Genomic DNA, 57,671 nt, shown 5'->3' on the forward strand with positions numbered 1-57,671 from the left:
CCTACACGCTCGACACCAATGACATGCGCTTCGCAGCGATGCAAGGCTTCAACTCGGGCACGCAATTTTTCGACTACCTGAAGGACGCTTTCGACGTCCTGTACGCGGAAGGCGATCCGAATGGCCTGGATCGGCCTAAAATGCTGTCCATCGGCCTGCATTGCCGCCTCGCCGGCCGTCCGGCGCGCGCCGCTTCGCTGGCCCGCTTCCTCGACTATGTGTTGCAGCACGACGCCGTCTGGGTCACGCGCCGCATCGACATCGCGCGCCACTGGCAGGCCACCCATCCCTACCGTGGCTGATATATGAATGTTCTGATAAGCGATATCTGATTAATGCCATAGTAGGAGCGGGCTCCGATCGGGTACTCTTCATGCTGGACCAATCCGAGACAAGCATGGCTGAACCGATTCGTTTTTATTTCCGCAACGCCGTCCACGAAGTGACCGACGTGGCACCCACGCAAACCATCCTGCAGCACCTGCGGGAGGACCTGCGCTGCACCGGTACGAAGGAAGGCTGCGCCGAAGGCGATTGCGGCGCCTGCACGGTGGTGGTCGGTTCGCTCGAGAACGGCGAACTCGAACTGAAAGCGGTCAATTCCTGCATCCAGTTCACGCCCACGCTCGACGGCAAGGCGCTGTTCACCGTCGAAGACCTGCAGTTGCCGGACGGGCGCCTGCATCCGGTCCAGCAGGCCCTGGTCGAATGCCACGGCTCGCAGTGCGGCTTCTGCACGCCGGGCTTTGCGATGTCGCTGTGGGGCATGTACCTGAAGGCGGAAGGGCAGGCACCGAGCCGTTGCCAGATCGACGATGCGCTGTCGGGCAACCTGTGCCGCTGTACCGGCTACCGGCCGATCATCGAGGCGGCAGGCCGGATGGTCGAACTGCCGCGCGCGCAATTCGACCGTGGGCTTGTGGCCGGGCAGCTGCGCGCCCTGCAGCGCGACGCCGGCGCGACGTATGTCTTTGAGGGCCGCAGCTTTTACTCGCCGCGCACGCTGGACGAACTGGTGGCGCTGCGCGCCGCCCATCCGCAGGCATTGCTCCTTGCCGGCTCGACCGATGTCGGCCTGTGGGTCACCAAGCAGATGCGCGAGCTGAACGACATCATCTACCTCGGCCATGTGAGCGAACTGAAATCCGTGCGCGAGCTTGATGCCATGCTGGAAATCGGCGCCGGCGTCACGCTGCAGGATGCCTACGCGGCACTCGGCCGCCACTATCCGGACGAACTGAAGGAACTCTGGCAGCGCTTCGCCTCGCTGCCGATCCGCAATGCCGGCACCCTGGGGGGCAATGTCGCCAACGGCTCGCCCATCGGCGACTCGATGCCCTGGCTGATCGCCACTGGTGCGCGCCTGGTGCTGCGCGGGCCTGGCGGCGAGCGCGCGCTGGCGCTGGAAGATTTTACCTCGGCTACCAGCAGAAGGACCTGCGGGCGGATGAATTCGTGGCTGGCCTGCGCGTGCCGCTGCCGCGTGCGAATGTCCGGTTCCGCACCTACAAGCTGGCGAAACGCTTCGACCAGGACATCTCGGCCGTGTGCGCGGCCTTTGCACTTGCCTTCGACGGCGATATCGTCAAGGACGCACGCATCGCCTACGGCGGCATGGCGGCCACGCCCAAGCGCGCCGCCGCTGCCGAAGCCGTGGTGCGTGGACGTGCCTGGGACGAAGCCGCAATGGAGGAAGCCATGGCCGCGCTGGCGCAGGATTATGCGCCGCTGTCGGACATGCGTGCGTCCAGCAATTACCGCATGAAGACGGCCCAGAACCTGCTCAAGCGCTTCTGGTTTGAAACCCGTCTCGACAATCCGCTGCCGCCGGGCGCAGTCAACGCATTCGCAGTTTCGGCAACCGCCGCGTAAGGAGATCACCATGAACGACGCAGGCGCACCAGCATTGAAAGCGGCGGCGTGGAGCGCGGTCGGCCGCTCGCGGCCGCACGAATCCGCGGTCTTGCACGTCCTCGGCCAGGCCACCTACACCGACGACATTCTCGAGACCGCGGGCACGCTGCACGCGGCGCTCGGCCTGTCCAGCAAGGCCCACGCCAACATCCTCGCGATCAACCTCGACAAGGTGCGGGCCGCGCGCGGCGTGGTCGCCGTGTTGACGGTGAAGGACATCCCGGGCACCAACGATTGCGGCCCGATCATTCATGACGACCCGATCCTGGCCGATGGCAAGGTCGAATACGTCGGCCAGCCGGTCTTCATCGTTGTCGCCGACACCCACGACAACGCCCGCCGCGCGGCGCGCCTGGCGCAGATCGACTTTGAGGAGCTGCCGGCCATCCTCACGCCCCAGGAAGCCCACGCCGCCAAATCCTATGTGGTGCCGCCGATGCGCCTGGCGCGCGGCGACGCCGAAGCCGCCTTCGCACAAGCCCCGCGTAAAGTGAGCGGCAAGCTCTTCGTCGGCGGCCAGGAGCAGTTCTACCTGGAAGGGCAGATCGCCTACGCGATTCCCGGCGAAGACAAGGGCATGCTGGTGCAGTGCTCGACCCAGCACCCGAGCGAGATGCAGCACGTGGTCGCGCACGCGCTCGGCCTGCATTCGCACCATGTCGTGGTCGAATGCCGGCGCATGGGTGGCGGCTTCGGCGGCAAGGAATCGCAGTCGGCCCTGTGGGCGGCGGCCGCCGCGATCTCGGCGCATAAACTCAAGCGCCCCGTCAAACTGCGTGCCGACCGCGACGACGACATGCTCGTCACCGGCAAGCGCCACTGCTTCTATTACGAATACGAAGTCGGCTACGACGACAGCGGCCGCATCCTGGCGGCGAAGGTGGACATGGTCTCGCGCGCCGGCTATTCGGCCGACTTGTCGGGCCCGGTCGCCACGCGCGCCGTCTGCCACTACGACAACGCTTATTATCTGTCGGACGTCGAGATCCGCGCCGCCTGCGGCAAGACCAATACCCAGTCGAACACGGCCTTCCGCGGCTTCGGCGGCCCGCAGGGCGCGATCGCAATGGAATACGTGATCGACGACATCGCGCGCGACCTGCAGGTCGACGCCCTCGACATCCGCAAGCGCAACTTCTACGGCAAAACCGATCGCAACATCACGCCTTACGGCCAGGCCGTGGTCGATAATGTCATCCACGAACTGGTGGCCGAGCTCGAGACGTCCAGCGAATACCGCGCGCGCCGCGAGGCGATCAATGCCTACAACGCCGCCAGCCCGGTGCTGAAAAAAGGCCTGGCATTGACGCCCGTGAAATTCGGCATCGCCTTCAACGTCACCCACCTGAACCAGGCGGGCGCGCTGGTGCACGTGTATGTCGACGGTTCCATCATGGTCAACCATGGCGGCACCGAGATGGGACAGGGCATCAATACGAAGGTGATGCAGGTCGTCGCCCACGAACTGGGCGTGGACATGGACCATGTCCGCGCCACCGCCACGAATACCAGCAAGGTCGCGAATACCTCGGCCACCGCCGCCTCGACCGGTGCCGATTTGAACGGCAAGGCGGCGCAGGACGCGGCGCGCCAGATCAAGGAGCGCCTCGCCGCTTTTGCCGCCACCACCTATGGCGGCGAGCCGGGCGAGGTGCGCTTCGCAGCCGACACGGTGTTCGTCAACGGCATGGAAGTGCCGTTCCCCCAACTGGTGCAAAAGGCCTACCTGGCGCGCGTGCAGCTGTGGTCGGACGGCTTCTATGCCACGCCGAACCTGTCCTGGGACGCCAAGACCATGAACGGCCGGCCGTTCTCCTACTTCGCCTACGGCGCGGCCGTGGCCGAAGTGGTGGTCGACACCCTGACCGGCGAATGGAAGCTGCTACGCGCCGATGCGCTCTACGATGCGGGCAACTCGCTCAACCCGGCCATCGACATCGGCCAGGTCGAAGGCGCCTTCATCCAGGGAATGGGCTGGCTTACCACCGAGGAACTCTGGTGGAACCCGGGCGGTAAACTCATGACGCATGCACCGTCGACGTATAAAATCCCGGGCGTGTCGGACTGCCCGCAGGACTTCCGCGTGCGCCTGTTCGAGAACCGCAACGTCGAGGACAGCATCCACCGCTCGAAAGCCGTGGGCGAGCCGCCGCTGCTGCTGCCGTTCTCGGTGTTCTTCGCCATCCGCGATGCGGTGTCGAGCGTGGGCGGGCACAGAATCAGCCCACCCCTGAACGCGCCGGCGACGAGCGAGGAAATCCTGGACGCCATCGCTGCCGTCGAAGCCGCCGTTTCCGACCGCGCGTGATGGACGACTGGCTCACTGCCGCGCTGAACGCGCCGGCCGTGCTGGTCACGGTCGCCATCGCCGAAGGCTCCGTGCCGCGCGAGCCGGGGCGAAGATGCTCGTTACCCGTGACGGTTTCGCGGGGACGATCGGCGGCGGGCACCTGGAGCTGCGTGCGATCGAAATCGCGCGCGGGATGCTGGCCGAGGGTGCAGCCGCGCCGACGCTGGAGCGCTTCGCGTTGGGACCGAGCCTGGGACAGTGTTGTGGCGGGGTGGCGCATCTGGTGTTCGAGGTCGTTGACCGCGAGCAGATGGTGTTGCTCAATATGCGCCGCAACGAGGATACCTGGCGCGTAGGGTTGGCGGCTTCGCCGCCGACGCGTCCAACCGGTGCCCGCCTTGTTGCGCCATTGCGCGAGGCCGGACTGGTGCCAACGCCATCCGGGCACCATGTCGCGAATGCACTGGCGTCTGTTGAACGCGTAGGCGGCCGAGCCGCCAACCCTGCGGGAGCGTCACAGGCCGCGGCATCCCCGACGTGGGCCCTGTTCGACGCAAACGGCAAACACATCGCCGGCGCCGCCGTCCCCGCCTTCGACCGCACCCGCGGCACGCATGTGTTCGACGACGAAACCGGCCACCGCTGGCTGGCCGACCTCGTATCGGCCCCGCGCGCCCACCTGATGCTCTTCGGCGCCGGCCACGTCGGTGCCGCGCTGGTGCGCGCTGGCCGACTTGCCCTGCCGCGTCACCTGGGTCGACGAGCGCGAGGAGCTGTTCCCGGCCGTTGTGCCGCCCAACGTCACCGTCGAGGCCACCGATACGCCCGAGGCGCTGGTGGAAGCCGCACCAGGCGGCACCAGCTTCCTCGTCATGACCCATAGCCACGCACTTGACCTGCGCCTTACAATCGCGATACTGTCGCGCCCCGGCACGATCGCAGACTCGACCCGTGCCGACTGGTTCGGCCTGATCGGCTCGAACACGAAACGCCGCCAGTTCGAACACCGCCTGCGCGAACGCGGCGTCGACGACAGGCGCATCGATGCCATGGTCTGCCCCATCGGCCTGCCCGGCATTACCGGCAAGGCCCCGGCCGTGATCGCCGCTTCATGCGCGGCGCAGCTGCTCACCGTCTGGGAGGCCAACGAGGCCACCAGCCACTCCCAAGTTTCTTCGGAATCCACCTGATGTCCACCGCATTCACTACCGTGCAAGCCTACCGAGCGAGCTTGCTGCATTTTCGCGCCGACCCCGCCTTTGCCGAGGATGCGTATTCCTGGCACGAGGATGGCCTGCTCGTCATCGAAGACGGCCGTGTCAAGGCGGCCGGCGATTACGCGGCGCTGGCGGCCACGCTGCCGGCTGATGTGACGCCGCTCGACTACCGCGGCCAGATCATCACGCCCGGCTTCATCGACACCCACCTGCATTATCCGCAGACGGACATGATCGCCTCGCCAGCCCCGGGCCTGTTGCCCTGGCTCGAGACCTACACTTTCCCGACCGAGCGCCAGTTCGGCGACCCGGCGCATGCGCGCCAGACGGCCGAGTTCTTCCTCGACGAACTCACCCGCTGCGGCACCACCACGGCGGTGGTCTACTGCACCGTGCACCGCGAGTCGGTCGACGCCTTTTTCGAGGCGAGCGAAGCGCGCAACCTGCGCATGGTGGCCGGCAAGGTGCTGATGGACCGCAACTGCCCGGACTTCCTGCGTGACCCGGAAGGGGGCATCGGCGAGAGCGAAGACCTGATCCGCAAGTGGCACAAGCACGCGCGCTCGCTGTACGCGATCACGCCGCGCTTCGCGCCGACGTCCAGCGATGCCCAGCTGGGCGCGATTGCGGAACTGGTCAAGGCGTATCCGGACACCTTCATCCAGACCCACGTCTCGGAAAACAAGGACGAGTGCAGCTGGGTGCGCGAGCTGTATCCGCATTCGCGCAGCTACCTGGGCGTCTACGACGACTATGGCCTGATGCGCCCGCGCGCGTTGTTCGGCCACTGCATCTGGCTCGACGACGAGGATTTCGCGCGCATGGCAGCGACGGGGTCAAGCGCCTCGGTGTGCCCGACCTCGAATTTGTTCCTCGGCAGCGGCCTGTTCGATTTCGAGAAGGCCGACGGCGCGGGTGTGCAGGTCACGCTCGGCACCGACGTCGGTGCCGGCACCTCGTTCTCGATGCTGCAGACGATGAACGAAGCCTACAAGGTCGCGCGCCTGAAGGGCAGCTACCTGCCGGCCCTGCGCATGTTCTATCTCGCCACGCTGGGCGCGGCGCGCGCGATGGACCTGGAAGGGACGATCGGCAGCTTTACCGTGGGTGCCGAAGCCGACTTCATCGTGCTCGACCCGAAAGCGACGCCGCTGCTGGCGCGCCGCAGCAGCCATTGCAATACGCTGGAAGAGCAACTGTTCGCGCTGGCGCTGCTGGGCGACGACCGGGCGATCCGCGCGACCTATGCGGCGGGTGCGAAGGTGCACGAGCGGGGTGTCGACGGTCGTGGGGCTGTTGCCTGATCCGTTATCGGTCCCTTTGATCCGCGTGGGCACGGAGTGCCTCGGCGGCCCCGCCCACCCTACGGATTGCGCCGCAGGTTCGGCCTGCGGCCTCTGTGACCCTTTTCGACTTGCGGCGCCTCCCGTAGGGTGGGCACCCCGTGCCCACGCGGATAGTGCGCACCACTAGAGCCACAGGCAACAGCCCCACATGCGCCAGCCTCCCCGCATTGCCAACATTGAACGAAGCCGTTAAAGTTGCGCGGCCAATTCAACCCAACACGAGAGTCCCTCATGCAGATCAAACCCGGCACCAGCCTGCTGATCGCCCTGGCGATGTCCGCCGCCCCCGCGCTGGCCAAGGAACCGTCCACCGCCACGCGCCAGGCCAACGAAGCGGCCACCGCCCGCCACTACGCCTCGCTCATCGCCGGCAGCGAACCGAAGCTGTCCGAGCTGACCCTGTTCTTCACGCAGATGCCCAAGGGCGGCGACCTGCACCACCATTACTCGGGTTCGATCTACGTCGAGCAGTACCTCGACTTCCTGGATAAACAGGGCCTGTGCGTGAACAAGGGGACCTACCGCATCGAAACCGACAAGGCGGCCATCGCGCTTGAACGTGCCAAGCCGGCCAGGGAGCGCAACTGCCTGTCGAGCGCCGAGGTCTATGCGGACGACCACACCTGGCGCGAACTGGCCCAGCGCTGGTCGACCAAGGACTTCGCCAACCATGGCGCCCTGAACCCGCCGCCGGACCGCGCCTTCTTCCAGACCTTCGGCTACTTCGGCCCGGTGTCGAATGCGAACTTCAAGGAAGGGCTGCAGGAGCTGAAGAAGCGCGCGATCGCGGAGAACGTCAGCTACATCGAGACCATGTTCAAGATGTCGCCGACAGTCAGCAATCCGGAGTTCGATACGCGCGCCTGGCAGTTGGCGAACGACGACGCCGCGCTCGATGCGGAGCTGCGCCGCGCCCATGAGGCGCTCGAGCGCGACCCGGTCTTCGCGAAGAACATCGCCGACTTCGTTGCGAAGATCAACGAAGCCGCCGAAGGCATCGACGACGAGCGCTTCACCATGCGCTACCAGACCTATGTGCTGCGCCTCCTGGGCCCGTCGCAGGTGTTCTCGTCGATGGTGTCGGCCTTCAAGTCCGCGTCCAGCGGCGGCAAGGTGGTGGGCGTGAACATCGTCGGGCAGGAGAGCACGATGGTGTCGATGCGCGACTACGCGCTGCACATGAAGATGTTCCGTTTCCTGAAGTCCGTGTATCCGGACGTGAAGGTGGCCATGCACGCCGGCGAGCTGGCGCTGGGCGATGTGCCGCCGGAGGGCCTGAAATTCCATATCGACCAGGCGCTCGTGGTGGCGAAGGCGGACCGCATCGGCCACGGCATCGACCTGGCGCACGAGGCCAATGCGGTGGGAATCATGCGCAAGATGCGCCAGGACGATGTGCCGGTCGAGATCAACCTGACTTCGAACGCTTTCATCAGCGGCATCGAAGGCGCGAATCACCCGATCACGCTCTACCGCAAGTACGGCGTGCCTTACGTGATTTCAACGGACGACGCCGGCGTGACGCGCCACACGCTGTCGCAGGAATACGTGCTCTTTGCCAGCCGCTACAAGCCCGACTACGCGGAACTGAAGAAGGCTTCCTACAACAGCGTGCGCTACGCCTTCCTGCCGGCGCCCGAGAAGGCCCGCCTGACGCGCCAGCTCGATGCGCGCTTTGCCAGCTTCGAAGCGGAAATTGCCGGCCTGGCAAAGAACGCGGTGCGCATGGAGGCGCCAAAGACGACGCAAAACCGTCACAAATAAGCGACACCGGGGACATAAAACAACAGACGGGATCCGCCTCCGCGAGGAGGATTCCCGCTATTCCTTAACGGCAGCGCAACGCTGCCGTTTTTGCAAGTGCACCCGGCCTTGCACGATAAACAGGCAGACAAATGTTGGTTCGATGCTAACGTTTGTGGTCAAGTCGCCACAAAACCCCCCTCATGCAGGGGGGATTGCCGAAAAAAATTCTCAAAATATTTCAGCAAAGAATGCACACCTTATAATCGCGCCTTGTTGAATTGCTCGGGGAAACCCCAGCGCGGCGGGTCGAAAGCACGTTTTTTGGGTGATTAAGAGCCTGGACCTATAAATGGCCAAGCAAAAACGTATTTGTCTCGGTCGGGACACTCATGCATATTTGTTGTTGTTAGTAAATATGCTTGAAGTTTTTTCAAGGGCGCGTTGTAACCGGATCGAAATATTTCCTGTTTACAATTGCCCGGTCCCACCGAAGGCCAGCTGTACGCCGCGTGTTCGCAGTGACTGGGCGAACCAGCAACCAGGGTTGCAGTACTTGTAAAGAGGGGAACCCTTCGGGGCGACCAATAACTATTCAGTCTATTTTGGGGTTTTAACAATGATCACTCAAAAACAGATCCGGCTGACCAAGCTGGCGCTGGCTTTGTCGATTGCACTGTCGGCGTCGCCGGCTTTCGCACAGAACACCACCTCCGCCATCGGCGGTCGCGTTGCAGGCGCGGACGGCAAGCCGGTAGCAGGTGCACAGGTTACCATTCGCCACGCCGAGTCGGGTTCTGTCAGCACGGTCACGACCGACGCTGAAGGCCGTTACGTTGCCCGCGGCCTGCGTGTCGGCGGTCCGTACACGATCACGATGACCAAGGACGGTGTTGCTGAGACGTATAACAACGTCTTCACCAACCTGGCCGAAACCGCCAGCGTCGACGGTACCCTGGGCAATGTCCAGGTGGTGAAAGTCACCGGCCAGACCGTCTCGAACAAATTCAACAGCTCCAACATGGGTTCGGGCACCAGCATCGGCCGCGCCGAACTGGTGGCGCAGGCGTCGATCGCCCGCAGCCTGTCGGACTACGCACGTAACGACCCGCGCCTGTCGCAGACCGACAAGGAACGCGGCGAGATCTCGGCCGGCGGCCAGAACTCGCGCTTCAACTCGATCACCGTCGACGGCGTGTCGATCAGCGACACCTTCGGCCTGGAAGCGAACGGCCTGCCGACCAACAAGCAGCCGATCTCGATCGATGCGATCCAGTCGGTGCAGGTCAACATCTCGAACTACGACGTGACCCAGAAGGGTTACACCGGCGCGAACATCAACGCCGTCACCAAGTCGGGCACCAACGACTGGCACGGCAGCGTGTACCACGTGTACCGTGACGACCGCCTGGTCGGCGACCGCTTCAACGAGACCTCGGGCGAGTACTACCAGGCCCCTGCGTTCAAGGAAAAGACCAACGGCCTGACCCTGGGCGGCCCGCTGATCCAGGACAAGCTGTTCGTGTTCGTCAGCGCTGAAGATTCGACCAGCTCGAAGGCGTCGCCGACCTACGGCCCGCTGGGCAGCAACCTGACCAACATCGGCATCACCCCGACCCTCATCTCGGGCCTGCAGGACATCGCCAAGAACACCTACGGCATGGACGTCGGTTCGTCGGACATTCCCGGCGGCGCCGAGCTGACCGTGGAAGACCGCCTGCTGAAGGTCGACTGGAACATCAGCGACAACCACCGCGCCAACTTCCGCTGGCAGAAAACCAAGCAGAACGAGCCCCAGTTCCCAGGCAATTCGTCGAGCGGCATCGCGCTGACCTCCTACCTGTACGCCGAGAAGAAGACCACCGAGTCGAGCGTCGCGCAGGTGTTCAGCGACTGGACCCAGAGCTTCTCGACCGAAGTGAAACTCTCGCGCCGCGATTCGGGCAAGAGCCACGACACCAACTCGCGCCTGCCGTCGATGGCATTGCAAGTCGGTGGCGCACTGCCGGCCGGCACGCCTACGTCCGTCTCCGGTGCCAACCGCTTCCTGAACTTCGGTACCGAAGCGAGCCGCCAGTTCAACGAACTCGACACCACCACCTGGGACGCCTATGCCGGCGCGACCTGGCTGCATGGCGACCACGAAGTCAAGGGCGGTGCCGACTACACGAAGAACGAGATCTTCAACGCCTTCCTGCAGAACGTGAACGGTACCTATACCTTCCGCTGCAACAACACCGCCGGCCTGACCTCCGCACAGGTCGATGCCTGCGTGCTGGAAGCCTTCCGTCAGGGCCGTCCGAGCTCGTACCAGGCGCAGCTGCCTGCTACCGGCTACACGCTGGAACAGGGCGCCGCGAACTGGACCCTGGCCAACACCGGTCTGTTCCTGCAGGACACCTGGAGCGTCAACCCGCAACTGAAGCTGACCTACGGCGTGCGCTACGACAGGGCGTCGACCAACGACCGTCCGCTGCGTAATGACGTCGTGGCGGCCGCACGCGTGGTCGGTTCTGTCAACGCGACCACCGGCCTCATCACCCGCGACAGCGGCGGTTTCGGCGTCGACAACACCGCCACCATCGACGGCGACGACCTGATCCAGCCGCGCGTTGGCTTCAACTACCGTTTCGACACCAAGCGTGCTACCCAGCTGCGCGGCGGCTTCGGCCTGTTCGGCGGCGCAGCCCTGAACGTCTGGCTGGGCAACCCGTTCGCCAACGCCGGCATCGCCACCCGCGTCGTCGGTTGCGGCACCGGTAACTTCGCCGCCTGCCCAGGCACCGGCGACCCGATCTTCAGCGCCAATCCGGACACCCAGCGTGCCCTGGCCGGCGTGACCCCGGCAGCCAACGTCGACGTCCTGCAGAACGGCATCAGCCAGCCGTCGGTGTGGAAGGCCAACCTGGCGTTCGAGCACGAGCTGCCATGGTACGGCATGGTCGTGAGCCTGGAATACATGCGCACGGACACCAACAAGGGCATCTACTTCCGCCAGCTGAACCTGGGTGATCCTACCCGCGTCGGCCCTGACGGTCGTCCGCTGTTCTGGACCGCGCCTGGCTACAACGCCGCCTGCGCTACCGGCACCACCAGCATCACCTTCAACACCAGTGGCGCCTGCAACGGCTACCGCGCACGCGCGCTGTCGAACGCATCGTTCAACAACGTGCTGGAAGTGGCGAAAACGAAGAAGGGCGGCGGCAACCTGGCCACCCTGCAGCTGACCAACAGCCGTTCGCGCGGCCTGCGCTGGAGCGCTGCCTACACCTACACCGATGCCACCGAGGTCAGCAACCTGAGCTCGTCGACTTCGGGCTCGAACTTCGGCGCCCGCGCCATCTTCGATCCGAACGAAGACGTCGCAGCGAACTCGGCTTACCTGGTGAAGGACCGTATCAACGCCTCGGTCAGCTGGGAGAAGGCATTCTTCGGCACCTACAAGACGATCGTCGGCGCGTTCTATGAAGGCCGTAGCGGCAAGCCGTACAGCTGGACCTTCAACAACGACATGAACGGTGACGGCGTCAACGGCAACGACCTGATGTACATCCCGTCGGCCTTCGGTTCGGGTGAAGTCGTCTTCCGTGGCGACACGACGACCAACCACGCCAACGAGCAGAAGTTCTGGGACATCGTGAACTCGAACCACGCGCTGCGTAACTCGGCCGGCAAGGTCGTCGATCGCAACAACACGTTCGCTCCATGGACCAACAGCATCGACATGCGTATCACTCAGGAAGTGCCTGGCCTGTTCAAGGGCCACAAGGGCGCGATTGCGATCGACTTCCAGAACGTCGGCAACATGCTGAACAAGAAGTGGGGCCGTATCAACGAGATCAGCTTCGCCAGCAATGGTGGTGCTTCGCGTAACTTCGTTGACTACGCTGGTATGCAAGACGGCAAGTACGTCTACCAGGTCCGTGACCGCGTCGAAGACTACACTGTGCGCCAGGTCAAAGGCGAATCGCAGTGGGCCCTCCAGGTCACCGCACGCTACGAGTTCTAAGCTCGCCAGCAGAGGTGCAAGCCTGAAAACGGCCGGTGGCGACACCGGCCGTTTTTTCGTTTACGTGAGAGGGCAATACGGGGCTTGTAAAGATAGTCTCGCGCTGGCCCACGTGCAATAATTCGGGTCGCCCACACGGGCACCGTCTTCATCAGCAAAGGAATTCCATGATCGCTTCCCCGCGCCTGCGCGCCCGTCTGTCTTTCCTCGCGCTCGCGCTGGCCGCCGCCGGCTGCGCCACGACGCCGCGCGGCCCGGTCACCCTCAACCTGGTCGCGATCAACGATTTCCACGGCAACCTCGAGCCGAGCAAGTACGAGTACACCAGCGCCGCCACCGGCACCACGCGCATCCTGCAGGCGGGCGGCATCGAAGCGCTCAGCGGCGCCTTGTCGGCCTGGCGCCGCGAGGACAAGGACCTGCTGTTCATCGGCGCCGGCGACCTGATCGGCGCAAGCCCGGCGCTGTCGTCGATGTGGGCGGACGAGCCCAGCATCGAAGCGATGAACCTGCTCGGTTTGCGCATGAGCTCGGTCGGCAACCATGAATTCGACGGCAGCGCCAAGGAACTGCTGCGCCAGCAGCACGGCGGCTGCGATTCGCCGCGTCCCAGCAAGGCCTGCAAGCTCGCACCAGACTTCCGTGGTGCGCGCTTCCCCTATCTGGCGGCGAACGTCTTCGACAGCGCCACGGGCAAGCCTTTCATGCCGGGCTACCGCATCGAGTCGGTCAAGGGCGTGAAGGTCGGCGTGGTCGGCGCGGTGCTGCAGGATACGGCGTCGGTCGCCATGAGCTCGGCCATCGCAGGATTGCGTTTCATCGACGAGGCCGAGGCGATCAACCGCGCGCTGCCGAAGATGCGCGCCGAGGGCGCCCAGGTCGTGGTCGTCCTGATCCACGAAGGCGGCCGCACCAAGGACGCACCCGACCAGCCGAATTGCCAGGGCCTGACCGGGCCGGTTGTCGACATCGTGAAAAAGCTCGACCCGGCCTACCGCCTGGTCATTACCGGCCACTCGCACCAGGGTTACCTGTGCAAGGTCGACGACCGTGTCGTGACCCAGGCCGATGCGGCCGGCCACCTGCTGTCGCGCATCGCGGTCAAATACGACCCCGCCAGCGACACCGTACAGGACATCGACGTGCGCAACGTCGTGATGGACCCGCTTCAGTTCCCGGCCGACCCGAAGGTTGCCGCCTACCTTGCGAGCGTCAGGGAACGCAGCCGCGTCGCACTGGCACGCCCCGTGGGCAAGCTGGGGGCGGCGCTGGTAACGCGCCAGGCCAGCGATTCCGGCGAATCGCCGCTGGGCGACCTGATCGCCGACGCCGCGCTGGCGGCCACGCGCAGCCTTGGCGCCCAGATCGGCTTCATGAACAATGGCGGCATCCGCAAGGACCTGGAAGCGTCCAGCGCCGACCTGACCGCCACCTTCGGCCAGGTCCAGGCCGTCCTGCCCTTCGGTAACACGCTGTTCGTGATGGACCTGACCGGTGCCCAGCTGCGCCGCCTGCTCGAGCAGCAATGGCAGCGCCCCAGCAATTCGAGCGTGAGCCTGCTACAGATTTCCCATACCCTGTCGTATACATGGGATGAGAAGCGCCCGCTGGGCAGCCGTCTGGTGCCGGGCAGCCTGAAGGTGAATGGCCAGCCTGTCGAGGATGGCAAGACCTACCGCGTGGTGGCCAACAACTTCCTCGCCGAAGGCGGCGACAACTACCCGGAATTTGCCAAGGGCACGAACCGTGTCGCAACGCAGATCGTCGACCTCGACGCGCTGAGCGACTATATTGCCAGGAACCCGGGTGCCGGCGCTGCCAATGCGGCGCTCGCCCCGACAAGACGCATCGACAAGGTGCGCCAGTAACACGTACCGCTGCGCCGTATTGCTGCTGTATCGCCCATTTCGGAGAACGTATGAAAAAACTCGCTTGTGTACTCGCCTTGACCGGCGCTTTCCTGTCGGCCGACGCCCTGGCCTGGGGCAACGACGGCCACCGCGCCGTCGGCGCCATCGCCGATAAACTGCTGAAAGGCAGCAACGCCGAGAAGCAGATCGCCGCGCTGCTGCTGCCGGGCGAATCGCTGGAAGCGATCGCCAACTGGCCCGACTGCGTGAAGGGCAGCTATTGCGGCCCGCAGTCGCCGGAGATGGTCGACTATGTCAACGCCAACCCGAAGCACGGCAGCTACCACTACACCGACGTGCCCTTCCAGCTCGAGCACTACCATGAAGGCGGCGTCGGCACCTTCGAGGAAGACATCGTCCAGACCCTGAAGCAGTGCATCGCCGTGCTGCAGGGGAAAACCGATCCGGCCCTGAACCCGCACAAGTTCACCAAGCGCCAGGCCCTGATCCTGCTGACCCACATGACGGGCGACATCCACCAGCCGCTGCACGTGGGCGCAGCCTTTGTCAGCAAGGACGCGAAGTTCGTGGTGCCGAAGTCGCATGCCGAAGTCGACGAAGTCGCGATCTTCGATTCGCGCGGCGGCAACAACCTGCTGCTGGACGACCAGAAGATCACCGAACTGTCCGCGAACCTGATCCCGCCGGGCGAGGCCAAGCCAGTGAAGGAAGGCGTGCCGAAGGCGCTGACCAAGCCCTTCCACTCGTACTGGGACAGCACCACGGTCGACTACGCGTTCCGCCGCATCCGCACCAGGACCCCGGCCCAGTTCGCCGAGGCGGCCATTGCCGGCAAGCCTGCCGTCAAGCCGAACACGGGCGAGCTCGCCACCTGGCCCTACCAGTGGGCCGACGACGCGCTGGCCGTCTCGAAGCTGGCCTTTACCGACGTGGTGCCGGGCAAGCTGGTGCCGCAGACCGGCCGCAAGGGCGAGACCTATTACACCTTCACGCTCGAAGTGCCGGCCAACTACCCGGTGCCGAGCTCGCAAATCGCCAAGGAACAGCTGATCAAGGGCGGCTACAAGCTGGCCGAGGTGCTGCAGGCGATCTACAAGTAAGACCAGCCTCGATGCGCCTGGTCCGAGGGGGCAGGGCGCTCCTCGCCCGATGGAGCCGCGGCCCCGTGCCGCCGGCTCCTTTTTTTCGCCCCGTGCCGGCAGGACGCTTCGGGGCGGCACCAATGGGGCGGCCGTATTGCAGCTAAAATAACGGTCCCGGCGCACCGCGCCCTCATCCGGATACCCCATGAATCGCCATCCCCTCCGCTGCGCGGGCCTTACCTGCCTGTTCGCGACTTCCGCCCATGCCGCCACGCTCGATGCCCCTGCCGCGGTGCCCGCCCAGCCGCTGTGGGAGCTGGGCCTGGCCGGCGGCGTAGTCAGCGCGCCCTCGTATCCGGGAGCGGATGACCGCGAGACGCGGGCGCTGGGATTGCCGCTGCTGATCTACCGCGGCAAGATCTTCCGCGCCGACCAGTCCGGCATCGGCGCACGCCTGTTCCGCACCGACGCGGCCGAACTCGACGTCGGCCTGGCGGCCTCGCTGCCGGTCCGGTCGGACGACGTCGAAGCGCGCGCCGGCATGCCGGACCTGGGCGCGCTGGCCGAGTTCGGCCCGCGCCTCAAACTGCGCCTTGCCCGTTTCGACGGCTACAGCGGCCTGCGCGCCGAACTGCCGCTGCGCGCAGTGATGGAAGTGCGCAGCGGTGTGCGCCACCAGGGCTATACCTTCGAGCCGCGCCTGGCTTACGACCGCCGCAGCATGGACGGCAAGTGGCTGTTCGAGACCAACCTGTCCGCGGTGGTCGGCGACGGCAAGATCAATCGCTATTTCTATGAAGTGCGGCCGGAATACGCGACGGCCACGCGGCCTGCCTACCAGGCGAAATCCGGCCTGGTGCTGGTGCGCGCCGGGCTGTTTGTCGCGCGCGCGATCAACCGCGACCTGCGCGCCTACGGCTTCGTGCGCGCCGAGAACTACGGCGCCGGTGCCAACGACAATAGTCCGCTGCATTTGCGCGACAATGGCGTGTCGGCGGGCTTCGGGCTGTCGTGGACGTTCAAGCGTTCGGCCGCCCTGGCCAGCGAATAAGAGCGCCTGACAAAGGTGAAGCCGCACACGCGATGCGTGTGCCCTCCATAGCTGCGTTGCAGCGTCTTGCCGTACAGATGTACTGTCTTCGCCGCTGCGTCGGGCGGCCGCATTCCTTGCCCTGAAGGTTTGTTGGGCGCTCCCAGTCGGGAACGTATTTCTTAATCTCAATCACTTGCGCCGCCGCAAGCTACCGTGGCGCGCGAGCGCAAAGAATGGGCATTTCGCACTCCACCGGAGGAGATGTCCATGTCGTTTCGCCACGCCTGCCCTGGCATTGCGGGTGCCCTGTTCCTGCTCACCGCGATGGCGGCCCCGGCCGATCCTTTTCGCGACCACGATGGCCAGCTGCCGCCGCCTTCCCAGTACAGCGGCCCGTCCTTTCGTCTCAGCCATGCCTATCCGTCCGGACTACCGGCGCCGCGCATGCCCTGGCGCACGGCGATCGGCAACGTCCCGATCAGCACAGGCAATGCCGCCGCCTACACCCAGGCGCTGAAAGACAGCATCGCGCGCGACATGGTGGCGCTGCTGGCCAATGACGGCGACTGGGACGCCGGCAGCCGCGGCTGGTACCACGATCCCTGGCTCGGCAGCCAGCGCGAGGCCATCCACGGCATGCTGGTCGGGCTCGAGCAGGTCGACAATGCGCTGTTTCCGAAGAGCGGCCTCGCCAAACCCTTCACCACCTACGTCGTGACCTATTACAACCGCATCGGTGCGCAGACGCTGGGACGCATCTGGCGCGACCCGCAGGCGCCGCAGCTGGGCGGCGGTGCGACCCAGTATGCGGACGGCTCGGTGACGGTGAAGCTGGCTTTCACCACGGCCGGCCCGCAAGCGTGGCCGGCGATGCGCGGCGCGCTGTCCTGGCCGATCATGATGGCGGCCAACGCCACCACCGGCCACTTCGGGCGGCCGACCCTGGCGCCAGCCTACCTGATGCAGGCCGATATCGTCGTCAAGGACAGCCAGTCGGCGCCGCAGACGGGCTGGGTGTTCACGACCCTGGTCTACGACCGCGACACCCGTCCGGGCAGCCGCGGGGTCTGGGACCAGATGGTGCCGCTGGGCGCGCAGTGGGGCAACGATCCGCAGGTCGACAGCGCGGCCAATGCCGGCGCGGCGCTCCTTGAAACCTGGGTCAACCCGCAGGCGCCCCTGTACGCGCTCGAGACGCTGGGCTGGGGCGGGCGCCTGTCGGGGCCGAACGATCACGGCGTCAACGACATCTCGGTGGCAGCCGAGGGCAAGCGGACCTTGACGCGCCGGGCCGGCAATTCCTCGTGCCTTAGTTGCCACGGCGCTTCGCAGTGGAATGCCGCCCATCCCGGCAAGGGCATGGCCTCGTTCATGATGCCGCTCGTCGGGCCGGGGAGGGGGCCGGCGCAGGGCCGGCGCGCCCTATCTCGATTCGCCTGCGCCCGGCTCGGCGGCCTGGCTGCGCTGGTACCAGAACCGGCCAGGCACCGAGCCGATGGACCCCGGCAGCATCCCGGGCGACTACGACCTGGCGCTGACCTTCCGCGTGCTGCCGGCCTGGCACGCGGCCAGGAGCGGCAAGGCGCATGCGCTGCAGAAGCTGGACGCGGGCGGGACGGCGGTGCGGCGGGAGTGATGTTGGAGATGGCGAAAAAAAGGCGGCCCGCAGGCCGCCTTCCTCTTTGCGCGAAGCGAATCAGCGCGATTTGACGAACGGCTTGCCCACCGCCTTCGGCGCCACCGACTTGGCCATCAGGCCCGCGAGCACGATCACGGTGACGACATACGGGATCATCTGGATCAGCGAACCGGGGATCGCGCCAATGACAGGAAACTCTTTGCCTTCGAGCTGGATCTGTACCGCCGTGAAGAAGCCGAACATCAGGCAGCCGAGCACCGTGTGCAGCGGGCGCCAGTTGCCGAACACCAGGGCGGTCAGGGCGAGGTAGCCGGCACCGGCAGACATGTCGCGCAGGAAGAAGCCGCTCTGGACGATGGACAGGTAGGCGCCCGAGAACGAGCACAGCACGCCGGCGATGAGCATCGCCAGGTAGCGCGTCCGCTCGACCGAGACGCCGGCGGCGTCGGCAGCATGCGGGTTTTCCCCACAGGCGCGCAGGCGCAGGCCGAAGCGGCTGTGGTACACCACCCAGTGCACCACTGGCACCAGCAGGAAGGCGAGATAGACGAGCGCCGAGTGGCCGCCCAGCACCTTGCCCCAGAACCAGCCGAGGAAAGGCACGTCGGCCAGGGCTTCGGTCCCGATGAATTCGATGCCGGACAGGCGCGCCGCGCCCAGGTCTGGCGTGCGGCCGCCCTGCTGGAAGATGTACTGGGCGACGACAAAGGTCAGGCCGCTCATGGCGATGTTGATGGCGATGCCGGCGACTAACTGGTTACCCTTCTGGGTGATCGACACGAAGGCCTGCACCATGGCGATGGCGACCGAGACAGCCACGCCGGCGGCAACGCCCAGCCATGGGTTCTGCGTCGTGTAGCCGACGGCGGCGGAGACGAAGGCGGAAGCCAGGATCTTGCCTTCCAGGCCGAGGTCGACGACGCCGCTGCGCTCGGCGAACAGGCCGGCCAGGGCGGCGAACATCAGCACCGGCGCACTGCGGATCATCGAGACGATCGCGCTGGGGAAATCGAAGTACTCCATGGCTTATCCTTTGCGTGTTGCGTTGATCAGTTTCAGGAGCGGCTTGGCGTAGAAGTTTTCCATCGCGCCGCAGAACAGGATGATCAGTCCCTGGATGAAGATGAAGGTCTCGACCGGAATGTTCGGCTTTTCCAGCGACAGGTCGAAACCGCCCTGGATCAGCGCGCCGAACAGCACCGACGAGAGGAAGATGCCGACCGGGTGCTGGCGGCCCATCAGGGCAATCGCAATGCCGACGAAACCGGCGCCGGCCGGGAAGTTCAAACTCAGGTAGTGGGTCGAACCCATGATCGAATTCACGGCCGCCAGGCCCGCCAGGGCGCCCGAGATCAGCATCGCGACGATGATCATGCGGCTGATGCGCACGCCGGCATAGTGGGCAGCATGCTGGTTCAGGCCGGTGGCGCGCAGCTGGTAGCCCCAGCTCGAGCGCGACACCATCACGCCATAGATGACGAGGGCGAGGATCGCGATGGGGAAGCCGATGTTCAGCGGCGAATCGCCGAAGACAGGGAACCAGGCGTTCAGGGTCGGCAGGGCGGCGGCATCGGTAAAGACGCGGCTGGCCGGGTTCTGTTCGCCTTCGGGCAGCAGCGCCTTGACGATGATGAAGTTCATCAGATTGGCGGCGATGAAGTTGAACATGATGGTCGTGACCACCACATGGCTGCCGCGCTTGGCCTGCAGGTAGCCTGGCAGGAAAGCCCACAGGGCGCCGAACACCGCGCTGCCGAGCATCGCCAGCGGGATCAGCAGCCAGGGCGAGAGCGTGGCGTCGAAAGCCAGCACGGCCAGGGTCAGGCCCAGGCCGCCGAAGTACATCTGGCCTTCGGCACCGATGTTGAACAGGCCCGCCTTCATGGCGATCGAGACGGCCAGGCCCGTGAAGATGAAGGTGCTGGCGTAGAACAGCGTGTAGCCCAGGCCTTCCGGGTTGACGACGGCCGAGTCGATCAGGATCTTCATCGATTCGACCGGGCTCTCGCCCAGCAGGTGGATGACGAGCGCGGCGACCAGCAGCGCCGACAGCAGGTTCAGGACCGGCAGGACGAAGCCTGTCGCCCAGCGTGGAAGTTCAGTTGTTTTCATGGTGTTAATGCTTGTGCATTCCGCCCATCAGCAGGCCGATGCGGGTGGTGTCGAATTCATCGATATTGAGTTCGCCGGTCACGCGGCCGCCCGACATGACCACGATACGGTCGGCCAGGGCGCGCACTTCTTCCAGCTCCACCGACACCAGGAGAATGGCCACGCCTTCGTCGCGCAGGCGCAGCAGCTGGGTATGGATCGATTCGATGGTGCCGATATCGACACCACGGGTTGGCTGGCCGACCAGCATCAGCTTCGGCGCCGCCGACACTTCGCGCGCGATCACGACCTTCTGTTGGTTGCCGCCCGAAAGCAGGCCGATGCGCAGGTCCGGATTGTTCGGACGCACATCGAAAGACTGCAGCAGGCCGGCACAGCGCTTGGCGATCTTGCCGAAGTCGAACAGGCCCCAGCGGTTCTTCACGCGGTCCTGGTAGCCGAAGACGGTGTTCTGCATGACCGAGAAATCCTTGATCACGCCGTCGCGCAGGCGGTCTTCCGGGACGTGGCCGATGCCGAGCTTGCGGAAGGTGGCGGGCAAACCGTCGGCATTCGTGCGGCGGCCGAAGGGCAGGGCACGGCCTTCGAGTTCGACCTGGCCGGAAGAGGGCAGGCGCATGCCGGCCAGGATTTCCATCAGTTCGCTCTGGCCGTTGCCGGACACGCCGGCAATGGCGACGATCTCGCCCTTGCGCACGGTGAGGTCGATGTCGGCCAGCAGCTGGACGCCGTTCGCGTCTTTCAGCTGCAGGTTTTTCACGTTCAGTACAGGTGCGCCCGGATTGAAGGGCTTGCGCGGCAGGTTGCCTTCGATCGGGCGGCCGACCATCATGTTGGCCAGCTGCTCTTTCGAGGTCTCGCGGGTGGTCACGGCGCCCGACACGCGGCCGGCGCGCAGCACCGTCACCTGGTCGGTGATGTCCATGATCTCCTGCAGCTTGTGGGTGATCAGGATGATGGTTTTGCCCTGCTCCTTGAACAGGCGCAGGATGTCGAACAGCGAGGCCGTTTCCTGGGCCGTCAGCACGGCGGTCGGCTCGTCCAGGATCAGGATGTTGGCGCTGCGGTAGATCTGCTTGAGGATCTCGACGCGCTGCTGGGCGCCGACCGACAAATCGTGGATGGTGGCCAGCGGGTCGACGTCGAGGCGGTAGCGGGTGCAGATCTCGCGCAGCGTGGCTTCGACTTCGGCGCGCTTGCTGGCGAGCTTGAAGCCGCCTTCGGCGCCCAGCATCACGTTGTCGAGCACGGTCATGTTCTCGACCAGCATGAAGTGCTGGTGCACCATGCCGATGCCGAGATTGATCGCTTCCTGGCTGCTGCGGATGGCGCGCGCCTGGCCGTCGATCAGGAGCTGGCCACTGTCGGCGTGATAGTAGCCGTACAGGATGCTCATCAGGGTGGATTTGCCGGCGCCGTTTTCACCGATGACGCCATGGATGGAACCCTTGGCGATCGAGAAGCTGACGTCAGCGTTCGCTTGCACCGGCCCGAAGGCCTTGCTTATGTTGCGAAATTCTACGGCTGGCTGCATAGCGATCAGTAGTGGAAAAGATAAATCGTCATTTCAAAAGCGCGCCGCGCCGGGAGTGCCGGCGCGGCGCGCTTTGATTACTAATGGAATCCCGAGTCGGCTCAGACCGGGCAGCTGCTCGCTGCGCGGTAGTCGATAACCTTGGTCTTGCCGTTGATGATGTCGGCCTTGACGGCATTGACGCGCTTCTCCATCTCCGGCGAGACGACCTTGCGGTTGTCCTTGTCCAGCACCCAGTCCACGCCGCCTTCCTTCAGGCCCTTGTAGGTGGTGCCGGCCTTCCAGGTGCCGTTCTTGACCTGCATGAACGAGTCGTAGATGGCGATGTCGACGCGCTTGACCATCGAGGTCAGCATCGAGCCCGGATGCAGGTAGTTCTGGTTCGAATCGACGCCGATGGCCAGCTTGCCTTTTTCCTTGGCCATCTGCAGCGCGCCCATGCCCGAACCGCCGGCCACGGCGAAGACGACGTCGGCGCCGCGGTCGAACTGCTGGCGTGCCAGTTCGCCACCCTTGGCCGGGTCGTTCCAGGCGGCGCTGGTGGTGCCGACCATGTTCGACATGATCTCGATCTTCGGCTGCTGCGCCTTGGCGCCCTGGCTATAGCCGCAGGCGAAGGCGCGGATCAGCGGGATGTCCATGCCGCCGACGAAACCGATCTTCTTCGATTTGGACGCCATGGCGGCGGCAACGCCGACCAGGTAGGAGCCTTCCTGTTCCTTGAACATGATCGAATTGACGTTCGCGCCAGGCGCGATCGAGTCGATCAGGACAAATTTCACCTTCGGGAATTCCTTGGCGACCTTGGCCACGGCCTGGGTCTGCGAGAAACCGATGGCCGCGATCATGTCGAGCTTCTTGCGCGCCAGGCCGCGCATCACCTGCTCGGCCTGGGTATCGCTGTTGGCCTGCACCTCGATGTACGGGATGTTCGTTTCTTTCTTGAAGCGCTCGGCGCCTTCGAAAGCGGACTGGTTGAACGATTTGTCGAACTTGCCGCCGGCATCATAGACGATGCCCAGCTTCGGCGCGCCGGCCGGCGCGGCAGCGGCCGCGGTACCAGCGACGCACAGTGCCGCGATCGTCATGCTGAGTTGCTTGAATTTCATGAATGAGCTCCTGGAATTTCGATATTGTACCCGGCGCAACGGCTGTGTTGGGCTGGACGGCCTAGAGGCAAGGCTCAGCCCGGGTGGGTGTCCCACCTGGATAGAACGTGGTGCCGTGCGGATTGTGGCAGTCCCGGCCATCTCATGCGGTTACGATTTGTATCCTTGCCCTCGCTCCAGCCCTGGGTGCGCGTGGATGTCGCGCCATCACCACAACATTGCGGGGAGTTCGGGGTAGCCATGCGCTGCGCCGGCGCCGGCGTGCCTTGTGCCGCGCGTTTTGCCGGTCGCTCTCACGCTGTCAAATATGCATCAGTCAGTAGATGCATGACAAATACGATTTTACTTGGCAATTTATTCGGAGGAAATATAAATGCCGACAACATTCGGCATTTTTTTTCGTTATGCCACAGATTGGACGAGCTGCGGTGCCGCGAGCGGCTGGCGGAAGCGGTCTGCGAGGAAGGCGGCGACGCGGCCCTGGGTCGCTTCCAGGTAGGGAATGTTCAGGTGGTCGGAACCGGGCACGATCTCGTCGGCGACCAGGTTGGCCAGCTTTTCGCACAGTTGGTCGGTATGCGAATGCGGCACGATGTCGTCGCTTTCGGCACGCAGCACATAGGTTGGTACCTTCAGCAGCGGGGCGTGCTTCACCGACTCGAAGCGGTGACGCAGCATGTATTCGATCGGCATGGCGCGGAACTTGCGCTTGGCAATCGCCAGGATCGAATCGTAGGGGGTGATCAGGACGACCGAATGCGCGGCGCGTTCCTTTGCCACCTGCACCGCGACGCCCGAGCCGAGGCTGCGGCCGACAACGGCGATGCGGCGCGAATCGACCTGGCCGACCGTGGACAGCCAGTCGAACAGGGTGCAGCCGTCCTCGACCAGAAGGGTTTCATCGGGAATGCCCTGGGAATTGCCGTAGCCGCGGTAGTTCATGGCCAGCACCGTCATGTTCGGGAACAGATTGCCGGCATCGCGCACGACCCAGGAGACTTCTTCCGAGCGGCCGCCGAAATACAGCACGGCCGGATGCGGGCCGGGCGTACGCGGCGTCATCAGCCAGCCGCACAGGCGGGTACCGTCTTTCGCGCGCAGGACGATCGGCCGGGTACGGTGGCCGCTGCTGCGCGGGCTGTTTACTTCGGGGATGATGGTCGGATTGAATACCAGCCGGCGCTGGTTGGCGGCGATCGCGGCCGTCAGCCCCAGCCACAACACGCTGGCAAAACCCGCCATCCCTGCCGCCATTTTTTTCGAGGTATCCATGACCACAGTCTACCTCGGCGGTAGAAAAACGTTCTGTGCGTTATGTCGCCATGCACTGCAGCATGAGTTTTGGTCAGCGTGGCAGTCGCTTTTTCGCTACAGCTGAGCTTGTTTTGGCATGGATGAGGCGGGCCGGGGCGGTTCGCGCCGGGCCTGCGACGCGACGGCGCCCGGGCGCAACCGGATCAGCGCATTACCGGGCCGTTCGCGGGGACATATTTTTCGGCCGCGAGCATGGCATGCTTCATGGCCGCGTCGCCGGGTGCCTTGATTTCCGGTACGTCCTGCACCGGGCTCACACCCTTGACCCGCATGCCCTGCTCGTAGACCAGGCGTCCGCCGAACCAGCCCGACACCAGTACACCCGCCGCGGCCAGCGCCGACATCGCCAGCGAGCCGCCGCGATGGTGGCGCGTGTCCTTGCGCATGACGACGTTGGCAGCGGTAAGCGCCAGCGCGCCGGTGTTCAGGATTGCGTGGACATTCGCCGTGCGTTTGACGTCGGTATCGCGCTCGATGGCCATGTAGTCCATGGCACCGGCGACGCCGGCCGCCAGCCCGCCGATCAGGCCGCCCGCCAGGCTGTAATACGAGGCGTTAGCGTAATCGTCGTTGTCGGTGGCGCGGTGCATGGCGTCGAGGATGAAGCCGAATGGAATCAGGGCGGCTGGCGCGACGATCAGCATCGGGTGCAGCGGATGGCCGGCGAGCGTTGACTTGGGCATGGCGGATCTCCTTCGTGGTCGTCTGGATGAAGAAGAGTCTGACACAAGCCTGTGAACCCATCCGCACGGTTAATCCGGGAAATAATTGGCCGGAGCTGCACCGGCAAATGGTCGCGGCCGCGCAGCCGTGCGGCCTGCCCGCATCGGGTAACATGAACCTTTCATCGTGCCGCCAACCATCAAGGAAATATCGTGCATTACCTGCTGACCTACGACCTCGCCCCCGACTATCTCGAACGCCGCGCTGAATTCCGCAACGAACACCTGCGCCTGGCGTGGGAAGCCCAGGAACGTGGCGAACTCGTGCTGGCCGGCGCGCTCGACGAGCCGGCGGACCGCGCACTGCTCGTTTTCAATTGCGACACCCCGGAGACTCCCCAGCTGTTCGCCGCCACGGATCCGTATGTGACCCATGGCCTGGTGCGCGCCTTCCACGTGCGGCCGTGGAATACGGTAGTTGGGGACATCGCCTTCAACCCGGTACGTCCGGGCTGACGAGCCCAGGGCCGCTGGGGCATCGCCAGGCAGCCCGTCACAGGCGGCATGCGCAAGGTCGTCAGCAGCCGGCGGCGGCCAGCGGCCGCAACCAGCCTGCCGCGGCGGACCTCAGCGGGGCACCAGTCTCAGCACCAGGTTCTGCGTCGTGGCCGCCAGCGCGCCACCCTCCATCACTGCCAGCCCGCGTGGCGAATTCAGGCCGCCCGGCAGCGGGCCGAGCACGTTGTTCTGGCTGCCCGCCACGCCGATGACGGTAGCGACCGTGCCCCCGGTGCCGATGCGGCGGATGGTGCCGTTGCCGGTATCGGCGACGAACAGGTTGCCGCCGCGGTCGATCGTGAGGCCGGCGGCGCGGCAGAAGCGTGCCGCCACGGCCTGCCCGTCGGCGCTGCCGCATTGTCCGGCCGCCCCGGCCAGCGTACGTACCTCGCCCGAGGGTGAAATTTCGCGGATCGTCGAATTGCCGGTGTCGGCCACGTACAGATAGCCGGCATCGTCGACCTCGATGTCCTGAGGTTCGCAAAAGCGTGCCGTGCCGCCCCGGCCGTCGTTGCTGCCGCAGGCACCGGCCGTCCCGGCAATGGTGGTCACATTGTTGGCACGGTCGATGCGCCGGATCGTGTGGTTCAGGGTATCGGCGACGTACAGGTTGCCCTGGCGGTCGAGCGTAATGCCTTGCGGCGAGCAGAAGCGTGCCGTGCGGGCAGGGCCGTCGCTGCTGCCGCACTGTCCCGCTGCACCGGCCAGGGTGGTGACGGCACCGGCCGGGCTGATTTGCCGGATGGTCGAGTTGCCGGTGTCGGTCAGGTACAGGTTGCCGTCGGCGTCGACTTCCAGCCGGGTCGGCGCATTGAAGCGCGCGCCAGTGCCGGCGCCGTCGCTGCTGCCGATGGCGCCCGCGCTGCCGGCATGGGTGACCGCGACGCCCTGCGGCGAGACCTTGCGGATCGTGCTGCCGTTTTCTCGGCGACGTACAGGTTGCCGTCGGGCGCGTGCACGATGCCTTCGGGGGCGTCGAAGCGGGCGTTCGACCCGGAGCCGTCGAGCGAACCGCCGCAGGTCGGACAGAGTCCGCCAGCGATCAGGAACACACCGCTGTCGCCCGGCGGGCGGCCGTGACGGGCCAGCCAGGATGGTCGGGTTCATCGTCGTCGTAGTCGCTGTAGCCGATACCGATGGCGACGCCGCCACCGCAGGCGGCCAGCGCCCCGCACAAGCCCAGCGGCCACAGCCAGCGCGGCAACCTCGATAACAATCGGCTGATGAAGCGGCGCAGGGCGTGCGCGAAAGGCGGCAAGCGCATGATGTCTCCTCCGGATGGCGGTCGGCGCCGCTGTTTGTCTGATCGAGGTTAATGGTCGCCAGGGGTGCGGGCATGAGCGCGATCAAGCGTGCGCAGGTACGAAATGCCCTGTCGGCCGGACGCCACGGGCAGCGACCTTTCATTCGTGCAAGCCCTGTTCGGTTACACTTGCCCGGCTATCAATTCCAAGCTGGAGAGTGCATGCACACTGCCGTCAACCTGTGGCCGCTGCTGGGCGTGGCCGTCATCGCCGCGGGCTTCCTGCTGCGTGCCAATCCCGTGCTGGTGGTGGTCGCCGCCTGCGGCGTCACTGGCGCCGCCGCGGCGCTGCCCGTCATGCATGTGCTCGAGTCGCTCGGCACGGCCTTCATCAAGACCCGCAACCTGCCGCTGGTGCTGCTGTTGCCCCTCGCGGCGGTCGGCCTGCTCGAGCGTTTCGGGCTGAAGGAGCACGCCAAGGCCAGCATCGCGCGCATCCGCTCGGCTACCACGGGGCGCCTGCTGATCGTCTACCTGTTCCTGCGCGAGATCTCGGCCGCCGCCGGTCTCACCAGCCTGGGCGGGCAGCCGTCGATGGTGCGGCCGCTGGTGGCGCCCCTGGCCGAAGGTGCGGCCGAAGCGCGCAACGGCAAGCTGTCCGACCGCCTGCGCTACCGCATCCGCGCGATGGCCGCGGCCACCGACAACGTCGGCCTGTTCTTCGGCGAAGACATTTTTGTTGCCTTCGGGGCGATCGTGCTGATGCAGACCATCCTGCGGGCCGAGGGCATCGAGGTCGACCCGATGCGCATGGCGCTTTGGGGCATCCCGACCGCCGTCTGCGCCTTCGTGATCCACAGCTGGAACCTGCGCCGCCTCGACGCCGCCATCCGCCGCGAAGGGGAGGGCAAGTGATCTTTTCGCTCGGATTGCTGTATGTACTGGTCGGCCTGCTGCTGGCCTTTGTCGCCGTGCTCACCGCGCTCGACCGCGCCCACCCTCGCCGCTTCACGAGCGCGCTGTTCTGGGGCCTGTACGCCGCCGTCTACCTGTTCGGCGACTTCATGGCACCCGCACTGGCCGGCGCCATCATGATCGCGATGGCGCTGCTGGCCGGCTGCGGGCTGGTCAGGGCCGGCGGCCACGGCACGCTCGACGAAGGGACACGCTCCGCCAGCGCCGCGCGCCTGGGCAACCGCCTGTTCCTGCCTGCGCTGGTGATCCCGATCGTGACCGTGCTCGGAGCGACGCTATTGAAGGATGTGCACATCGGCGAGCTGGCCCTGTTCGACAAGGCGCACCTGACCCTGGCCAGCCTCGGCCTGGGCGCGCTGCTGGCGGTGGCGGCGGCCTGCTGGCTGACCCGCGCCAGTCCCCTGCAGGGCGTGCGCGAAGCGCACCGGCTGGTCGACGCCATGAGCTGGGCGGTGACGCTGCCGCACATGCTGGCCGTGCTCGGGCTGCTGTTCTCGGAAGCCGGCGTCGGGCGCGCTGTCGCCCACGTCAGCACGGCCTGGTTCGACATCGATTCGCGCCTGGCCGCGGTCTGCCTGTATTGCATCGGCATGGCCCTGTTCACCATAATCATGGGAAATGGCTTTGCGGCGTTCCCGGTAATTGCCGGCGGTATCGGCGTGCCCTTGCTGGTTCGACAATATGGCGCCGATCCGGCCGTGATGGCTGCCATCGGCATGTTCAGTGCGTATTGCGGCACATTAATGACGCCGATGGCGGCGAACTTTAATATCGTGCCGGCGGCCCTGCTGGAGTTGCCCGACAAGAACGCGGTGATCAAGGCGCAGATTCCGACCGCGCTGCCCTTACTGGCGGCGAACATCGTCCTCCTGTATTTCCTGATGAACCTTTCCTGATGGATCAATAGCGATGAAAAAGACTGTGCTGCTGACCGGTTTCGAACCCTTCAACGGAGCGAGCATCAACCCGGCCTGGGAGGCGGTGCGTGCGCTCAAGGGCTGGCGTGGCGAAGACTTCCTGGTGGAAGTGCTGCAGCTACCCTGCGTGTTCGGTTTCGCCAACCGCGTGCTGCGCGGCGCAATCGACGAGATCAAGCCGGACGTCGTGATCTGCGTCGGCCAGGCGGGAGGGCGCGCCGACCTGACCGTCGAGCGCGTTGCGATCAACGTCGACGACGCACCGATTGTCGACAACGACATGCAGCAGCCGATCGACGCGCCGATCGTCGCCGGCGGACCGGCCGCCTACTTCGCGACGCTGCCGGTGAAAGCCATCGTTGCCGCCATGCGCGAGCGCGATTTGCGCGCATCGGTGTCGCAGACGGCCGGCACTTTCGTGTGCAATCACGTGTTCTATGGCTTGATGGACCATGTCGACGGCAGCGCGATCCAGGGCGGGTTCATCCACGTGCCTTACCTGCCCGAGCAGGCCGCAGCGTTCCCGGGCGCGCCATCGATGGCCCTGGCCGACATCGTCGAGGGATTAAGGGTGGCAGTGGAAGTCGCCGTGCGGGGTGGCGGTGAACAGGCTCAGGTGGAAGGCGCGACCCACTAATGTAGGGTGGGTGCGGCCGGCGAGGCTCCGCCCACGCGGTACGGCGGTCAATTTGCGATTGCGTTTGCAAATAGACCTTCCCCATGCGTCACGGGGTGTGACCAACAGCGCCGCCGATCAAGCGATGATACCGCGTGGGCGGAGCCTCGCCGGCCGCACCCACCCTACGAACCCGTTGAACGGGCGGGCGGCGCACGTGCCGCCATTGCGCATCGTGCCGGATGCAGCCGCCCGCCCTACGAATTCAATCCCCGTCCGGCTTCACGATCTTCAAAAACGCCCGCACCACCGGCGCATCGTCCTGCCCCGGATACGTGATGTACAGATTCGCCGACGGCGGATTCGTCCGGATCGGCACGAACACCACGCCCGGCCAGCCGATGCGGCTGGTCGTCTCCGGCAGCAACGCCACGCCCAGGCCGGCCCCCACCATCGCCAGCAGCGTTTGCGGTTCTGCCGCTTCCTGGAAGATGGTCGGCTGGAAGCCGGCGGCGATGCAGCAGCCGATCAGGTAGCGCGGCTCGGCGGACTGGTTCAGGTGCAGCGTCAGCATCGGTTCGCTGGCGATGTCGAGCAGCTCGATCGCCTCGCGCTGCGCCAGCGGATGGTGCTTGTGCACGGCCACGCACACGTTCTCGCGGAAGCACAGTTCCTGGTGCAGGCCGGCAGCCTTCAGGGATTCGTCGTCGAGGCGCGGCTCGCGCCAGAAGCCGACATCGATCTGCTTCGACCGCAGCGCCTCGAACTGCTCGTCGGGACCGAGTTCGTGGATGGTCCAGGTCACGCGCGGGAACTCGGACTGGAAGCGCTCGAGCAGGCTCGGGATCGGGCCCCACATCGCCGAGCCGACGATGCCCACGCGCAGGCGCCCGACTTCGCCGCGGTCGATCTGGCGGATGGTGTCGATCGTCATGCGCATGCGCCCCAGCAGGTCCGATGCCTCCGCCATCAGCGCCTTGCCCGCCACCGTCAGCTCGAAGCTGCGCGTGGTGCGCGCGAACAGGCGCACGCCGAGTTCCGACTCGAGCTTCATGATCTGCTGCGACAGGGGAGGCTGCGAAATGTGCAGGCGTTCGGCGGCGCGGCTGAAGCTCTTTTCCTCGGCCACGGCCAGGAAGTACTTCAACTGTTTCAGGTCGATCGACATGGCGGCGGATCAGGCGTTCGGGTTCAGGGCCACGGCCAGGCGCGCACCGATCAATGCGTTGTGTTCGACCAGGGCGATGTTGGTCGCCAGGCTGCGCCCTTCGGTGAGTTCCTTGATGCGTGCCAGCAGGAAGGGCGTCACCTTCTTGCCGGCGACACCCTGCTGCGCCGCCTCGCCCAGCGCCTGTTCGGTGATGCGGTCGATCTCTTCCTTCGGCATGGCCGCTGCTTCCGGCACCGGATTGCTGACCACCACGCCACCATCCAAACCCAGTTGCCACTTGGTGCGGATGAAGCGTGCCTGGTCTTCGGCGCTGTCGAGCTGGAAGTCGGCCTTGAAGCCCGATTCGCGCGTGAAGAAGGCGGGGAAGCCGGGCTGGCCGACGCTCAGCACCGGTACGCCATGGGTTTCCAGGTATTCGAGGGTCAGGCCGATGTCCAGGATCGATTTCACGCCGGCGCAGACCACCGCAACACTCGTCCGGGCCAGTTCCTGCAGGTCGGCTGAAATATCAAAACTGGTCTCGGCGCCGCGGTGCACGCCGCCGATGCCGCCGGTAACAAACACCTCGATGCCAGCCAGCCGGGCGCAGATCATCGTGGCGGCCACGGTGGTGGCGCCCAGCAGGCGCTGCGACAGCACATAGGCCAGGTCGCGCCGGCTCACTTTCAATGCATCCGGGGCGGTGCCGAGGGTCTCGAGCTGCTCGTCGGAGAGACCGATGCAGATCTTGCCGTCCATGATGGCGATCGTCGCGGGCACGGCGCCGGCGTCGCGGATGATCTGTTCGACCTTGCGCGCGGTCTGCACGTTCTGCGGGTAAGGCATGCCGTGCGAGATGATGGTCGACTCGAGGGCGACGACGGGCTTGCCGGCATTGCGGGCGGCGGCGACTTCAGGAGAAAACTGCAGGTAGGCTTGCATGGTGGTCCAGGATCCAATAATCAGTTGAGGGCGCCGAAGGTTTCCGGCGCCAGTTGCGGGCAGACGGTCTGGCGGCATTCGATCGTCATGGCCGACAGTTGCAGGCCGCGGCGGCAGGCCAGGGCCAGGTCGCTGCCGCCGCTGTGCAGCGACAGCACGACCGCGGCGGCAAAGGCGTCGCCGGCACCGGTGACGTCCACCACTTGCGCCGGCGGCGCTTGCAGGCGTTCGACGGCGCCGCCGCTGGTAAAGAGCACGCCGCGCGCGCCCAGCGTCACCACCACGTCCTCGGCGCCTTGCGCCTGCACTTCGCGGCAGGCCGCCGCCAGTTCGGCTTCGCCAGGCAGGTCGCGGCCCACGCGCGTGGCCAGTTCGCCTTCGTTCAGGATGAGGAGGCGCACCCCGGCAAGGGACTTCGGCAACCGGTTCATCTTCGGTTCCGACACCGCTACCAGCACCACCGAGATGCTGTCGCGCGCGGCGTCGCGCTGCAGGGTGGCGATGGCATCCATCGTCAGGTTCAGGTCGGCCACGATCAGCGAAGCGCCGGCGCGCTGCTGCTGGCGCATGTCGAGGAAGGCGGGCGTGATGCGGTCGTACAGCGCCATGTCGGCCAGGGCGACGAGCATCTGGCCTTCGCCGTCGAGCACCGCCGTGTAGGTGCCGCTGCCGGCGTCGTCGAGTTTCAGGGTGCCGCGGGTATCGATGCCGACGCTTTCGGCATGGGCGAGCAGGGCGCGTCCGGAGGAATCGTTGCCGACCGCCGTGATCAGCGACACCGGCGCGCCCATCCGCGCCAGGTTCTCGGCGATGTTGCGCGCCACCCCGCCGAAGGACTCGACCCCGCTGGCCGGATTGGAAGTGCCCATTACCAGCGTGCCGTTTGCGCGCAGCTTGCGGTCGAGATTGGCTGCGCCCACGCACAGGATGGGCCGATGGTCGGGCAGTACGTAGGCACGTCCCAGCAGGCGGCGTTCGCGCACCAGCGTGGCAATGTAGCCGGCCACGGCGGAACGCGACAAGCCGAGCTCGGCGGCGAGATCCTGTTGCGAGATGAAGGGGTTCGCACGGATCAGCTCGTACAACTGTTCTTTTTTCGAGAGTTCAGTCACGGTCGGGACCATTCAACAAATGTTTGTCAATGCTAGACAAATGTTTGATCCGCGTCAACGAATATCAACCCATCTTGTCGGCTTCACCAGATTGTAGCGATATGCCAACGGGCTGCGTCGCCTATCTCAGCCTATTTATTTGTCTGTCGTATAAATGAGCAAGAGAAATGGTATTTGCCATACATATCCGCGATAATGCATAGTTAGAATAATTTTTGGCTACGCAGCGCCCGGTGATCTCAGCACGCGGCACCTGGCCGTCTCCCCGCAAGACCGCACGCTAGCCGCACGACAAGCCTCCCCATTTCAGATTCGACAGAAGGAAAACTCATGTCCAGCAATACCCCATTCGAAGCCGCCGACGTCATCCGCGCCCGCAAACCCGGGTTTGAGCCACGTGTGGCGATGATCCTCGGTTCCGGTCTCGGCGTGTTGGCCGAACAGATGACGGACGCGGTCTCGATCAGCTATGCCGACCTGCCGGGCTTCCCGATCAGCACCGTGCATGGCCACGCGGGCGAGCTGGTGCTGGGCACCCTGGCTGGCGTGCCGGTCGTCTGCATGAAGGGCCGCGGCCACTTCTACGAAGGCTATGGCGCCCATGTCATGACCTCGGCCGTACGCACCTTCAAGCTGCTCGGCTGCGAGATGCTGCTGGTGACGAATGCCGCCGGTTCGCTGCGCCCTGAAGTCGATGCAGGCAGCGTCGTCGTCCTGACCGACCACATCAACCTGCTGCCGGGCAGCCCGATGGCCGGCCCGAACGACGACCGCTTCGGCCCGCGCTTCTTCAGCATGGCCAACGCCTATGATGCCGAGCTGCGCAACCTCGTCAAGGAAACCGCCGCCGCCAAGTCGATCACGCTGCATGAAGGCGTGTACCTCGCCGCACCTGGCCCGAACTTCGAGACCGCCGCCGAAATCCGCGCCTTCCGCACGCTTGGCGCCGATGTCGTCGGCATGTCGGTGGTGCCGGAAGTGATCTCGGCGCGCCACTGCGGCCTGAAGGTCGTCGGTGTGTCGGCAATCACCAACCTGGCCGAAGGCCTGACCCCGTTCCCGCTGTCGCACGAGCAGACCCTGAAGTACGCGGCCGTCGCCGCCAAGGACCTGGTCGCCCTGATCCATTCCTTCACCGAGCGCCTGGGTTCGATCCCGCGCGCAGCAGCTTAAACACCTGTCGAGGACTTCCATGTCACGCGCATTCATTCTCCTGCTTGACTCCTTCGGCCTGGGCGCGCTGCCCGACGCCGACAAATACGGCGACACGGGCGCCAACACTTTCGGCCACATCGCCGAGTGGGCCGCGAAAGAGGGTAAGCCGATGTCGCTGCCGAACCTGGAGCGCCTCGGCCTGGCTGCCGCCGCCCACAAGGCCAGCGGCGAATGGGCCGCCGGTTTTACGCAACGCGAAGGTTTTACCGGTGCCTGGGGCGCCGCGCGCGAACAGTCGACCGGCAAGGACACGCAGAGCGGCCACTGGGAAATCGCCGGCGTGCCGGTGCTGTTCGACTGGGGCTATTTTCCGAAGACCGTGCCGTCCTTTCCAGAAGAGTTGACGGACAAGCTGCAAGAGCTCACGGGCGTTCCTGGCTGGCTGGGCAACTGTCATGCATCGGGTACCACCATCATCGACGAACTCGGTGACGAACATGTCGCTACTGGCCGTCCGATCCTGTACACCTCGGCCGACTCGGTGCTACAGATCGCCGCCCACGAAGAGCACTTCGGCCTCGAGCGCCTGTACGAAGTGTGCGAAGCGGCCTATGAGCTGGTCAAGCCCTACAACATCGGCCGCGTGATCGCGCGTCCTTTCCTGGGCGCGAACGGCAAGTACAAGCGCACCAGCAACCGCCACGACTACGCCGTGCCGCCCACCGCGCCGACGCTGCTCGACCACGTCAAGGAAGCCGGCGGCGAAGTCATCGCCCTCGGTAAAATCAGCGACATCTTCGCGGCCCAGGGCGTGACCCAATTGATCAAGGGTGTCGACAACATGGCCCTGTTCGACCGCCTGGTCGAAGTGGCCGATACGGCGCCGTCGAAATCGCTGACCTTCGTGAACTTCGTCGACTTCGACATGCACTTCGGCCACCGCCGCGACGTCGCCGGCTATGCGAATGCGCTGCACGAGCTGGACGCGCGCCTGCCGGAATTCATGGCGAAGCTGCAGGACGGCGACCTGGTCGTGATCACCGCCGACCACGGCTGCGACCCGACTGCGCCGGGCTCGGACCACACCCGCGAACACATCCCGATGATCTTCTTCGGCCCGCAGGTCAAGCCGCAGGAACTGCCGATCGCATCGACTTTCTCCGATATCGGCGCCACCCTGGCGAACCACCTCGGCGTCAAACCCCTCTCCAACGGAACCGCACTGCTATGACCCAGAACCTGGACTTCAAACGTAATACCGCCGTGGGCCTGGACCTCGGCTGGGTCAACGGCATCAAGGTCAACCGCAATGCGGCCGACCGCCGCGCCGCCAGCCTGGCGAACCGCCGCACGGTCAAGAAGGAATACCAGGCTGCCTGGCTGATCCGCGCCGTGCAGTGCATGGACCTGACCACCCTCGGCGGCGACGATACCCCGGGCCGCGTCGAGCGCCTGTGCATGAAGGCGATGCGCCCGCTGCGCGCCGACCTGATGCAGGCCCTCGGCCTCGAGTCGCTCACGACTGGCGCGGTCTGCGTGTACCACGAGATGATCACGCCTGCGGTGAAGATCCTGCAGGGCCGCCTGCCGATCGCCGCCGTGTCGACCGCTTTCCCGGCCGGCCTGTCCAGCCTGGAGACCAAGCTGCGTGAAATCGAGCTGAGTGTCGCCGCCGGCGCCACCGAGATCGACATCGTCATCACCCGCCAGCATGTCCTGACCGGCAACTGGCAAGCGCTGTACGACGAGATGCTGGCCTACCGCCAGGCTTGCGGCGAAGCGCACGTGAAAGCCATTCTCGCCACCGGCGACCTGGTCACGCTCGACAACGTGGCCAAGGCCTCGTGGGTCTGCATGATGGCCGGTGCCGATTTCATCAAGACCTCGACCGGCAAGGAAGGCGTGAACGCGACCATTCCGGTGTCGCTGGTGATGACCCGCGCGATCCGCGAATACTACGAGCAGACCGGCTTCCAGGTCGGCTACAAGCCGGCGGGCGGCGTGTCCACCGCGAAGAGCGCGCTGCAGTACCTGACCGTGATGAAGGAAGAGCTGGGCAACGACTGGCTGCAGCCGCACCTGTTCCGCATCGGCGCGTCCAGCCTGATGACCGACATCGAGCGCCAGCTCGAGCACTACGTGACCGGTGCTTACTCGGCCGCCCATCGCCACGCGCAACCTTAAACACCGAACGGATTCGTCATGCCAACAATTAAAGAGATTCTGCAAACTATGGATTACGGCCCCGCACCCGAGAGCACCAAAGAAGCAAACGCGTGGCTGGACCAGCATGGACGCCGTTTCGGCCTCTTCATCGACAACGCCTGGACTGAAGGCCTCGAAACCTTCGCATCGAACAATCCGGCCGACGGCTCGGAACTGGCGCAGGTGACGCAAGCCACGCCGGACGACGTGAATCGCGCCGTCGAAGCCGCGCGCCGCGCGCAGCCGGGCTGGGTCGCCATGGGCGGCCATGGCCGTGCCAAGGTCATGTACTCGCTGGCGCGCCTGCTGCAAAAGCACGCACGCCTGTTCGCGGTGCTGGAGACCCTGGACAACGGCAAGACCATCCGCGAAACCCGCGACGCCGATTTGCCGCTGGCTGCACGCCACTTCTACCACCACGCCGGCTGGGCCGCGCTGCAGTCGGAAGAATTCGCGGACTACCGCGCCGTTGGCGTGGTCGGCCAGATCGTGCCGTGGAATTTCCCTGTCCTGATGCTGGCCTGGAAAATCGCGCCTGCCCTGGCCGCCGGTAACACGATCGTCTTCAAGCCGGCCGAATTCACGTCGTTGACCAGCCTGCTGTTTGCCGAGATCTGCCAGCAGGCCGGCGTTCCAGCGGGTGTCGTGAACATCGTCACCGGTGACGGCCGCGTGGGCGAAGCCATCGTGAATCACCCTGGCATCGACAAGCTGGCCTTTACCGGCTCGACCGAAGTCGGCCGCATCATCCGCAAGGCGACCGCCGGCAGCGGCAAGAAGCTGTCGCTGGAACTGGGCGGCAAGTCGCCCTTCATCGTCTTCGACGACGCCGACCTGGACGCGGCCGTCGAAGGCCTGGTCGACTCGATCTGGTTCAACCAGGGACAGGTCTGCTGCGCTGGCTCGCGCCTGTTGGTGCAGGAGTCGGTGTACGACCGCTTCATCGCCAAGGTCAAGGTGCGCATGCAGAACCTGCGCGTCGGCTCGCCGCTGGATAAATCGAACGACATCGGCGCCCTGGTCGACCCGGTGCAGCAGCAGCGCATCCACGGCCTGGTGGAAGCTGCCCGTGCCGAAGGTTGCGAGATCTGGCAGCCAGCCTGCGAAGCCCCAAGCGCCGGCTCGTGGTACCTGCCGACCCTGATCACTGGCGCCTCGACCTCGGCCGCCGTCGCCCAGACCGAAATCTTCGGGCCGGTGCTGGTCGCCATGAGCTTCCGCACGCCTGGCGAAGCAGTGCAACTGGCAAACAATACCGTGTATGGCCTGGCCGCCTGCGTGTGGTCGGAATCGATCTCGCTGGCGCTGGACGTCGCGCCGCAGATCAAGGCCGGCGTCGTGTGGATCAACACGGCGAACCAGTTCGACGCAGCTTGCGGTTTCGGCGGCTACAAGGAATCGGGCTTTGGGCGCGAAGGCGGCAAGGAGGGCATGTACGAATACCTGACCCACCGCAGCGAAGACCTGCGCCCGGCTGCACCGGTGATTGCCGAAAAGGGCAAGGTGAAACCGGCGGAAGAGGGGAGCCCGTTCGCCGTCGACCGCACCGCCAAGCTCTACATCGGCGGCAAGCAGGCCCGCCCTGACGGCGCCTACAGCCGCGCGATCATTGGTGCGAATGGCGCCTTCCTGGCCGACGTCGGCGAGGGTAATCGCAAGGACATCCGCAATGCCGTGGAAGCGGCGCACAAGGCTGCCGGCTGGTCGAAAGCCACCGCGCACAACCGCGCGCAAGTGCTGTATTACATCGCCGAGAACCTGGCGATCCGCGCCGACGAATTCGCCCAGCGGATCGCCGCGCAGACCGGCGCCAGGGACGCGGCGCGCGAAGTCGCCGCCTCGATCGAGCGCCTGTTCTACTGGGCTGCATGGGCCGATAAATACGACGGCCTCGCACACCAGCCGCCGATGCACGGCATCACCGTCGCGCTGAACGAGCCGGTGGGCGTGATCGGCGTGATCTGCCCGAACGAGAACCCGCTGCTGGGCTTCATCTCGCTGGTGGCGCCGGCCCTGGCGCTGGGCAACCGCGTGGTCGCCGTGCCGTCGGAAGCGCATCCATTGTCGGCGACGGACCTGTACCAGGTGCTCGACACTTCCGACCTGCCTGGCGGCGTGCTGAATATTGTCACGGGTTCGGCCGACGAGCTGGCACGCACGCTGGCGACCCACGGCGACGTCGATGCCGTGTGGCGTCATGACGGCTCTGCCGAGGGCTGCGCGGAAGTCGAGCGCCTGTCGAGCGAAACCTTGAAGCGCACCTGGGTCGGCGGCGGCAAGGGCCGTGACTGGTTCGATCCGAAGCAGGCCTGCGGCCGCATGGTCTTGCAGCATGCGAGCCAGGTCAAGAACGTCTGGATTCCCTACGGCGTATAAATATGGTTGGCGTCTGTAATGACGCATTTGTAGGGTGGGCGGGTTCCCCGCCCACGCGGTGATAGGTAAAGGCTCCGATGTCGTGCGCGGGCTGGCATACGCTAACTATCACCGCGTGGGCGGGAGACCCGCCCACCCTACGTTATAGAAAGGTTTAACTATGTTCCTCCCCCAAGAAATCGTCCGCAAGAAGCGCGACGGCGGCATCCTGACCGCGGAAGAAATCCAGTTTTTCGTGCGCGGCATCCCTGACGGCAGCGTCACCGAAGGCCAGATCGCTGCACTCGCGATGGCCGTCTACTTCAACGACATGAGCATGGACGAACGCGTCGCCTTCACGCTGGCAATGCGCGATTCCGGCCAGGTCATGGAATGGAAGTCCCTGAATTTGCCAGGCCCCGTGGTCGACAAGCACTCGACCGGCGGCGTCGGCGACGTGGTGTCGCTCATGCTCGGACCGATGATCGCGGCCTGCGGCGGTTTCGTGCCGATGATCTCGGGCCGCGGCCTGGGCCACACCGGCGGCACGCTCGACAAGTTCGATTCGATCCCCGGCTACAGCACCGTGCCGGATCCGGAAAAATTCCGCCAGGTCGTCAAGGACGTGGGCGTGGCCATCATCGGCCAGACTGCCCAGCTGGCGCCGGCCGACAAGCGTTTCTACAGCATCCGCGACACGACGGCGACGGTGGAATCGGTGGCGATGATCACCGGTTCCATCCTCTCCAAGAAGCTGTCGGCAGGTCTCGATGCGCTGGTGATGGACGTGAAAGTCGGTAGCGGCGCCTTCATGCCGACCTTTGAGAAATCGGTGGAACTGGCCGAGAGCATCGTCGCGGTTGGCAATGGCGCCGGCACCCGCACCTCGGCCATCCTGACGGGCATGGACGAGTCGCTCTGCCACGCCGCCGGCAACGCTGTCGAAGTGCGCGTCGCGATCGACTACCTGACCGGCAAATCGCGTCCGGCACGCCTGCATGAAGTGACGATGGCGCTCTGCGCCGAGATGCTGGTCATCTCGGGCCTGGCCGCCACGGAAGCGGAGGCGCGCGCGAAACTGCAGGCGGCGCTCGACTCGGGCGAAGCGGCGGAACGCTTCGCGCGCATGGTCGCGGCCCTGGGCGGCCCGGCCGGCCTGATGGACAAGCCGGACGCCTATCTGGAAACGGCCCCTGTCATCGTGCCGGTTCCAGCACTGCAGGCAGGCTATGCTGCTTCGGTCGACACCCGCGGCCTGGGCCTGGCGGTCGTGGCGCTGGGCGGCGGCCGCGTGCGTCCGCAGGATGCGATCGACTTCGCCGTCGGTCTCACTAACCTGGTGGAACTGGGCGACCCGATCGAGGTCGGACAGCCTCTGGCTACCGTCCATGCACGTACCGTTGATGCGGCCGAGCAGGCCGTGCGCCAGGTGCAGGCGGCGTACCAGATCGGTCTTGAAAAACCGGCGGCCCAGCCGATGATCCACCGCACCATCCGTCCGTAAGAAGGCAGCATCATGAAATACGCAAAACTGATTGCCGAAGCGGGCGCCGCGCGCGAACTGGCCTATGTGCCGTACTCGAAATTCCAGGTCGGCGCCGCCCTCGAATGCAAGGACGGCCGCATCTTCCGCGGCTGCAACATCGAGAACGCCTCCTACGGCCTGTGCAACTGCGCCGAGCGCACCGCCTTCTTCTCGGCCATGGCCCACGGCTACAAGCCGGGCGACTTCACGGCCCTGGCCGTGATCGGCCAGACGGATGGTCCGATCGCCCCCTGCGGCGCCTGCCGCCAGGTCATCCTGGAACTGGGCGGCAATGACCTGCCGGTGGTGCTGACCAACCTGAAGGGCGACATCCTCGAGACGACCGCGGCGGCGCAGCTGCCGAATGCGTTCGGGAGCTGGGATTTGAACAAGTAAGACTGCAAGGACCGGTGCTTGCCGCACCGGTCGATGTACTGGAAAGCGCTGCACGCGAAAGCGGAGCAGCGCTTTTTTATTCGCGCTTCGTCAATGGCCGCCTCATCACATCTGCTGAAACAAATGCGCATGATTCCGGCTTACCTCCAGCTCCTGCGGATAATTGCGCACCCTGAGCATCTGCCGCCCGCGCATATCGCGTGACACCTCGGCAATCGCATCCACCCGCACCAGCGTCGACCGGTGAATCCGCCAGAACTCGTCCGGATCGAGCTCGTCCGCCAGTTCCTTCAGTGTCTTGCGGATCAATAGTTCGGCAGTGGCCGTCTGCACCCTCGTGTACTTTTCATCCGACTGGAAAAACAGGATCTCGCGCGTGCTGATCATGCGCAGGTTGCCGCCGACTTGCGCCTGGATCCAGCGCAGGTAGTTGCGCTTCGGCGCCGCGCCCTGTTGCTGCAGCAGCTGGCCCAGCTGCGCCAGTTGCGAGCCGATGTCCTGAGGGGCCTGGGTGAGCCTGCGATGAAGGCGCTCGCGGGTCGTCGACAGCCGCTCGGCGGTCACGGGTTTGAGCAGGTAGTCGATGGCGCCATGCTCGAAAGCATCCACCGCGTACTGGTCGTAGGCGGTGACGAACACGATGTGGCAACGGTTGTAGAGTTGGCGGGCCGCTTCGATGCCGCCCATGCCGGGCATGCGGATGTCGAGGAAGGCGATCTGCGGCTTGTACCGTGCGGCCAAATCGACGGCTTCGATGCCATTCGTGGCCACGGCGACGACTTCGATGTCGGGCCAGGCTTCGAGCAGGCGTGCATGCAGTTGTTCGCGCATCGCTGCTTCATCGTCGGCAATCAGGGCAGTAACGCGCATTATGCTCCCTCCATCATTTTGTACGGAATGCGCACCGAAGCGCAGGCGCCGCCGCCCGGTGGCGCTTCGATCACGAGCTCGGCCGCGGCGCCGTAGAGTAGATGGAGGCGCTCGCGGATGTTCGCCAGGCCCACGCCGTCGTCGGCATGCAGGTCGATGCCGACGCCGTCGTCGCACACGTCCACGATCAGCGTGGCGCCTTCAACCCTTCCTCGCACCGTGATGGTGCCGCCGGCGATCTTCGGCTCCAGACCATGCTTGATGGCGTTCTCGATCAGGGTTTGCAGCATCATTGGCGGGAAGGGTGCGCTGCCGAGGAAATCGGGCACTTCGAAACGCACCGCCAACCTTTCCTTCATCCTGGCCTGCATGATGGCCAGGTAGGCCCGTGAGAGTTCGAGCTGCTTGCCGAGGGTGGACCCGCCAGCGGAGCGCATCTGCGGAAGGCTGGACCTGAGATAGGCGATCAGGTGCGCATGCACCTTGGCCGCTTCCGGCGGATCGGTTTCGATCAGGCGGCCGATCAGGGCCAGCGTATTGAACAGGAAGTGCGGTTCGACCTGAGCCTGCAGGGCGGCCATCTGCGACTCGACCAGGCGCTGTTCCAGCGTCGCGACCTCGGCCTTGAGGGTGGCGTCGCGCGCCACGAGTTCGGCGCGGCGCTTGCCGCCGGCCAGCACCTTCACCCCGAAGGAAACGAACACATACCAGAACGCTGGCTCGGGGGTATTGACCAGCACAAAGAAGACGATCGCCAGGAACCAGGTCAAATAGAGTTGACGCCACTCGACGACGGCAAGCCAGTCGAAAAAGGCCCACCAGAGCGCCTTGGCCTCGGCGAAAGCCTGGCGCACGAAGTCGAGTGTCCGGTTGATCTGGCTTGCCTGCACGTTCAGTCTCCGTTGTGCGTCGTGTCGTGCGTGGTCGGCGTTGCGATGGGCGTCGTCTTGTCGCCATTGATGGCCAGCACCGCATACTTGACGGCGAGGAAGATCGCGAAGAGCGTCAATGCCGTCGGAATCACGGCGATGGCGCAGGCGACCAGGAAGGCGGCCAGCAGCAGGGCTGGCCAGGGCAGGGCGGAGAAGGTGCGCAGCCCGCCACGCACGACGCGCATGCAGCTTTCCGCGGCGTCTTCGAGTTCGGCGGCAAAGGACCGGAAAGTCGTGGTTTTCATCTGTGTTCTCCCTGTAAAAGTGGATCGGATGAACACACTGTATGCCAGCGAAAGGGTCGCTTGGTGCGTCCTGCGACGAAGCGCAATTTTCATGGGCTAACCGGTAGCGTCGCCCGACGAACGGGACCGCTGGTGCGCCTCCCAGCCACGCTTGAGCAGGCCATAAAAGGCGGTGTCGGTGGTTTCGCCGGCGACGATCCAGCGCTCCGGCATATAGCCCTCCTGGCGGAAGCCCAGCTTTTCCAGCACACGGCCGGACGCGATATTGCGCGGGTCGATATCGGCTTCGATGCGGTTCATGCCCAAGCCTTCGAAAGCATGCTCCACCAGCGCCGGCAGGGCTTCGCTGACGATGCCCTGGCCCCAGAAGCTGCTGCCGAGCGCGTAGCCGATTTCGCAGCGGCGGTTGTCGCGATTCACGCCGAACAGGCTGGCTGTGCCGACCAGTTCGTCCGTACGGGTGAGCACGATGCCGAAGCGCAGGGCGCTGCCGTCGGCATAGCCCTGGGAGGCGGCAACGAGCATCTCCTCGGCCTGTGCCATGTCGGTCCAGGCACCGCGCGACCAATAGCGTACGACGGCGGGATCGGAAAAGATCGCGAACAGGGCCGGGGCGTCGCCGGCGCCCAGTGGACGCAGCGTCAGGCGTTCGGAATGCAGTAGCGGCGGCAGCGTCTCAGACATGAAAGTCTCCAGTGTGTCATCACGATGGTCTTACCCGCGATGGATGAGTTTGCGTTAGATCAAATGCCCGGGCTTTGCCGTTCTGCCTGTCGGTGCAGTGCTTTAGCATTGTCCAGTGCCCGCTGCCGACTCCACATATATGCAAATTGATATGACTAGGCTACAGCGCGCGTTTATATTACCGGAACGACGGCGGGTTTTTGCATATTTGCAACGCATCCGCCGGCCGGGTCTGGCGCAGCTTGCCCGCGGCTTGCCATCCGCTTCGCAGGCGCGCACATTGCTAGTAGATTGCCTCATCGTTTTGCCATTCGGTCACTTATTGGCTGCAAACAAGGGAGAGCCTGCATGAACGAGTCCAGACCCCAGTCGATGTCCGCCTTCTGGATGCCTTTCACGAACAACCGCGATTTCAAGAGCGATCCGCGCCTGCTGGTTTCGGCCCAGGGCATGTATTACCAGGACGTCGACGGCAACCAGGTCCTCGACGGCACCGCCGGCCTGTGGTGCGTGCCCTGCGGGCATGCCCAGCCGAAAATCGTCGGCGCCGTGCGCGAGATGATCGGCAAGCTCGACTTCGCGCCCACTTTCCAGATGGGCCATCCGGCCGCCTTCGATTTGGCCGAACGCTTGATGGACTACACCGGGCACAAATTCGGCCACGTGTTCTATACCAATTCCGGTTCCGAAGCCGTCGACACCGCCCTCAAGATCGCGCTGGCCTACCACAAGGCACGCGGCGAGGGCGGGCGGACGCGCCTGATCGGACGCGAGCGGGGCTACCATGGTGTCGGCTTCGGCGGCCTGTCGGTTGGCGGCATCGGCCCCAACCGCAAGCATTTCGGCCCGCTGCTGCCGGGTGTCGACCACCTTCCGCACACCCACAACCTGCAGAAGAATGCGTTTTCGCGCGGCGAACCCGATTTCGGCGCCGAACTGGCGGACGAACTGGAACGCCTGGTCACCCTGCACGATGCGTCCACGATTGCCGCCGTCATCATCGAGCCGGTCTCCGGCTCCACCGGCGTGCTGGTGCCGCCGAAAGGCTACCTCAAGAAACTGCGCCATATCTGCGACAAGTACGGCATCCTGCTCATTTTCGACGAAGTCATCACCGGTTTCGGGCGCCTCACCACGCCGTTTGCCGCCGACTATTTCGGCGTCGAGCCGGACATGATGACGACCGCAAAAGGCCTGACCAATGGCGTGATCCCGATGGGCGCGGTGTTTTCCAGGCGCTTCATCCACGATGCCTTCATGGAGGCGCCGGCCGGCATCGAACTGTTTCATGGCTATACCTATTCCGGTCACCCGGTGGCCTGCGCCGCGGCCCTGGCCACGCTCGAGGTCTTCCAGGACCAGGGCATCCTCGAGCACGCGAAGGGCATCCAGGCCTATTGGGAAGACGCGGTGCATGCACTGAAGGGGCTGCCGCACGTGATCGACCTGCGCACGATCGGCCTGGTCGCCGGTATCGAGCTCGAATCGATTCCGGGCAAGCCGGGCGCGCGCGCCTACCAGGCATTGAAGAAGGCCTTCGCGGACGGTATCCTGATCCGTACCACGGGCGACATCATCGCGCTGTCGCCGCCGCTCATCCTCGAGAAGCAGCACATCGACGAGTTGTTCGGCAAGCTGGCTACCGTACTCAAACACCTGGACTGAAGAGACAAGCATGAACCAACCCGACATCATCGGCCATTTCATTGGCGGGCACGTGGTCGACACCGCGGGCGATCGCTACGCCGACGTGTTCAATCCGGCGCTGGGCGAACCTTGCGCCCGCGTCACCCTGGCAAGCGTGGACGAAGTCGACGCCGCCGTCTTTGCCGCCGCCGCCGCTTTTCCGGCCTGGTCGGCCACGCCGCCGCTGGCGCGCGCGCGCATCCTGTTCAAGTACCTGCAGCTGTGCCAGCAGCACACCGACGCCTTCGCCGCCCTGATCACGCGCGAGCACGGTAAAACCTTCAGCGACGCGCAAGGCGAAGTCGCGCGCGGCATCGAGGTGGTCGAATTCGCCTGCGGCATTCCGCAAATGCTCAAGGGAGAATTTACCGACCAGATCGCGCGCGGCATCGACGCCTGGTCGATGCGCCAGCCGCTGGGCGTCGTCGCCGGCATCACTCCCTTCAACTTCCCTGTCATGGTGCCGATGTGGATGTTCCCGATCGCGCTCGCCTGCGGCAATACTTTCGTGCTGAAACCCTCGGAACGCGACCCGTCGCCTTCGCTGCTGCATGCGCGCCTGCTGAAGGAAGCGGGCTTGCCGGATGGCGTCTTCAACGTGGTGCAGGGCGACAAGGTGGCGGTCGACGCACTGCTCGACAACCCCGCCGTGCAGGCCATCAGTTTCGTCGGCTCCACCCCGATCGCCGAATACATCTATGCCCGCGGCAGCGCCAAGGGCAAGCGTGTGCAGGCGCTGGGCGGCGCCAAGAACCACATGGTCGTCATGCCCGACGCGGACATGGACATGGCGGTCGACGCCCTGATCGGTGCGGCCTACGGTTCGGCGGGCGAGCGCTGCATGGCGATCTCGGTGGCGGTGGCCGTCGGCGACGCCGGCGACAAGCTGGTGGCCGCGTTGGCCGAACGTACCCGCAAGCTCAAGATCGGCGACGGCATGGGCGAGGGCATGGAGATGGGCCCCGTGGTGACGCAGGCTGCGCGCCAGCGCATCGAACGCCTGATCGGCGAAGGCGTGGAGCAGGGAGCTACGCTGGTCGTCGACGGCCGCGGCTACCGGGTCGACGGACGCGAGAACGGTTTCTTTGTCGGCGGCACGCTGTTCGACCATGTGCAGCCCTCGATGAGCATCTACAAGGAAGAGATCTTCGGGCCGGTGCTGTGCGTGGTGCGCCTGCCGGACGTGGGCAGCGCGGTGGAACTCATCAACGCCAACGAATACGGCAACGGCGTGGCCGTGTTCACGCGCGATGGCGGCGTGGCACGCGAATTCGTGCGCCAGATCCAGGTCGGCATGGTGGGCGTGAACGTGCCGCTGCCGGTGCCGATGGCCTTCAACAGCTTCGGCGGCTGGAAGCGCAGCATGTTCGGCGACCACCATGCCTATGGCCCGGAAGGCGTGCGCTTCTACACGCGCCACAAGGCCGTGATGCAGCGCTGGCCGAATACGGCGAGCAGCGGAGTGGAGTTCGCGTTCCCGCAGATGAAGTAAAGCGACAAACAGCTATAAGCTTGCGTCTCACGGTTTGATCGAAGGGCGTAGGGTGGGCACTTGTGCCCACGCAGTCATACCGATGCTCACCGGTCCGGTGGAGACTGCAGGGAGGCGAGTCGATCGGCATGCATTTCGATACGCATGCACCGCACCGCGTGGGCATGAATGCCCACCCTACGAAAGGCACCACCAGCGCCAGCACCACCAGCGTCATCGGCACCACCCGCACCACCGCAGCAGCAGTCTCGCACCAGCAATCCAACGATAACAAGGGATGCACATGATCGAGTCTCTCCAGCACCTGCCGCCGGCAGCCGATTCGCACGGCGCACTGGCGGCGCAGTTCACCGACCTGGCGCCGCCGCTTACGGCACGGCAGGCCGCCGTCGAGGCGGCGCGCTGCCACTACTGTTACGACGCGCCCTGCACCCGTGCCTGCCCGACCGGCATTGACGTCGCCAGCTTCATCCGCAATATCCACGACCAGAACATCAATGGCGCCGCAGTCGGCATCCTCAAGCAGAACATTTTTGGCGGCAGCTGCGCACGCGTCTGCCCGACCGAAATCCTCTGCGAGGACGCCTGCGTGCGCAACAATCCGGCCGAGCGCGCACCCGTGAAAATCGGCCTGCTGCAGCGCCATGCGGTCGACAATGCCCGCTTCGACGGCCACCCGTTCGAACGCGCACCTTCCACCGGCAAAACCGTCGCCGTGGTCGGCGCGGGCCCGGTCGGCCTGGCCTGCGCCCATCGCCTGGCCATGCTGGGCCATGACGTCGTCGTCTTCGAGGCCCAGTTGAAGGCAGGTGGCCTGAACGAATACGGCATTGCCAAGTACAAGCTGCCTGGCGAATTCGCCCAGCAGGAAGTCGACTTCCTGCTGTCGATCGGCGGCATCGAGATCCGCTACGGCCAGAAGCTCGGCGAGAACCTGCAACTGCGCGAGCTGCATGCGCGATTTGACGCTGTCTTCCTTGGCCTGGGCCTGGGCGCCAGCCGCCGCCTGGGCCTCGTAGGCGAGGACGCGCCAGGCCTGCTGGCGGCCACCGACTACATCGCCGCGCTGCGCCAGGCACAGGACCTGTCGCAGCTGCCGGTGCCGCGCCGCGCCGTCGTCATTGGCGCCGGCAATACCGCGATCGACATGGCGGTGCAGATCAAGCGCCTGGGTGCGGAAGAGGTGACGCTGGTGTACCGTCGCGGCCTCGACGCGATGAGCGCGACCGGCCACGAAATCGAGATCGCCAAGGCGAACTTCGTCCACATCCGCACCGGGCCGCGCCGCTCGAGGTGCTGGTCGACGAAAGCGGTCGCGTCGCCGGCATGCGCTTCGAAGGGACGCGCCTGGAGGAGGGGACGCCTGGCGCGCACCGGCGCGCTGATCGACATCGCCGCCGATGCCGTCTTCAAGGCGATCGGCCAGGGGATGGCGCCGGCGCCGGGCGACGACCTCGCTGCCGGGCTAGTGGGTGAAGGCGAGCGCATCGTCGTCGATGCATCCCTCCGCACCCGGGTGCCGGGCATCTACGCCGGCGGCGATTGCGTCGCGCTGGGCCAGGACCTGACGGTACAGGCGGTCCAGCACGGCAAACTGGCCGCGCTGGCCATCCATAACGACTTCGCCGCGGAGGCAGCATGGCCGACCTGAGCATCGATTTTTGCGGCATCAAATCGCCGAACCCGTTCTGGCTCGCTTCGGCACCGCCGACCGACAAGGCCTACAACGTCATCCGGGCTTTCGAAGCCGGCTGGGGCGGCGTGGTATGGAAGACGCTGGGCGAAGATCCGCCGGCGGTGAACGTGTCCTCGCGCTACTCGGCCCACTACGGCAAGAACCGCGAAGTCATCGGCTTCAACAACATCGAGCTGATCACCGACCGCAGCCTCGAGATCAACCTGCGCGAGATCGCCGCGGTCAAGAAGGCATGGCCCGACCGCGCCATGATCGTCTCCTTGATGCTGCCCTGCGAAGAGGCGCCGTGGGCGGCGATCCTGCCGCTGGTGGAAGCGACCGGCGCCGACGGCATCGAGCTCAATTTCGGTTGCCCGCATGGCATGCCCGAGCGTGGCATGGGCGCGGCGGTAGGCCAGGTGCCCGAATACGTCGAAATGGTCACGCGCTGGTGCAAGACCCATTCCCGCCTGCCCGTCATCGTTAAACTCACGCCGAACATTACCGACGTGCGCGCACCGGCACGGGCGGCGCTGGCTGGCGGGGCGGATGCGGTCTCGCTGATCAATACCATCAATTCCATTACCCACCTCGACCTCGACCGCATGGTTGCTTTTCCGGTTGTCGGCGGCGCCAGTACCCACGGCGGCTATTGCGGCTCGGCCGTGAAACCGATCGCGCTGAACATGGTGGCCGAGATCGCGCGCGATCCTTTCACTGCCCGCCTGCCGATTTCCGGCATTGGCGGCATCGGCAACTGGCGTGACGCCGCCGAATTCATCGCGCTCGGCGCCGGTTCCGTCCAGGTGTGCACGGCGGCGATGCTGCACGGCTTCCGCATCGTCGACGAGATGAAGGATGGCCTGTCGCGCTGGATGGACGAGAAGGGCTACCCGAACATCGCCGCGTTCTCGCGCAAGGCCGTGCCGAACACGACCGACTGGAAGGCGCTGGACATGAACTACCAGGTCATCGCCCACATCGACCAGGACAAATGCATCGGCTGCGGCAAGTGCTTCGTCGCTTGCGAGGACACGTCCCACCAGGCCATCGGGCGCGCGGTGCTGGAGAACGGCGGCCGCCGCTACGAGGTGATCCGCGAGGAATGCGTGGGCTGCAACCTGTGCGAGATCACCTGTCCGGTCGAAGCCTGCATCACGATGGTGCCGCAGGAAACCGGCAAGCCCTACATGAACTGGAATCAGGATCCGCGCAATCCGCGCGCGCTGGCGACGCCGCCATCGCCGCCGGCGCCGCTGGTCGAAGGTGCGCAGCGCGAAGTCCCCGCTTGACCCGGGCGCACAGGCGGACGATGCGCGGCCGGCCCCGGCCGTTCGCGCCGCCCCCATCGATTGCGCTACACTGGGTTGCACCGCAACCCGACTGGAGAGGCCCACCGTGACGGAACAAGTGACCGAACACCGCGCTGTCAGCAACGAACTCTGGAACCCCGACCTTGCGCCGACAAGCGTCGCCCAGCGCACCTGGCGCTGGTACCACTTCGGGGCGCTCTGGGTCGGGATGGTGATCAGCATTCCCGCCTACATGCTGGCGGCAAGCCTGATCGACAGCGGCATGTCGGCCTGGCAGGCGGTGTTCACGGTGTTCCTGGCGAACGTGATCGTGCTGCTGCCGATGCTCCTGATCGGCCACGCCGGCACCAAGTACGGCATTCCCTATGCCGTACTGGCACGCGCCTCCTTCGGCACGCGCGGCGCCCGCCTGCCTGCCCTGATGCGCGCCGTCGTCGCCTGCGGCTGGTACGGCATCCAGACCTGGTTCGGCGGCAGCATGATCTACACGCTGCTGGGCGTGCTGCTGGGCGCCCCGCTCGAGGGCGACAAACTGCCGGGCCTGGGCATCAACGCCGGCCAGCTGGCCTGCTTCCTCGCCTTCTGGGCGATCCAGATGTATTTCATCGTGCACGGCATGGAGTCGATCCGCAAGCTGGAGACCTATACCGCGCCCTTGAAAATCGCGATCTGCTTCCTGCTGCTCTGGTGGGTCTACGACAAGGTCGGCGGCTTCGGTCCGCTGCTCGACCAGCCTTCCCAGTTTGCCGCGGGCGGACCGAAAGCGGGCCTGTTCTGGTCCGTGTTCTGGCCTTCGCTCACCGCCATGATCGGCTACTGGGCCACGCTGGCGCTGAACATTCCCGACTTCACCCGTTTCGCCAAGACCCAGCGCGACCAGGTCGTCGGCCAGACGCTCGGCCTGCCGCTGCCGATGGCGCTGCTCGCGGCGCTGGCCGTCACCGTCACCTCGGCCACGGTCGTCCTGTACGGCAAGGCGCTGTGGGACCCGGTCGACGTCGCCAGCCGCATGACGGGCGTGGCGGTGCTGGTGGCGCTTCTCATCCTCCTGATCGACACGGCCAGCGTGAACCTGGCCGCCAACCTGGTGGGCCCCGCCTACGATTTCTCGGCCCTGTCTCCGCGGCGCATTTCCTACCGTGTCGGCGGCTACATCACCGCCGGCATTGCCCTGGCGATGATGCCGTGGAAGATACTCGAGAGCACAGAGAACTACATCTTCATCTGGCTGACCGGCTATTCGGCGCTGCTCGGGCCCATCGCCGGCATCATGATCATCGACTACTACATCATCCGCAAGACGAACCTCGATGTCGGGCAGCTCTACCGCGACGACGGCGTCTACACCTATCGCGGCGGCTGGAACATCGCCGCCCTGGTGGCATTTGCCGCCGGCGTGCTGCCGAACATCCCCGGTTTCCTGCATGCCGCGCTGCCGGCCTCGTTCCCGGATGTCGGGCCGGCCTTCAAGGCCATCTATACCTATGCCTGGTTCGTCGGCGTCGTGATTGCCGCCCTGGTCTATGGGTTGATGATGAAGGGCCGCACAGTGCCGGCGCTGGGCACGGTGAACGGTTCGGCCAACAAGTATCCAACATATAAAAGCTGAAAGGGATTCCATGACGACGATCATCCGTGGCGGCACCATCGTGAACGCCGACCGCGCCTTCCGCGGCGACGTGCTCTGTTCAAACGACAGGATCGTCGCCGTCGGCGAGAACCTGGACGCGCCGGCCGACGCCACCGTCGTCGACGCCGGCGGGCAGTACGTGATGCCGGGCGGGATCGACACCCATACCCACATGCAGCTGCCCTTCATGGGCACGGTCACCGCGGACGACTTCTTCACCGGCACCGCGGCGGGCCTGGCAGGCGGCACCACGACCATCATGGATTTCGTCATCCCCGACCCGAAGCAGTCGCTGCTGGAGGCTTACCACACCTGGCGAGGCTGGGCGCGCAAGGCGGCCGGCGATTACACCTTCCACGTCGCCGTCACCTGGTGGGACGAGTCGGTGCACGCCGAGATGGGCACGCTCGTGCGCGAGCACGGCGTCAACAGCTTCAAGCACTTCATGGCCTATAAAAACGCCATCATGGCCGACGATGAAACCCTGGTGAAGAGTTTCCGGCGCGCGCTTGAACTTGGTGCGATCCCGACCGTCCACGCCGAGAACGGCGAGCTGGTCTACCAGTTGCAGCGCGAGCTGCTGGCCAGGGGCATCACCGGCGCACGCGCGCATCCGCTGTCGCGCCCCCCGGAAGTGGAGGCGGAAGCGGCCAACCGCGCCATTGCAATTGCGAACGTGCTCGGCACGCCCGTCTACATCGTCCACGTGTCCTGCGCCGAATCGCTCGAGGCTATCACCCGCGCGCGTGCGAAGGGGCAACGCGTCTACGGCGAGGCACTCGCCGGCCACCTCGTCATCGACGACAGCGTGTATGCCAGCGAAGACGAGGATTTCGCCCGTGGCCACGTGATGAGTCCGCCGTTTCGCAGCGCTCACCACCAGGCCTCCTTGTGGCAGGGTCTGCGCGGCGGCAACCTGCACACGACCGCTACCGACCACTGCACCTTCTGCGCCGAGCAGAAGGCGGCCGGCAAGGACGATTTCACCCGCATCCCGAATGGCTGCGGCGGCGTCGAAGAACGCATGGCCATCGTGTGGGACGCAGGCGTCAACAGCGGCACCCTGACGCCGTCCGAATTCGTGCGCGTGACGTCCACCAACGCTGCCCAGATCTTCAACATGTACCCGAGGAAGGGCGTGATCGACGTCGGCGCGGACGCCGACATCGTGGTCTGGGACCCGAACGGCTCGCGTACCATTTCCAGCAAGACCCAGTTCGCGAAAGGCGGCTTCAACGTGTTCGAGGGACGCACGGTACGCGGCATTCCCACCCACACGATCGCCGCCGGCAAGCTCGTGTTCGAGCGCGGCGACCTGCGCGCCGAGGAGGGCGCCGGCCGCCACATCGACCGTCCCGCTTTCGGCACGACGCAGGCATGAACCCCGTCGGCGCTGCTGGCACGGACCTGGGGTGAGCGGCTACACCAACACAGGCCGCGATGACGCTGCCTCACTGCCGCCCACGCGTTCAACCCGCGCATGCACCCCCGACCGCAACCGATAGCCGCAATCACGCATCGCCCCGCCACCACCACGAACGGAACATCACCATGTCCAGCACCCTGCGCATCAACGGCCAACGCCTGTGGCAATCCCTGATGGAACTGGCGCAGATCGGCGCCACCGAGAAGGGCGGCGTCAAGCGCCTCGCCCTCACCGACCTCGACCGCCAGGGCCGCGACCTGGTCGTGCGCTGGGCCCGCGAAGCCGGCATGTCGGTCACGGTCGACAGGATCGGCAATGTCTTCATGCGCCGCCCCGGCCGCAACAACGCTTTGGCCCCGATCGTCACCGGCAGCCACGTCGACACCCAGCCGACCGGCGGCAAGTTCGACGGCAACTATGGCGTGCTCGCCGGCCTGGAAGTGGTGCGTACCCTCAACGACCATGGCATCGGGACCGAGGCGCCGATCGAGGTCGCGTTCTGGACCAACGAGGAAGGTTCGCGCTTCGTCCCGGTGATGATGGGTTCCGGCGTGTTCTGCGGCGCCTTCAGCCTGGAGACGGCCTATGCCGCCAGGGATGTCGAGGGCAAGAGCGTGCGCGAGGAACTGGAGCGCATCGGCTACCTGGGCGACGAGGAACCCGGCCAGCATCCGATCGGCGCCTATTTCGAAGCCCACATCGAGCAGGGCCCGGTACTGGAAGATGCCGACAAGGTGATCGGCGTCGTGCCGGCCGTGATGGGCCTGTCCTGGTACGACTGCGTGGTGACCGGCATGGAAGCGCATGCCGGCCCGACCCCGATGGGCCTGCGCCGCGACGCCTTGCAGGTCGCCGCCACCATCATGCAGGAGGTGGTGGCGATCGCCAACCGCTACCCGCCCTACGGCCGCGGGACGGTCGGCATGGTGCAGGTATTCCCGAACAGCCGCAACGTCATTCCCGGCCAGGTCAAGTTCAGCATCGACCTGCGCAACGTGAACGACGAGCTGCTGAACACGATGCACGAGGAGATGCTCGCCTTCATCGCGCAAACGCGGGCGCAGTCGAAGCTGGGCATCGACATCGAGCGGGTTTCCTACTACCCGCCATGCCCCTTCCATCCGGACTGCGTGAACGCCGTGCGCGCCGCCACCGACAAGCTGGGCTACTCGACGATGGACGTTGTCTCCGGCGCCGGCCACGACGCCATCTACACGGCGCGCGTGGCACCATCGGGTATGATCTTCGTGCCCTGCAAGGATGGGATCAGCCATAACGAGATCGAGGATGCGCGTCCGGATCACCTGGAAGCGGGCTGCAACGTGCTGCTGCATGCGATGCTGGAACGGGCGCGGGCGGCAGGCTGAGGCTGCGGACGGGCGCGTGACGGATTGCGCAACGCGCTCACGGAAGCGGTCGGCCCGGCGCTTTGGCGAAGGAGCGGTGGCCTGCGGAGGCGCGGCCGGCGCAGGTGGCCTCGCCCGCAATGCGGCGGGTAAACAGGGCGCAAGCCTCGTGCACCCGTGCAATCTCCACCGGTAAACGCGGCTAGAATGCCGCATGCCGAGCAAATCTCCCATTTATCCCGGTCCGACGACGGCGCGCGGCGCCGTGCTGGCCGTGCTGCTGTCGAACGAAGACCAGACCGGCGCCGAACCGCTGCGCGGGCGCGTCACCCTGGCCGCCATCGTCCGCGCGCTCAAGCGCAAATACAACTGGCCGATCGAAACGAGCAGCTTCCCGTCGAACGCCGTGGACGGCCGCGCCACCTGGGCGACGGTCTACAGCCTGCCGCCGGATGTTATCAAGCGCGCCCTCGAGCGGGGCGGACGCGACTGGCTGAAAAGCCGCGCCGTATCGCGCCGCCAGCCGCCCCCGGACGTCGAGTGACCCGGAGGCTCGCGCTGTCCCGCCGTCGAGGCATCCGCGCCACCGCCGTTTCAAGCTGCCGCTGAAGCGGGGCCCGTTCGCGCACCTGTGCGGGGCCGCGCTTGCCTGACGGCGGCAGGGCGCCTACCTTGTAAGCATTCCAGGCGAGGACACGAGCGGATTGCCGCGCCCGCCATCGCCTGCCGAGCCGAGCAGCGCGCGTAAGGGGGGCCCATGCGTGACCTTGCCACCATCCGTCGCCCTGTGATGACGCTGGCATGCACGGCGGCCGCAATGCTGGCCTGCGCCGCCAATTCCCTGTTGTGCCGGCTTGCGCTGCAGGACGGCAGCATCGACCCGGCCAGCTTCGGCGCGCTGCGGGTCGTGGCCGGAGCGCTGGCGCTGGGCGCCTTCGTCCGCCTGCGCCGTGAAAAAGCGGCAGCCAGGCCCGACTGGTGGTCGGCGTCGATGCTGTTCGCCTGGGTCGCCTGCTTCTCCTTCGCGTATGTCAGCCTGCCGGCAGGGATGGGTGCGCTGGTGCTGTTCGGCGCCGTCCAGCTGACGATGTTCGGTGCCGCCTTGCGCAAGGGCGAGCGCTTCTCACTGCCCGGCTGGCTGGGGCTGGCCTGGCCGCCGCCGGCCTGGTCTATCTTGTGCTGCCGGGCGTCGCCGCGCCGCCATGGCCGGGCACCCTGCTGATGGCGCTGGCGGGCTTGTCCTGGGCGTGTACTCGCTGCGCGGACGGTGCGCGGGGGAGACACTGCCGATCCGCTCGGCGCCACCGCGCGCAATTTCATGTACGCCACGCCGCTGGCCCTGGCACTGTGGTTGCCTTTACGGGCGTCGCACATGCCGACGCGTCCGGGGTCACCCTGGCCATCGTTTCCGCGCGCTGAGCTCCGGTGTCGGCTACGCGTTCTGGTACGCGGCGCTGCGCGACTTGTCGGCGATGCGGGCAGCGACCGTGCAGCTGTCGGTGCCGCCGCTGGCCGCGCTGGGTGCCGTGGTGACCTGGCTGGGCGAGTCCCTGACGCCGCGGCTGGTGCTGGCCTCCAGCGCGATCCTGGGCGGCATCGCCCTCGCGTTGACCCGGCGCGGCCGCTAGCAGGCCGCCGGGTTCAGGACAGCTGTTTTTCCATGTAGACCGACGGGATGCCGATACCCGAACGATGCGGGTACAGCTCTTCGCGCACGGCGATGAAACCTGCGCACCGGTAGAAGGGCACGGCGTTGAGCGAAGCCGAGAGGAACAGACGCGTCAGGCCCGTGGTGCGCGCGGGCCGCCTCGACCGACGCAAGCAGGCTCAGACCGACGCCGCGACCCTGCGCGTCCGGGTCGACGAACACGGCATCGACTTCGCCCTCGCGCGTATCGAGCACGGCATAGCCGAGGAGGGCGCCGTCCTCGACGGCGGCCATGGCTTGTCCCAGTGCGATGCGATCGGCCAGGCTCGCCGGCGCAGGCGCGGCCAGCCAGACACCCAGTACCTCGGGCGTGTAATGCCCGGCGCACCCATGCGCGACGGCGCGCGTACGCAGGTCCCACAGCGCCGCGATCTCGCCAGGCATGGCCTTGCGCAAGCTGATCATGGCAGTTTGCCCACGTGTTCAGCCCAGGCTGCGCAGGAAGTCGAGCAGCACCTGCGCCGCCAGCTCGGCATCGTCGGCCGTCATCGTCTCCAGCGGATTGTGGCTGATGCCGCCATTGCCGCAGCGGGTGAAGAGCATCGCCACCTCGGTGAGCTGCGCCATCTGCATCGCGTCATGGCCGGCGCCGGAGAGCAGGTCGAAGCGCGGGACGCCCGCACGTTCCACCGCCGCGCCGAGCAAATCCATCAAGCGCGGCGAGCAAGGCGCCGCTTCCGCCTCGACGATTTTATGCAGCTTTTCCTCGATGCCGCGCCGGGCACAAATGGCGCTGATGCCTGCCAGGATGTCGTCGACGGCCGCCAGGCGTACGGCGTCATCGGCCGCCCGGATGTCGAGCGAGAGCTTGCAGGCGCCTGGAATCACGTTGACCGAACCCGCCGGCACCTCGAGCTGGCCGACGGTGCCGACCAGCGATGCGACCCCGCTGCAGCGCTGTTCGACGAGCAGGACGATTTCAGCCGCTGCCGCGGCGGCATCGCGGCGCATGCCCATCGGCGTGGTACCGGCATGGCTGGTCACGCCCGTCAGCTCCACCCGGTAACGCGAGCTGCCGGCAATCGCTGTCACCACTCCCAGCGGCAGGCCGCGTTCGAGCAGCACCGGGCCCTGCTCGATGTGCACCTCGACGAAGCCCAGCAGGTCTTCACGCCGGCGCGCGATCGCGCCGATGGCAGCCGGATCGTGCCCGGCCGCGACCAGTGCTGCGCGCATGGTCACCCCATCCGCATCAATCGCGTCGAGCAAGGCCGGATTGAAGCCGCCGGTGACGGCGCTGCTGCCGAGGAAAGTGCTGCGAAAGCGCACGCCTTCCTCTTCCGCGAAGCCGATGACTTCCGGGTGGAAGGGCAGGCGTTCGCCGCGCGCGTGCAGGTGGCGCACCAGCGCAATCGGCAGCAGCACGCCCAGGCGGCCGTCGTACTTGCCGCCGTTGCGCACGGTGTCGTAGTGCGAACCGGAGACCAGGGTTTTCGCACCCGCATCCTCCGCCGCATAGCGCCCGACCACGTTGCCAACGGCGTCGATGTGCGCTTCCATGCCGGCCTCATTCATCCAGGCGGCGATCTGTTCGGCCGTGCGCCGGTGCGCGGGCGTCAGGTAGGCGCAGGTCAGGCCGTCCTCGGCGTCGCTCCATGCGCCGATGGTCTCGCACCAGTCCATCACAAGCGCGCCGATTTCAGGCGTGACGTCCAGCAGCGCGTTCAGGCGAATCTCGGCGATGCGGTGCACCTGGCGCAGGGCCTCGGCCAGCTCGGCGTCACGGCCGTTCTTCAGGCGGCGGGTAAAGGTGGCGATGATCGCCGTGCGCGTCAGCCCGCGCCCGGTCGGTCCCTTGACGGCCAGGATGAAGGGAAAGCCGAACTTCTCGTTGTATTGGGCGTTGAGCGCCTGCAACTGCGCGTATTCCTCGGCGCTGCACTGGTTCAGGCCGGAGGCTGCCTGCTCGCCCGTCGATTCCGGCGTCAGCTCGCCCCGGACCGCCGCCTTGCCGGTCAGCTCGGGATGGGCGCGCAGCAGGGCCAGGCGCTCGTCCTCGCCCGCTTCCGTCACCACCGCCTGCAGCGCCAGCTTGAGCGCGGCCAGGGTGGCGAAGGGACGGCGCGTTGCCGCCCGTTCGGCGATCCAGGGCGAATGCTCGTAGATGCCGTTCAGCGCGGCGGCAAAGGCGGAGGCATCAAGGGTGTTCAGGCTGGAAAGCGTGGTCATGGCGGCGGTTCCGTGGTGGAGCAGTCGATGATAAATCCTGCAACCCGCGTCCTCATATGGCCAGCATGATGGAGCGGATTGCGCAGCGATATAGTAAGCGGTTACTTCGGTTGCAATGCCCGTGCGGCCTGGCTCACCTGGTCGCGCAGCCATTTGTGCTCGGGCGACTGGTGCACGCGCTGGTGCCACAATTGGTAGAAGCGCATGGGCGGGAATTTCAGCGGCATGTCGAAGGTTTTCAGCGGCAGCGCCTTCTCATAAAAGCGCATGAACTGGCGGCCGGTGGTGAGTACCAGGTCGGTCTGGGTCAGCATGTAGGGGATCAGGCCGAAGTAGGGCGACTCCACCGCGATCTTGCGCTGCATTCCCTGGCGCGCGAGGAAGGAGTCGATCACGCCGTGGTAGCCTGGCAGGGTCTGCGAAGGCGCCACGTGCGGCAGGGCCAGGTAATCCTCGATCGTCATCGCGTCA

General features: G+C 65.7%; 48 protein-coding genes and 2 pseudogenes (2 of these 50 only partly in view). 32 read left to right on the forward strand and 18 right to left on the reverse strand.

The features are described 5' to 3' along the window. The 11 genes and pseudogenes from puuE to G4G28_RS05580 all read left to right on the forward strand — a co-directional run. Positions 1-302, forward strand: the final stretch of a protein-coding gene (gene puuE, locus G4G28_RS05520; protein ID WP_182991176.1) for an allantoinase PuuE. The gene continues 646 nt to the left of window position 1, outside the view; only the last 302 of its 948 coding nucleotides appear in the window; its start codon lies beyond the left edge, outside the window; the stop codon is at positions 300-302. 95 nt (positions 303-397) lie between these two features. Then, a pseudogene (xdhA, locus tag G4G28_RS05525) lies at positions 398-1,872 on the forward strand (xanthine dehydrogenase small subunit). Between the two features lie 10 nt (positions 1,873-1,882). Further along, on the forward strand, positions 1,883-4,222 hold the full coding sequence (xdhB, locus tag G4G28_RS05530; protein WP_182991177.1) for a xanthine dehydrogenase molybdopterin binding subunit: 2,340 nt from the start codon (positions 1,883-1,885) through the stop codon (positions 4,220-4,222). Beyond that, positions 4,222-5,394: pseudogene (gene xdhC, locus G4G28_RS28865) on the forward strand (xanthine dehydrogenase accessory protein XdhC). Before xdhB ends, xdhC begins: the two are co-directional and overlap by 1 nt. Then, positions 5,394-6,725 carry a guanine deaminase gene (gene guaD / locus G4G28_RS05550; protein ID WP_182991180.1) on the forward strand — a complete coding sequence of 444 codons (1,332 nt, stop codon included), beginning with the start codon at positions 5,394-5,396 and terminating at the stop codon, positions 6,723-6,725. Before xdhC ends, guaD begins: the two are co-directional and overlap by 1 nt. Positions 6,726-6,998: 273 nt before the next feature. Further along, the gene (locus G4G28_RS05555) at positions 6,999-8,531 is read left to right on the forward strand and encodes an adenosine deaminase (protein ID WP_182991181.1); all 1,533 of its coding nucleotides are present in this window, start codon (positions 6,999-7,001) and stop codon (positions 8,529-8,531) included. A 598-nt stretch (positions 8,532-9,129) separates the two neighbouring features. Then, positions 9,130-12,519 (forward strand): TonB-dependent receptor, encoded by a 3,390-nt coding sequence (locus G4G28_RS05560; RefSeq protein ID WP_182991182.1) that lies wholly within the window; start codon positions 9,130-9,132, stop codon positions 12,517-12,519. Between the two features lie 167 nt (positions 12,520-12,686). Continuing rightward, on the forward strand, positions 12,687-14,387 hold the full coding sequence (locus G4G28_RS05565) for a bifunctional UDP-sugar hydrolase/5'-nucleotidase (protein WP_182991183.1): 1,701 nt from the start codon (positions 12,687-12,689) through the stop codon (positions 14,385-14,387). A gap of 50 nt (positions 14,388-14,437) precedes the next feature. Next, entirely contained in the window at positions 14,438-15,490 is a 1,053-nt protein-coding gene (locus G4G28_RS05570; RefSeq protein ID WP_182991184.1) for a S1/P1 nuclease, read from the forward strand. 187 nt (positions 15,491-15,677) lie between these two features. Further along, on the forward strand, positions 15,678-16,523 hold the full coding sequence (locus G4G28_RS05575) for a MipA/OmpV family protein (protein ID WP_183108118.1): 846 nt from the start codon (positions 15,678-15,680) through the stop codon (positions 16,521-16,523). 249 nt (positions 16,524-16,772) lie between these two features. Beyond that, positions 16,773-18,215 carry a hypothetical protein gene (locus G4G28_RS05580; protein ID WP_183108119.1) on the forward strand — a complete coding sequence of 481 codons (1,443 nt, stop codon included), beginning with the start codon at positions 16,773-16,775 and terminating at the stop codon, positions 18,213-18,215. Here G4G28_RS05580 and G4G28_RS05585 read toward each other — a convergent pair. The 6 genes from G4G28_RS05585 to G4G28_RS05610 form a co-directional block, all read right to left on the reverse strand. Next, a complete protein-coding gene (locus G4G28_RS05585; RefSeq protein ID WP_182991188.1) occupies positions 18,202-19,167 on the reverse strand; it encodes an ABC transporter permease in 966 nt (321 codons plus the stop codon). The two genes, G4G28_RS05580 and G4G28_RS05585, sit on opposite strands and share 14 nt — an antisense overlap. A gap of 3 nt (positions 19,168-19,170) precedes the next feature. Beyond that, positions 19,171-20,256, reverse strand: coding sequence for an ABC transporter permease (locus tag G4G28_RS05590; RefSeq protein WP_182991189.1), 1,086 nt, complete (start codon positions 20,254-20,256; stop codon positions 19,171-19,173). A 4-nt stretch (positions 20,257-20,260) separates the two neighbouring features. Continuing rightward, positions 20,261-21,790, reverse strand: a complete 1,530-nt coding sequence (locus tag G4G28_RS05595) for an ABC transporter ATP-binding protein (RefSeq protein ID WP_182991190.1) — start codon at positions 21,788-21,790, stop codon at positions 20,261-20,263. A gap of 101 nt (positions 21,791-21,891) precedes the next feature. Next, positions 21,892-22,899, reverse strand: coding sequence for a BMP family protein (locus G4G28_RS05600; protein WP_182991191.1), 1,008 nt, complete (start codon positions 22,897-22,899; stop codon positions 21,892-21,894). Positions 22,900-23,301: 402 nt separating this feature from the next. Next, on the reverse strand, positions 23,302-24,171 hold the full coding sequence (locus G4G28_RS05605; RefSeq protein ID WP_182991728.1) for an alpha/beta hydrolase: 870 nt from the start codon (positions 24,169-24,171) through the stop codon (positions 23,302-23,304). 185 nt (positions 24,172-24,356) lie between these two features. Then, positions 24,357-24,896: a DUF2231 domain-containing protein gene (locus G4G28_RS05610; protein WP_182991192.1), complete on the reverse strand. Its 540-nt coding sequence runs from the start codon at positions 24,894-24,896 to the stop codon at positions 24,357-24,359. 192 nt (positions 24,897-25,088) lie between these two features. Between G4G28_RS05610 and G4G28_RS05615 the strand changes: the two genes are divergently transcribed. After that, positions 25,089-25,391 carry a YciI-like protein gene (locus G4G28_RS05615; RefSeq protein ID WP_182991193.1) on the forward strand — a complete coding sequence of 101 codons (303 nt, stop codon included), beginning with the start codon at positions 25,089-25,091 and terminating at the stop codon, positions 25,389-25,391. 111 nt (positions 25,392-25,502) lie between these two features. On the opposite strand, the gene G4G28_RS05620 is transcribed toward G4G28_RS05615, so the two are convergent. Both G4G28_RS05620 and G4G28_RS05625 read right to left on the reverse strand, forming a co-directional pair. Beyond that, positions 25,503-26,540 (reverse strand): SMP-30/gluconolactonase/LRE family protein, encoded by a 1,038-nt coding sequence (locus tag G4G28_RS05620; RefSeq protein ID WP_183108120.1) that lies wholly within the window; start codon positions 26,538-26,540, stop codon positions 25,503-25,505. Then, a complete protein-coding gene (locus G4G28_RS05625) occupies positions 26,476-26,697 on the reverse strand; it encodes a hypothetical protein (RefSeq protein ID WP_182991195.1) in 222 nt (73 codons plus the stop codon). The genes G4G28_RS05620 and G4G28_RS05625 overlap by 65 nt, the downstream gene beginning before the upstream one ends. A 201-nt stretch (positions 26,698-26,898) precedes the next feature. Between G4G28_RS05625 and G4G28_RS05630 the strand changes: the two genes are divergently transcribed. The 3 genes from G4G28_RS05630 to pcp are packed head-to-tail and all read left to right on the forward strand — an operon-like array spanning position 26,899 to position 29,205. Next, positions 26,899-27,591: a DUF969 domain-containing protein gene (locus G4G28_RS05630; protein WP_182991196.1), complete on the forward strand. Its 693-nt coding sequence runs from the start codon at positions 26,899-26,901 to the stop codon at positions 27,589-27,591. Continuing rightward, entirely contained in the window at positions 27,588-28,547 is a 960-nt protein-coding gene (locus G4G28_RS05635; protein ID WP_183108121.1) for a DUF979 domain-containing protein, read from the forward strand. The genes G4G28_RS05630 and G4G28_RS05635 overlap by 4 nt, the downstream gene beginning before the upstream one ends. Before the next feature lie 13 nt (positions 28,548-28,560). Beyond that, complete coding sequence (gene pcp / locus G4G28_RS05640; protein WP_182991197.1) at positions 28,561-29,205, forward strand: pyroglutamyl-peptidase I; 645 nt, start codon at positions 28,561-28,563, stop codon at positions 29,203-29,205. A 244-nt stretch (positions 29,206-29,449) separates the two neighbouring features. On the opposite strand, the gene G4G28_RS05645 is transcribed toward pcp, so the two are convergent. From G4G28_RS05645 to G4G28_RS05655, 3 genes are read right to left on the reverse strand one after another with little or no spacing between them, the layout of a single operon-like run. Then, positions 29,450-30,352 (reverse strand): LysR family transcriptional regulator, encoded by a 903-nt coding sequence (locus tag G4G28_RS05645; RefSeq protein WP_182991198.1) that lies wholly within the window; start codon positions 30,350-30,352, stop codon positions 29,450-29,452. A gap of 9 nt (positions 30,353-30,361) precedes the next feature. After that, complete coding sequence (locus tag G4G28_RS05650) at positions 30,362-31,276, reverse strand: pseudouridine-5'-phosphate glycosidase (RefSeq protein WP_182991199.1); 915 nt, start codon at positions 31,274-31,276, stop codon at positions 30,362-30,364. Between the two features lie 20 nt (positions 31,277-31,296). Next, a complete protein-coding gene (locus G4G28_RS05655) occupies positions 31,297-32,388 on the reverse strand; it encodes a carbohydrate kinase (RefSeq protein ID WP_182991200.1) in 1,092 nt (363 codons plus the stop codon). Positions 32,389-32,718: 330 nt separating this feature from the next. Between G4G28_RS05655 and xapA the strand changes: the two genes are divergently transcribed. From xapA to G4G28_RS05685, 6 genes are all read left to right on the forward strand, one after another. After that, positions 32,719-33,561 carry a xanthosine phosphorylase gene (gene xapA, locus G4G28_RS05660; RefSeq protein WP_182991201.1) on the forward strand — a complete coding sequence of 281 codons (843 nt, stop codon included), beginning with the start codon at positions 32,719-32,721 and terminating at the stop codon, positions 33,559-33,561. 19 nt (positions 33,562-33,580) lie between these two features. Further along, complete coding sequence (locus tag G4G28_RS05665) at positions 33,581-34,774, forward strand: phosphopentomutase (protein WP_182991202.1); 1,194 nt, start codon at positions 33,581-33,583, stop codon at positions 34,772-34,774. Next, entirely contained in the window at positions 34,771-35,727 is a 957-nt protein-coding gene (gene deoC / locus G4G28_RS05670) for a deoxyribose-phosphate aldolase (protein WP_182991203.1), read from the forward strand. Before G4G28_RS05665 ends, deoC begins: the two co-directional genes overlap by 4 nt. Positions 35,728-35,745: 18 nt before the next feature. After that, the gene (locus G4G28_RS05675) at positions 35,746-38,124 is read left to right on the forward strand and encodes an aldehyde dehydrogenase family protein (protein WP_374011285.1); all 2,379 of its coding nucleotides are present in this window, start codon (positions 35,746-35,748) and stop codon (positions 38,122-38,124) included. Positions 38,125-38,284: 160 nt separating this feature from the next. Then, positions 38,285-39,607 carry a thymidine phosphorylase gene (deoA, locus tag G4G28_RS05680; protein ID WP_182991204.1) on the forward strand — a complete coding sequence of 441 codons (1,323 nt, stop codon included), beginning with the start codon at positions 38,285-38,287 and terminating at the stop codon, positions 39,605-39,607. A gap of 12 nt (positions 39,608-39,619) precedes the next feature. After that, the gene (locus G4G28_RS05685; protein ID WP_182991205.1) at positions 39,620-40,024 is read left to right on the forward strand and encodes a cytidine deaminase; all 405 of its coding nucleotides are present in this window, start codon (positions 39,620-39,622) and stop codon (positions 40,022-40,024) included. 105 nt (positions 40,025-40,129) lie between these two features. On the opposite strand, the gene G4G28_RS05690 is transcribed toward G4G28_RS05685, so the two are convergent. From G4G28_RS05690 to G4G28_RS05705, 4 genes are all read right to left on the reverse strand, one after another. Continuing rightward, on the reverse strand, positions 40,130-40,894 hold the full coding sequence (locus G4G28_RS05690) for a LytTR family DNA-binding domain-containing protein (protein ID WP_182991206.1): 765 nt from the start codon (positions 40,892-40,894) through the stop codon (positions 40,130-40,132). After that, on the reverse strand, positions 40,894-41,784 hold the full coding sequence (locus G4G28_RS05695) for a sensor histidine kinase (protein WP_182991207.1): 891 nt from the start codon (positions 41,782-41,784) through the stop codon (positions 40,894-40,896). Before G4G28_RS05695 ends, G4G28_RS05690 begins: the two co-directional genes overlap by 1 nt. Positions 41,785-41,786: 2 nt before the next feature. Then, positions 41,787-42,071: a hypothetical protein gene (locus G4G28_RS05700; RefSeq protein ID WP_182991208.1), complete on the reverse strand. Its 285-nt coding sequence runs from the start codon at positions 42,069-42,071 to the stop codon at positions 41,787-41,789. 96 nt (positions 42,072-42,167) lie between these two features. Next, on the reverse strand, positions 42,168-42,755 hold the full coding sequence (locus G4G28_RS05705) for a GNAT family N-acetyltransferase (RefSeq protein ID WP_182991209.1): 588 nt from the start codon (positions 42,753-42,755) through the stop codon (positions 42,168-42,170). Positions 42,756-43,103: 348 nt separating this feature from the next. Between G4G28_RS05705 and G4G28_RS05710 the strand changes: the two genes are divergently transcribed. The 11 genes from G4G28_RS05710 (at position 43,104) to G4G28_RS28015 (ending at position 54,951) form a co-directional block, all read left to right on the forward strand. Continuing rightward, positions 43,104-44,420 (forward strand): aspartate aminotransferase family protein, encoded by a 1,317-nt coding sequence (locus G4G28_RS05710; RefSeq protein WP_182991210.1) that lies wholly within the window; start codon positions 43,104-43,106, stop codon positions 44,418-44,420. A gap of 10 nt (positions 44,421-44,430) precedes the next feature. Then, a complete protein-coding gene (locus G4G28_RS05715) occupies positions 44,431-45,933 on the forward strand; it encodes a CoA-acylating methylmalonate-semialdehyde dehydrogenase (protein WP_183108122.1) in 1,503 nt (500 codons plus the stop codon). 128 nt (positions 45,934-46,061) lie between these two features. After that, positions 46,062-46,220: a hypothetical protein gene (locus tag G4G28_RS05720; RefSeq protein ID WP_182991211.1), complete on the forward strand. Its 159-nt coding sequence runs from the start codon at positions 46,062-46,064 to the stop codon at positions 46,218-46,220. Next, positions 46,217-47,584 carry an NAD(P)-dependent oxidoreductase gene (locus G4G28_RS05725; protein ID WP_229507900.1) on the forward strand — a complete coding sequence of 456 codons (1,368 nt, stop codon included), beginning with the start codon at positions 46,217-46,219 and terminating at the stop codon, positions 47,582-47,584. Before G4G28_RS05720 ends, G4G28_RS05725 begins: the two co-directional genes overlap by 4 nt. Then, complete coding sequence (preA, locus tag G4G28_RS05730; protein ID WP_183108123.1) at positions 47,572-48,900, forward strand: NAD-dependent dihydropyrimidine dehydrogenase subunit PreA; 1,329 nt, start codon at positions 47,572-47,574, stop codon at positions 48,898-48,900. The genes G4G28_RS05725 and preA overlap by 13 nt, the downstream gene beginning before the upstream one ends. A gap of 106 nt (positions 48,901-49,006) precedes the next feature. Next, positions 49,007-50,530, forward strand: a complete 1,524-nt coding sequence (locus G4G28_RS05735) for an NCS1 family nucleobase:cation symporter-1 (RefSeq protein WP_374011286.1) — start codon at positions 49,007-49,009, stop codon at positions 50,528-50,530. Between the two features lie 10 nt (positions 50,531-50,540). Continuing rightward, the gene (gene hydA / locus G4G28_RS05740) at positions 50,541-51,932 is read left to right on the forward strand and encodes a dihydropyrimidinase (protein WP_182991213.1); all 1,392 of its coding nucleotides are present in this window, start codon (positions 50,541-50,543) and stop codon (positions 51,930-51,932) included. 170 nt (positions 51,933-52,102) lie between these two features. Beyond that, positions 52,103-53,344 carry a Zn-dependent hydrolase gene (locus G4G28_RS05745; protein WP_182991214.1) on the forward strand — a complete coding sequence of 414 codons (1,242 nt, stop codon included), beginning with the start codon at positions 52,103-52,105 and terminating at the stop codon, positions 53,342-53,344. Positions 53,345-53,537: 193 nt separating this feature from the next. Further along, positions 53,538-53,867, forward strand: a complete 330-nt coding sequence (locus tag G4G28_RS05750) for a hypothetical protein (protein ID WP_183108124.1) — start codon at positions 53,538-53,540, stop codon at positions 53,865-53,867. A 213-nt stretch (positions 53,868-54,080) separates the two neighbouring features. After that, positions 54,081-54,545, forward strand: coding sequence for a hypothetical protein (locus tag G4G28_RS28010; RefSeq protein ID WP_308601832.1), 465 nt, complete (start codon positions 54,081-54,083; stop codon positions 54,543-54,545). 250 nt (positions 54,546-54,795) lie between these two features. Then, positions 54,796-54,951 (forward strand): hypothetical protein, encoded by a 156-nt coding sequence (locus G4G28_RS28015; protein WP_308601833.1) that lies wholly within the window; start codon positions 54,796-54,798, stop codon positions 54,949-54,951. Here the strand turns inward: G4G28_RS28015 and G4G28_RS05760 are convergent. From G4G28_RS05760 to G4G28_RS05770, 3 genes are all read right to left on the reverse strand, one after another. Beyond that, complete coding sequence (locus G4G28_RS05760; RefSeq protein ID WP_229507901.1) at positions 54,948-55,436, reverse strand: GNAT family N-acetyltransferase; 489 nt, start codon at positions 55,434-55,436, stop codon at positions 54,948-54,950. The two genes, G4G28_RS28015 and G4G28_RS05760, sit on opposite strands and share 4 nt — an antisense overlap. An 18-nt stretch (positions 55,437-55,454) precedes the next feature. Further along, on the reverse strand, positions 55,455-57,200 hold the full coding sequence (locus tag G4G28_RS05765) for an allantoate amidohydrolase (protein ID WP_183108125.1): 1,746 nt from the start codon (positions 57,198-57,200) through the stop codon (positions 55,455-55,457). Positions 57,201-57,301: 101 nt separating this feature from the next. Continuing rightward, positions 57,302-57,671, reverse strand: partial view of a LysR substrate-binding domain-containing protein gene (locus G4G28_RS05770; protein ID WP_182991216.1) — the end only. 569 nt of this gene lie beyond the right edge of the window; 370 of the gene's 939 nt are visible here — the last part of the coding sequence; its start codon lies off the right edge, out of view — the gene reads right to left on this strand; the stop codon is at positions 57,302-57,304.

The organism is Massilia sp. Dwa41.01b, from assembly GCF_014171775.1.
Classification (GTDB): Bacteria; Pseudomonadota; Gammaproteobacteria; order Burkholderiales; family Burkholderiaceae_D; genus Telluria.

Coding starts and splice junctions, on each gene's coding strand:
- G4G28_RS05605 (WP_182991728.1), bottom strand. CDS start 24,171: ATGGATACCTCGAAAAAAATGGCGGCAGGGATGGCGGGTTTTGCCAGC.
- G4G28_RS05585 (WP_182991188.1), bottom strand. CDS start 19,167: ATGGAGTACTTCGATTTCCCCAGCGCGATCGTCTCGATGATCCGCAGT.
- preA (WP_183108123.1), top strand. CDS start 47,572: ATGGCCGACCTGAGCATCGATTTTTGCGGCATCAAATCGCCGAACCCG.
- G4G28_RS05760 (WP_229507901.1), bottom strand. CDS start 55,436: ATGATCAGCTTGCGCAAGGCCATGCCTGGCGAGATCGCGGCGCTGTGG.
- guaD (WP_182991180.1), top strand. CDS start 5,394: ATGTCCACCGCATTCACTACCGTGCAAGCCTACCGAGCGAGCTTGCTG.
- G4G28_RS05555 (WP_182991181.1), top strand. CDS start 6,999: ATGCAGATCAAACCCGGCACCAGCCTGCTGATCGCCCTGGCGATGTCC.
- G4G28_RS05580 (WP_183108119.1), top strand. CDS start 16,773: ATGTCGTTTCGCCACGCCTGCCCTGGCATTGCGGGTGCCCTGTTCCTG.
- G4G28_RS05725 (WP_229507900.1), top strand. CDS start 46,217: ATGATCGAGTCTCTCCAGCACCTGCCGCCGGCAGCCGATTCGCACGGC.
- G4G28_RS05610 (WP_182991192.1), bottom strand. CDS start 24,896: ATGCCCAAGTCAACGCTCGCCGGCCATCCGCTGCACCCGATGCTGATC.
- G4G28_RS05560 (WP_182991182.1), top strand. CDS start 9,130: ATGATCACTCAAAAACAGATCCGGCTGACCAAGCTGGCGCTGGCTTTG.
- deoA (WP_182991204.1), top strand. CDS start 38,285: ATGTTCCTCCCCCAAGAAATCGTCCGCAAGAAGCGCGACGGCGGCATC.
- xapA (WP_182991201.1), top strand. CDS start 32,719: ATGTCCAGCAATACCCCATTCGAAGCCGCCGACGTCATCCGCGCCCGC.
- hydA (WP_182991213.1), top strand. CDS start 50,541: ATGACGACGATCATCCGTGGCGGCACCATCGTGAACGCCGACCGCGCC.
- G4G28_RS05715 (WP_183108122.1), top strand. CDS start 44,431: ATGAACCAACCCGACATCATCGGCCATTTCATTGGCGGGCACGTGGTC.
- G4G28_RS05645 (WP_182991198.1), bottom strand. CDS start 30,352: ATGTCGATCGACCTGAAACAGTTGAAGTACTTCCTGGCCGTGGCCGAG.
- G4G28_RS05600 (WP_182991191.1), bottom strand. CDS start 22,899: ATGAAATTCAAGCAACTCAGCATGACGATCGCGGCACTGTGCGTCGCT.
- G4G28_RS05720 (WP_182991211.1), top strand. CDS start 46,062: ATGCATTTCGATACGCATGCACCGCACCGCGTGGGCATGAATGCCCAC.
- G4G28_RS05765 (WP_183108125.1), bottom strand. CDS start 57,200: ATGACCACGCTTTCCAGCCTGAACACCCTTGATGCCTCCGCCTTTGCC.
- G4G28_RS05565 (WP_182991183.1), top strand. CDS start 12,687: ATGATCGCTTCCCCGCGCCTGCGCGCCCGTCTGTCTTTCCTCGCGCTC.
- G4G28_RS05625 (WP_182991195.1), bottom strand. CDS start 26,697: ATGCGCTTGCCGCCTTTCGCGCACGCCCTGCGCCGCTTCATCAGCCGA.
- G4G28_RS28010 (WP_308601832.1), top strand. CDS start 54,081: ATGCGTGACCTTGCCACCATCCGTCGCCCTGTGATGACGCTGGCATGC.
- G4G28_RS05650 (WP_182991199.1), bottom strand. CDS start 31,276: ATGCAAGCCTACCTGCAGTTTTCTCCTGAAGTCGCCGCCGCCCGCAAT.
- G4G28_RS28015 (WP_308601833.1), top strand. CDS start 54,796: ATGCGGGCAGCGACCGTGCAGCTGTCGGTGCCGCCGCTGGCCGCGCTG.
- xdhB (WP_182991177.1), top strand. CDS start 1,883: ATGAACGACGCAGGCGCACCAGCATTGAAAGCGGCGGCGTGGAGCGCG.
- G4G28_RS05595 (WP_182991190.1), bottom strand. CDS start 21,790: ATGCAGCCAGCCGTAGAATTTCGCAACATAAGCAAGGCCTTCGGGCCG.
- deoC (WP_182991203.1), top strand. CDS start 34,771: ATGACCCAGAACCTGGACTTCAAACGTAATACCGCCGTGGGCCTGGAC.
- G4G28_RS05675 (WP_374011285.1), top strand. CDS start 35,746: ATGCCAACAATTAAAGAGATTCTGCAAACTATGGATTACGGCCCCGCA.
- G4G28_RS05575 (WP_183108118.1), top strand. CDS start 15,678: ATGAATCGCCATCCCCTCCGCTGCGCGGGCCTTACCTGCCTGTTCGCG.
- G4G28_RS05630 (WP_182991196.1), top strand. CDS start 26,899: ATGCACACTGCCGTCAACCTGTGGCCGCTGCTGGGCGTGGCCGTCATC.
- G4G28_RS05700 (WP_182991208.1), bottom strand. CDS start 42,071: ATGAAAACCACGACTTTCCGGTCCTTTGCCGCCGAACTCGAAGACGCC.
- G4G28_RS05665 (WP_182991202.1), top strand. CDS start 33,581: ATGTCACGCGCATTCATTCTCCTGCTTGACTCCTTCGGCCTGGGCGCG.
- G4G28_RS05690 (WP_182991206.1), bottom strand. CDS start 40,894: ATGCGCGTTACTGCCCTGATTGCCGACGATGAAGCAGCGATGCGCGAA.
- G4G28_RS05710 (WP_182991210.1), top strand. CDS start 43,104: ATGAACGAGTCCAGACCCCAGTCGATGTCCGCCTTCTGGATGCCTTTC.
- G4G28_RS05685 (WP_182991205.1), top strand. CDS start 39,620: ATGAAATACGCAAAACTGATTGCCGAAGCGGGCGCCGCGCGCGAACTG.
- G4G28_RS05620 (WP_183108120.1), bottom strand. CDS start 26,540: ATGAACCCGACCATCCTGGCTGGCCCGTCACGGCCGCCCGCCGGGCGA.
- G4G28_RS05745 (WP_182991214.1), top strand. CDS start 52,103: ATGTCCAGCACCCTGCGCATCAACGGCCAACGCCTGTGGCAATCCCTG.
- G4G28_RS05590 (WP_182991189.1), bottom strand. CDS start 20,256: ATGAAAACAACTGAACTTCCACGCTGGGCGACAGGCTTCGTCCTGCCG.
- G4G28_RS05570 (WP_182991184.1), top strand. CDS start 14,438: ATGAAAAAACTCGCTTGTGTACTCGCCTTGACCGGCGCTTTCCTGTCG.
- G4G28_RS05750 (WP_183108124.1), top strand. CDS start 53,538: ATGCCGAGCAAATCTCCCATTTATCCCGGTCCGACGACGGCGCGCGGC.
- G4G28_RS05705 (WP_182991209.1), bottom strand. CDS start 42,755: ATGTCTGAGACGCTGCCGCCGCTACTGCATTCCGAACGCCTGACGCTG.
- pcp (WP_182991197.1), top strand. CDS start 28,561: ATGAAAAAGACTGTGCTGCTGACCGGTTTCGAACCCTTCAACGGAGCG.